The organism is Actinomyces bowdenii (assembly GCF_017592395.1).
Lineage (GTDB): Bacteria > Actinomycetota > Actinomycetes > Actinomycetales > Actinomycetaceae > Actinomyces > Actinomyces bowdenii.
Genome location: NZ_JAGFOU010000032.1, coordinates 1 through 42,304, shown reverse-complemented (window position 1 = coordinate 42,304; position 42,304 = coordinate 1). Strand labels below are relative to the sequence as shown.

General features: G+C 71.5%; 31 protein-coding genes and 1 riboswitch. Of the genes, 14 read left to right on the top strand and 17 right to left on the bottom strand.

Going from position 1 to position 42,304, the window contains the following annotated elements:
* Positions 1-174 precede the first annotated feature (174 nt).
* Positions 175-1,059, top strand: a complete 885-nt coding sequence (locus J5X07_RS11945; RefSeq protein WP_208479948.1) for an IS3 family transposase — start codon at positions 175-177, stop codon at positions 1,057-1,059.
* A gap of 181 nt (positions 1,060-1,240) precedes the next feature.
* Here the strand turns inward: J5X07_RS11945 and J5X07_RS11940 are convergent, their stop codons facing one another.
* From J5X07_RS11940 to sucC, 8 genes are all read right to left on the bottom strand, one after another.
* Positions 1,241-2,551 (bottom strand): dicarboxylate/amino acid:cation symporter, encoded by a 1,311-nt coding sequence (locus J5X07_RS11940; RefSeq protein WP_424924139.1) that lies wholly within the window; start codon positions 2,549-2,551, stop codon positions 1,241-1,243.
* 206 nt (positions 2,552-2,757) lie between these two features.
* Positions 2,758-3,054, bottom strand: coding sequence for a DUF3017 domain-containing protein (locus J5X07_RS13150; protein ID WP_124933026.1), 297 nt, complete (start codon positions 3,052-3,054; stop codon positions 2,758-2,760).
* Between the two features lie 976 nt (positions 3,055-4,030).
* Positions 4,031-5,860: a bifunctional phosphoribosylaminoimidazolecarboxamide formyltransferase/IMP cyclohydrolase gene (purH, locus tag J5X07_RS11930; RefSeq protein ID WP_243896817.1), complete on the bottom strand. Its 1,830-nt coding sequence runs from the start codon at positions 5,858-5,860 to the stop codon at positions 4,031-4,033.
* 97 nt (positions 5,861-5,957) lie between these two features.
* A riboswitch (ZMP/ZTP riboswitch) is annotated at positions 5,958-6,044 on the bottom strand.
* A gap of 30 nt (positions 6,045-6,074) precedes the next feature.
* Positions 6,075-6,404: an ATP-binding cassette domain-containing protein gene (locus J5X07_RS11925; RefSeq protein ID WP_279596211.1), complete on the bottom strand. Its 330-nt coding sequence runs from the start codon at positions 6,402-6,404 to the stop codon at positions 6,075-6,077.
* Between the two features lie 30 nt (positions 6,405-6,434).
* Positions 6,435-7,091 (bottom strand): phosphoribosylglycinamide formyltransferase, encoded by a 657-nt coding sequence (gene purN / locus J5X07_RS11920; RefSeq protein ID WP_341769472.1) that lies wholly within the window; start codon positions 7,089-7,091, stop codon positions 6,435-6,437.
* A gap of 127 nt (positions 7,092-7,218) precedes the next feature.
* Positions 7,219-8,712, bottom strand: coding sequence for a cell division protein PerM (locus tag J5X07_RS11915; RefSeq protein ID WP_341769471.1), 1,494 nt, complete (start codon positions 8,710-8,712; stop codon positions 7,219-7,221).
* Complete coding sequence (sucD, locus tag J5X07_RS11910) at positions 8,709-9,683, bottom strand: succinate--CoA ligase subunit alpha (RefSeq protein WP_124933023.1); 975 nt, start codon at positions 9,681-9,683, stop codon at positions 8,709-8,711. Before sucD ends, J5X07_RS11915 begins: the two co-directional genes overlap by 4 nt.
* Positions 9,684-9,686: 3 nt before the next feature.
* Positions 9,687-10,955, bottom strand: a complete 1,269-nt coding sequence (sucC, locus tag J5X07_RS11905) for an ADP-forming succinate--CoA ligase subunit beta (RefSeq protein WP_208479943.1) — start codon at positions 10,953-10,955, stop codon at positions 9,687-9,689.
* A gap of 473 nt (positions 10,956-11,428) precedes the next feature.
* On the opposite strand from sucC, the gene J5X07_RS11900 reads away from it, so the two are divergent.
* On the top strand, positions 11,429-12,007 hold the full coding sequence (locus J5X07_RS11900; RefSeq protein ID WP_208479942.1) for a MauE/DoxX family redox-associated membrane protein: 579 nt from the start codon (positions 11,429-11,431) through the stop codon (positions 12,005-12,007).
* A 1,085-nt stretch (positions 12,008-13,092) separates the two neighbouring features.
* Positions 13,093-15,471: a 6-phosphofructokinase gene (locus J5X07_RS11895; RefSeq protein WP_208479941.1), complete on the top strand. Its 2,379-nt coding sequence runs from the start codon at positions 13,093-13,095 to the stop codon at positions 15,469-15,471.
* 109 nt (positions 15,472-15,580) lie between these two features.
* On the opposite strand, the gene J5X07_RS11890 is transcribed toward J5X07_RS11895, so the two are convergent.
* From J5X07_RS11890 to J5X07_RS11880, 3 genes are all read right to left on the bottom strand, one after another.
* Positions 15,581-16,396 (bottom strand): CPBP family intramembrane glutamic endopeptidase, encoded by an 816-nt coding sequence (locus tag J5X07_RS11890; protein ID WP_208479940.1) that lies wholly within the window; start codon positions 16,394-16,396, stop codon positions 15,581-15,583.
* Between the two features lie 39 nt (positions 16,397-16,435).
* On the bottom strand, positions 16,436-16,999 hold the full coding sequence (locus J5X07_RS11885; RefSeq protein ID WP_124933018.1) for a PadR family transcriptional regulator: 564 nt from the start codon (positions 16,997-16,999) through the stop codon (positions 16,436-16,438).
* 125 nt (positions 17,000-17,124) lie between these two features.
* Positions 17,125-18,972: an alpha-glucosidase gene (locus J5X07_RS11880; protein ID WP_208479939.1), complete on the bottom strand. Its 1,848-nt coding sequence runs from the start codon at positions 18,970-18,972 to the stop codon at positions 17,125-17,127.
* Positions 18,973-19,190: 218 nt separating this feature from the next.
* Between J5X07_RS11880 and J5X07_RS11875 the strand changes: the two genes are divergently transcribed.
* The 3 genes from J5X07_RS11875 to J5X07_RS11865 all read left to right on the top strand — a co-directional run bounded on the left by J5X07_RS11875 (position 19,191) and on the right by J5X07_RS11865 (position 24,676).
* Complete coding sequence (locus J5X07_RS11875) at positions 19,191-21,743, top strand: TIM-barrel domain-containing protein (protein WP_208479938.1); 2,553 nt, start codon at positions 19,191-19,193, stop codon at positions 21,741-21,743.
* Between the two features lie 90 nt (positions 21,744-21,833).
* Positions 21,834-23,840, top strand: coding sequence for a glycoside hydrolase family 84 protein (locus J5X07_RS11870; protein ID WP_208479937.1), 2,007 nt, complete (start codon positions 21,834-21,836; stop codon positions 23,838-23,840).
* A gap of 158 nt (positions 23,841-23,998) precedes the next feature.
* Entirely contained in the window at positions 23,999-24,676 is a 678-nt protein-coding gene (locus J5X07_RS11865) for a sugar O-acetyltransferase (protein ID WP_124933014.1), read from the top strand.
* Positions 24,677-25,182: 506 nt separating this feature from the next.
* Here the strand turns inward: J5X07_RS11865 and J5X07_RS11860 are convergent.
* Positions 25,183-26,232, bottom strand: coding sequence for a CPBP family intramembrane glutamic endopeptidase (locus J5X07_RS11860; RefSeq protein WP_243896812.1), 1,050 nt, complete (start codon positions 26,230-26,232; stop codon positions 25,183-25,185).
* Between the two features lie 213 nt (positions 26,233-26,445).
* Complete coding sequence (locus J5X07_RS11855; protein ID WP_243896811.1) at positions 26,446-29,439, bottom strand: ATP-dependent helicase; 2,994 nt, start codon at positions 29,437-29,439, stop codon at positions 26,446-26,448.
* A gap of 385 nt (positions 29,440-29,824) precedes the next feature.
* Between J5X07_RS11855 and J5X07_RS11850 the strand changes: the two genes are divergently transcribed.
* The 4 genes from J5X07_RS11850 to J5X07_RS11835 all read left to right on the top strand — a co-directional run bounded on the left by J5X07_RS11850 (position 29,825) and on the right by J5X07_RS11835 (position 35,289).
* On the top strand, positions 29,825-30,481 hold the full coding sequence (locus tag J5X07_RS11850; protein ID WP_208479936.1) for a DJ-1/PfpI family protein: 657 nt from the start codon (positions 29,825-29,827) through the stop codon (positions 30,479-30,481).
* Between the two features lie 22 nt (positions 30,482-30,503).
* Positions 30,504-31,013, top strand: coding sequence for a MarR family winged helix-turn-helix transcriptional regulator (locus J5X07_RS11845; protein ID WP_341769470.1), 510 nt, complete (start codon positions 30,504-30,506; stop codon positions 31,011-31,013).
* Positions 31,014-31,153: 140 nt separating this feature from the next.
* Complete coding sequence (locus J5X07_RS11840; RefSeq protein WP_243896810.1) at positions 31,154-32,266, top strand: family 16 glycosylhydrolase; 1,113 nt, start codon at positions 31,154-31,156, stop codon at positions 32,264-32,266.
* Positions 32,267-32,781: 515 nt separating this feature from the next.
* Positions 32,782-35,289, top strand: a complete 2,508-nt coding sequence (locus J5X07_RS11835) for an ATP-dependent Clp protease ATP-binding subunit (protein ID WP_208479934.1) — start codon at positions 32,782-32,784, stop codon at positions 35,287-35,289.
* Positions 35,290-35,409: 120 nt separating this feature from the next.
* Here J5X07_RS11835 and J5X07_RS11830 read toward each other — a convergent pair whose 3' ends face one another.
* Positions 35,410-36,126: a DNA alkylation repair protein gene (locus tag J5X07_RS11830; protein WP_208479933.1), complete on the bottom strand. Its 717-nt coding sequence runs from the start codon at positions 36,124-36,126 to the stop codon at positions 35,410-35,412.
* Between the two features lie 378 nt (positions 36,127-36,504).
* On the opposite strand from J5X07_RS11830, the gene J5X07_RS11825 reads away from it, so the two are divergent.
* From J5X07_RS11825 to J5X07_RS11810, 4 genes are all read left to right on the top strand, one after another.
* Positions 36,505-37,203 (top strand): hypothetical protein, encoded by a 699-nt coding sequence (locus J5X07_RS11825; RefSeq protein WP_208479932.1) that lies wholly within the window; start codon positions 36,505-36,507, stop codon positions 37,201-37,203.
* A 50-nt stretch (positions 37,204-37,253) separates the two neighbouring features.
* The gene (locus tag J5X07_RS11820; RefSeq protein WP_208479931.1) at positions 37,254-37,511 is read left to right on the top strand and encodes a transcriptional regulator; all 258 of its coding nucleotides are present in this window, start codon (positions 37,254-37,256) and stop codon (positions 37,509-37,511) included.
* Between the two features lie 105 nt (positions 37,512-37,616).
* Positions 37,617-38,780 carry an ImmA/IrrE family metallo-endopeptidase gene (locus J5X07_RS11815; RefSeq protein WP_208479930.1) on the top strand — a complete coding sequence of 388 codons (1,164 nt, stop codon included), beginning with the start codon at positions 37,617-37,619 and terminating at the stop codon, positions 38,778-38,780.
* Positions 38,777-39,535, top strand: a complete 759-nt coding sequence (locus tag J5X07_RS11810) for a DUF4411 family protein (protein ID WP_208479929.1) — start codon at positions 38,777-38,779, stop codon at positions 39,533-39,535. The genes J5X07_RS11815 and J5X07_RS11810 overlap by 4 nt, the downstream gene beginning before the upstream one ends.
* A 77-nt stretch (positions 39,536-39,612) precedes the next feature.
* Here J5X07_RS11810 and prmC read toward each other — a convergent pair whose 3' ends face one another.
* The 3 genes from prmC to rpmE form a co-directional block, all read right to left on the bottom strand.
* Positions 39,613-40,521: a peptide chain release factor N(5)-glutamine methyltransferase gene (prmC, locus tag J5X07_RS11805; protein ID WP_208479949.1), complete on the bottom strand. Its 909-nt coding sequence runs from the start codon at positions 40,519-40,521 to the stop codon at positions 39,613-39,615.
* A gap of 35 nt (positions 40,522-40,556) precedes the next feature.
* The gene (prfA, locus tag J5X07_RS11800; RefSeq protein ID WP_124933005.1) at positions 40,557-41,642 is read right to left on the bottom strand and encodes a peptide chain release factor 1; all 1,086 of its coding nucleotides are present in this window, start codon (positions 41,640-41,642) and stop codon (positions 40,557-40,559) included.
* Positions 41,643-41,815: 173 nt separating this feature from the next.
* Positions 41,816-42,028 carry a 50S ribosomal protein L31 gene (gene rpmE / locus J5X07_RS11795; protein WP_003782958.1) on the bottom strand — a complete coding sequence of 71 codons (213 nt, stop codon included), beginning with the start codon at positions 42,026-42,028 and terminating at the stop codon, positions 41,816-41,818.
* Positions 42,029-42,304 lie beyond the last annotated feature (276 nt).

The following is a 42,304-nucleotide window of genomic DNA, read 5'->3' as shown; positions in this document are numbered from 1 at the left end:
TAACCAAGCAGTACCCCTACCTCATGGCGCACTGGGCCTGGGTCCACTCCTTTTGGTGACCAGGAATGACAAGAGCCGTGTAACGGGAGACTGTTACGCACGGTTCCGTGGGAGCCCGGGGGTGAGATTCCCCCGGGCCACCCGACCGGCGGCCTTCTTCGCGAAGGAACAGCAGTGACCCAGAAGTATGAGCTCATCAATCGCGAGGAAGGCAACTACCCGATCTCCTCGATGTGCCGCTGGTCGAAGGTATCCCGATCGGGCTACTACTCCTGGAGGGATAGGCCTCAGTCCCGCCGGGATATCAGGAGGCAGGAACTAGCCTCCATGATCGAGACCGAGTTCAATGCCTCCGATGGGACTTACGGCTACCGGCGCATCACGGCCCGCCTGGGGCGCCGGGGCGTGAGCGTGCACCGTGACACCGTGCGCGGCCTGATGCGCCAAGGCGGCTTGGTTGCGGCCCCGCTGTGCCGAAAGGTCCGTACTACCATCCCGGCGTCCGACCTGGAGGCCAGGCCCGACCTACTGAAGCGCGACTTCGCCGCTCAGGCGCCGGGAGCCAAGTGGGTGGGTGATATCACCTATATCCGCACCTGGGCGGGGCTCGTTTATCTGGCCACTGTTTTGGACTGCGCCACAAAGAAGGTGGTGGGCTATGCGATGGCCGATCATATGCGTACCTCCCTGGTGTGCGAGGCTATCGATATGGCCGTGCGCAACTGCCCTACTGTGAAGGGTGAGACGATCTTTCACTCCGACCGAGGCTCTCAATACACCTCCGAGCAGTTCTCGGCACATCTGGGCAAGTACGGCATTCGCGCCTCGGTGGGTCGCACCGGGGTGTGCTGGGATAACGCGTGGGCGGAGTCCTTCAATGCCACATTGAAGAATGAGAGGGTGTATCGGATGGTTTACCCCACGCGCAAGAAGGCTATGGACGACATTGCCTCATGGATCGAGCTGACATACAATCACACCAGGCTGCACTCAGCACTAGGATACCGCACACCAAACGAGGTCGAACGCGAACTCCTAGACCACAAACAAGCAGCCTGACCCACACAACAACCACAGTCCGAAAAACGCCTAGCACTCCACAGCGCCCCTTGGGGGTCAATGGTGCATTAGCGTGGGTCATGAAGGCCTCCGGTTGGTGATGCGAGACTGGTTAACCCACATCCTGCCGGAGGCCTTCACCCACCACCCCACCCGTTCACAACCTCCCAAGGAAGTACACCTAGCGCTCCTGGGCTCCGTCGGCACCCGCGGCCTGGGCGGATGCCTGGAGGTCCTCGGGGCTGACCACGCCCTCGACGCTGACGCGGTCGAGGTAGGCCATGCCGTCGAAGGCGAGCTCGCGGGCGTTCTCGGGGTCCCCCTCAGCGCCGATGCGTCCACCGGCGAGGCGATCGACCACCAGGGCGATAGCCCCATCACCGGTGACATTGGTGGCCGTGCCGAAGGAGTCCAGGGCGATGTAGGTGGCGATCATGAGGGCCACCTGCTGCTCATCGAAGCCCAGCATCGAGGACAGCAGGCCGGTGGCCGCCACGATCGCACCGCCGGGAACACCCGGGGCGGCCACCATGGTGATGCCCAGCATGAGGATGAAGCCGAACCACTGCACGGGGGTGACGACCAGGCCCTGGGTCAGGACGATGGCGAAGGCGAAGGCGAAGATCTTGGAGGTCGAGCCCGCCAGGTGGATGGTGGCGCAAAGCGGCACGGTGAAGGAGGCCACGGCGTCGGACACGCCGTTCTGCTTGGCCTGGCGCAGGGTCACCGGGATGGTGGCCGCCGAGGAGGAGGTTCCCAGGGCGGTGACGTAGGCCGGGAGCATGGTGATGACGGCCCGCAGGGGGTTCCTGCCCGAGATGAGCCCCGCCACCAGGTACTGGGAGGCCAGGATGACCACCTCCAGCAGCAGCACCACGACCACGACGTTGAGCAGGGTGCGCATGATCTGCCAGGCCTCGCCGGTGTAGGTGAGGTTGAGGAAGATCCCGAAGATGTGCAGGGGCAGGAGGGGGACGATGATCCGCTCGATGAGGCTGGTGATGATGGCGCGGAACTCGATGAAGCCCTTGCGCAGGACGCCGCGCGGCACCATGGACAGGCCGATGCCCAGGAGGAAGGACAGCAGCAGGGCCGTCATCACCTCCACGGCGGGCGGCATCTCCACGGTGAAGTAGCTCGACAGCGCACTGCCCGGCTCCTCGACATCGGACAGGGCGCCGTGCCCCACCAGGCGGGGAAGGACCGCGGCGCACACCAGGTAGGTCAGTGCGCCTGCGAAGATGGTCGAGCCGTAGGCGATGGCCGCGCAGATCCCCAGCCACTTGCCCGCTCCGCGCCCCAGGTCGGCGATCGCGGGGGTGACCAGGCCGATGATGATGAGCGGGATGGAGAAGGTGAGGAACTGGCTGAACAGGTCGGAGAAGGTGGCGAAGGCATTGCCCACCGCCGCGGGGATGAGGTGGTGCCCGCCGATCCTGATCGAGCCGAGCAGCAGGGCCAGGACGATGGCCAGGACGACCCAGGTGAGCATGCCGCCGGGGACTCGGGAGAAGAGGGAGCTGGAGCTGCGCCCGCCCACGGGAGCCTGTGACATGAGCGTGCCTTTCCGTATGTCAGGCAGACGGCGCTGGAGAGCCGTCGCGGATGGGGACAGCCTGCCATATCGGCCACCATTCGGGCGCATCCCGCCCATGGGGCGGCTGGCCGGGGCCGCGGCGCACCGCCCGGCCCCGGCGCTCACAGGAGGCGGGGCAGGTCCACGTTGGGCGAGAGCAGGAGGATGATGAGCGCCAGGACGAGGCCGAAGACGACGTCGAAGACGCGCCCGCGCGCCGCGATCCAGGAGCCGTCGGGGCGCTGGAGGCGGATGAGGGCCAGGGCCAGGAGGCCTGCGGCCAGCCACAGCACGGCCAGGCGCTGGTGGCCCAGAAGGCTGAGGACCGGTACGGAGAGAAGGCCCAGGGCCACGACGAGGACGCCTACAGTGCGGTAGGACTGATGGCGTGCGGACCGCTGCGGCTCCTCCTGGCTCACAGCGGCAGTCTAGTTGCACTTCCCCGGGAGGTTGCGATCGGGGTGGGTGGGCTCCTGGTGCCCTCCCCGGTTCGGGGTGGTCCGGGGTGTGGGGCCCTTGCGCTGGACGGCCTTGGGGCGCCGGCCTGCCCCGGAGCGCCTGCTGGGCATGCCTGCCCGGCGCCCGCCCGGCGCGCCGGGCCCTCGGGTCGCTGGGCCTGACGACTGGCCCTGATGGCTGGGGGTGGGTTCCGGGGGCGTGCCCAATCTCCTCTTATGTCCCACGGGCTGGGCCATCGGCTGGGCCCGGGGGTGCTGGAGCGGGCGCTGGTGGCAGCCCTGGAGGTCCTTCCACCGCCCCGCGCATCTACTGTTTCGTATCCATGCTGGTCAGGGTCCATATGCCTGAGGCGCCCGGGGGTGGATCGCGCTGGAAGGCCTTCAGAAGCGCCGCCCTTGGGAACCTGTTGCGGCCCCCGGCCTGACGGGATCAGCGATCCCGTCGGCCTTCCCCAGGGAAGCGGTCAGCACCGTCGGGGTGGGCAGGGCCGGGAGCAGTGCGCCTGGAGGGTGGTTGGGGCTTCAGGTTGGGCATCGCAGCCCGCCACCGCCCTGGCCCGCCGCCAGACCGGGCCCACCATCCCCGGGCCACGGCCCCCGGGGGCGGGCAGACCCAGCAGGCCCGGCCGATCCGGATGATCCAGCGCTTCCGGGCCGCGGCGCTGCACATCTTCGGCTCCGCGCGGGCGGGGGCCGGCCCCAGGATCGGCGTGATTCCGGGGGCCGGTCTGGCCATTGCCGGCCGAAGATGTGCAACGGGCACAGGGCTGCACATCTTCAGCACCGCTGCGGCCCTGAAACCCCGACCTTTTCGCATGATCCGGTCGGCCCGGCCCTTGAAGATGTGCAGCAGGACGTCATCATCGCGCGGCCTCCCTCCCACTGGGAGGGAGGCCCTCCGCCAACCCCCGCTGGCCACAGCTGGCCTCAGCGGATGTCAGTGGGCGAAGTGGCGGGCGCCGGTGAGGTACATGGTCACGCCAGCCGCCTGGGCCGCGGCGATGACCTCCTCGTCGCGGATCGACCCTCCGGGCTGGACCACGGCGCGCACCCCGGCGTCGATGAGCACCTGGAGGCCATCGGCGAAGGGGAAGAAGGCGTCGGAGGCGGCCACGGCGCCACGGGCCCTCTCGGGCACGGCGGCTTCGAGGACCTCAGCGGCATCGGCCCCGCCCACGGCGCCCTTCTCCGCCCCCGCCGCAGCACCCGGCCCACCGCCCGACTCGGTGCCCGGCTGCGCGGCGGGCGCCTGGGCAGCGTCGCCGGTGCTGCGCGCGCCCAGGGTGTTGGCGCGCTCCACGGCCAGAGCGCAGGAGTCCACGCGGTTGACCTGCCCCATGCCCACGCCCACGGTGGCGCCGCCGCTGGCCAGCAGGATGGCGTTGGAGCGCACGGCGCGCACGCTGCGCCAGGCGAAGACCAGATCCTCCATGAGGGCCTCATCGGCGGCCGGCCCGGCCACCAGGCGCCAGGCGGCCGGGTCGTCCCCGGGGGCGTCCAGGGCGTCGCGCCGCTGGATGACGGCGCCCCCGGAGATCTGCTTGATCTCGTAGTCCTCGTGCTGTGGGGGCTGGACCTCCAGCAGGCGCAGGTTCTTCTTGGCCGACAGGATCTCCACGGCCTCGGGCTCGAAGCCGGGGGCGGCCACCACCTCGGTGAAGATGGGGGCGATCTGGCGGGCCATCGCCGCGGTGACGGTGGCGTTGGTGGCGATGACGCCGCCGTAGGCCGAGACGGGATCGCAGGCGTGGGCCCTGCGGTGGGCCTCGGCCACGTCCCCGGCTGCCGAGACGGCGATGCCGCAGGGGTTGGCGTGCTTGACCACGGCCACGCACACCTGCTCGCCGTGGTCTCGCACGGCGCGCAGGGCGGCGTCGGTGTCGGTGTAGTTGTTGTAGCTCATGGCCTTGCCGTGCAACTGGCGCGCCCCGGCCACTCCCCCGCTGCTGCCTGCCAGGCGGTAGACAGCGGCTCCCTGGTGGGGGTTCTCCCCGTAGCGCAGGGTGGAGAGGCGCTCGTAGCCGGCGCCGAGATAGGCGGGCGGGACGGCGGGCCCGGGGTCGTGAGCGTGCTGCCCATCGGCGGGGCGCCCAGCATGCCCGGCGCCCCGGCTCACCTGGGCACCCCCGTCCCTCTCGGTGCGCTCGGCCATCCAGGTGGCCACGGCGGCGTCGTAGGCGGCGGTGTGGGCGAAAGCGGCCGCGGCCAGGGCTCGGCGCTGGGCCAGGGTGAAGCCGCCGGTCTCCAGGGCGGTGACGACGTCATCGTAGGCGGCCGGGTCAGTGACCACCGCGACGCTCGGATGGTTCTTGGCGGCGGCGCGCACCATGGCGGGCCCGCCGATGTCGATCTGCTCCACGCAGGCGTCGAAGGGCGCCCCGGAGGCGACGGTCCGGGCGAAGGGGTAGAGGTTGACCACCACCAGGTCGATGGGCGCCACGCCCAACTCGGCCAGCTGGCCCATGTGCTCGCGCTTGCGGCGGTCGGCCAGGATGCCGGCGTGGATGCGCGGGTGGAGGGTCTTGACCCGCCCCTCCAGGCACTCGGGGAAGTCGGTGACCGCCTCCACGGGGGTCACCGGCAGGCCGGCGGCCGCGATGGTCGCGGCCGTGGAGCCGGTGGAGACGATCTCCACGCCCGCCCGGGTCAGGGCCGCGGCGAGCTCGGCCAGGCCGGTCTTGTCATAGACCGAGACCAGGGCGCGGCGCACGGGCAGGCGGTCGGGGCTCTCCAGGCCCTCAGTGGGCACGTGGGCGGTGGGGACCAAGGCTGGGGGCGTGGGCGCCCCGTCCTGGGTGGCGGAGGGGGCGGCTGAGGGGTCGGGGTGTGCGGTCACGGGATGCTCCTGTGGTGCCAGCGGGTCGGCGGGACGCCCAGGCGGGCGACGTCCCCTCCGCATGTCCGGGCCGCTCCCCGGTGGTGGTCCACCCTCGCCAGTCGCGGCAGGCCCAGGATAGACCCATACGGCCCCACCCGACGGCTCAGTGCAGGGGCATGACGGTGCCGGCGGCCTCAATGAGCAGGGGGTCGTGGGTGGCGGTGAGGATACCGACGCCGTCGTCGACCAGCTCCCGCAGGTGGGCGACGACCCGGTGGGTGGTGGCCTCATCCAGGGCGGAGGTGCTCGAGCGGCGCAGGGGCCCGGCGCCCACTGTGATGGCCTCCAGGGCGGTCCCCTCCCATGACACGCCGCTCTCCTGGGGCAGCAGGAGGCCGGCGAGGATCCGTAGCAGGATCGACTTGCCCGAGCCGGTACGGCCGGTGACGGCGAGCATCTGCCCGCCGTGGAGGTCCAGGCCGAGGTCCTCCAGGAGGTGGCGGGGGCCGCCGGTCGCACCGGCTCACACCCCCTCCCCCGGTCCTCCGGTGCGGCTGTGCCGGGCCAGGCGGGCGACGACGTCGATGAGCTGGGGGGTCTCGGCGGCCTTGATGCGCTCGGTGAGGGAGTCCTCGTCGTCGCCGTCCAGGACCGCCACCTCCACCTGGGCGATGATGGCGCCGGTGTCCACGCCCTCATCGACCCAGAAGACGGTGGCCCCGGCGCGGCGCGCCCCTGCCGCCAGGGCGTCGCGCACCGCGTGCGCCCCGGGGAAGTCGGGCAGCAGGGAGGGGTGGGTGTTGATGATGCGCCCCGGGAAGCGGCCCAGGAACCCCGGGCCCAGCAGGCGCATGAAGCCGGCGCACACCACCAGGTCGGGCTCGTGGACGGCCACGGCCCGGGCCAGGGCCTCATCCCAGTCGGCCCGCTCGGGGTGGTCGCGCGGGGGCACCACCGCGGTGGGCACACCCGCGTCCTCGGCGTGCCCCAGCCCCGCGCACGGCCGATCGGCGACGACGCCCACCACCTGCGCCCCATAGGCCGGATCCTGGCAGGCGCGCAGGAGGGCGGCCAGATTGGAGCCGGTGCCCGAGATGAGGACAACGAGCCTGGCCGGACCGAGGCGGCCGGAGTCGGCGATCATCTCGCCCCGACCCGGGGAGCCCGGGGGCTGTTCCACGGCCGCATCCCTGCTCGCGTCCCGGGCCGCATTCCTGGTCGGGCGCATCGGCACCCCTCCTCGCTCCTCACTCGACTCGCCCGGCGCCGCCCCGACGGGCTCAGGCCTGCCGGCCGCCCGCTCCCTCTCAGGCCTGCTCATCATCCTGCTCGCTCTCCAGTGGCTGACGGTCCGACGACTGGCCCGCTGCCTGCTCGCGCCAGTTGCGCCACGGGCTGGGAGGGCGCGCCGCCGTGGCGGGGCGCCCCTGCGCCGCCTGGCCCGCCTCCACGGGTTCATGGGGGCTGGAGGCGCTGCCGGGGCTGCCCGCGCTCCCAGGACCGGCAGCGCCGGGAGTGGTCGCGCTGCGGGCGCGGGCCGCGCGGCGCCCGCGGGCGGACTCGGCCGTGGAGTCCATCGTCTCCCCCACCCGCTGGCGGGCAGTGGTGGCGGCCTCGGTGGCCGCCTGGGCGGTGGTGCTCACGGCCCCGGAGGCCAGGCTCAGGGTGTAGGGGTGGGACAGGACCGCGATCGCGCCCAGCCCCGCGGAGACCTCCAGGAAGACCAGCAGCATCGCATAGCCGGTCTTGGGCCCCACCTCCGCCATGGCCCCCGGCCCCACCGGGCCCGAGGCCGCCAGGCAGGCGGCGCCCATGCCGAGGGAGACCACGGCCCCCGCCAGCAGGGCCGCGGCCACGGCGTAGCGCACCCGCAGGGAGTACAGGACCCGGCGCCGTCGCCACGCGGCCACCATGGCGCCCGCGGTGATCACCAGGGGCAGGAAGAGCCCCACCCCTCCAAGGGGGCCGGCAGGAAGCAGGCCCAGCAGCGGCAGGGAGGGCACCGGCCCGGGAGCCACCCGGTCAGGGGCGAAGACAGTGCCCTCACCCACCGCGAAGCCCGAGCCCACCAGCCAGGACGCGGCCCATACCAGGGCCGTGGGCAGCCAGGCGGCCTGCAGGGCGATGAGCCCCAGGGAGGCTAGGATCCCCCCGCCCGCCAGGGAGTCATGCAGCTGGGAGACGCGGCCGGCACTGGAGACCGCCGCGGCCAGGAGCACCAGGAGGCTGAGGACCCCCAGGGCCGCGGCCGCGCCGCGCGCCAGAGACAGGCCCGGGCTCACCCAGTGCGGGCGCATCGCCCACCACCGGTCGAGCACCGCGGGGAGCAGCCCCTCAGTCCTGAGATGCCAGGCGATGACCAGGCCGCTGAGCAGGCTCAGGCCCACCACCGCGGGCCAGGTGCGTGAGCCCATCGGGCCCGACTGCGCCACCAGGGCGGCGATTCCCGTGGCGCAGGCCCAGGTCCAGACCCCGCTGAGGAGGCCGGCAGGCCGGGCGCGCCGCACGCAGTTGCGGGTCCACAGCCACTGCAGAACGGTGATCCCCAGCAGCGGCAGGCCCAGGACGCCGCCCTCGGAGTCGGCCACGCCGATGCTCCCGCCGAAGGCCAGGCCCCACAGGCCCGTGCCGGCGCGCAGCGCCTGGCCCGCGCTCAGGGCGGCAGCCGCGTCCAGGCTGGAGGCCGACAGCACCACCAGGACGGTGATGAGGACCACGAGGATCCAGATGGGGAGGACCGACTCCAGGCCGGCCCTTAGGGCCCACCCCCAGTCGTGGGGGCGCAACCGCTTGAGATTCACTCGCACCCGCCTGCGGGACCAGCCTGCCCGCCGCCTGCGGCTCCACCGGCCTTGGCCCGGTGGAGCTCACGCGCGATCCGGGCGGTCTGGCTGGGGGTGCGCCCCACCTTGACACCCGCGGCCTCCAGGGCCTCCTTCTTGGCCTCGGCGGTGCCCGCCGAGCCCGAGACGATGGCCCCGGCATGGCCCATGGTCTTGCCCTCGGGGGCGGTGAAGCCGGCGACGTAGGCCACGACCGGCGTGGTCATGTGGTCGCGGATGTAGAGGGCGGCGCGCTCCTCGGCGTCCCCCCCGATCTCACCGATCATGACCACCAGCTCGGTGTCGGGGTCGGCCTCGAAGGCCTCCAGGGCCTCGATGTGGGTGGTGCCCACCACCGGGTCCCCGCCGATGCCGATGCAGGTGGTGAAGCCCAGGTCCCGCAGCTCGTGCATGAGCTGGTAGGTCAGGGTCCCGGACTTCGAGACCAGGCCGACGGGCCCGGGACCGGTGATGTCGGGCGGGGTGATGCCCACATTGGAGCGGCCCGGGGAGATGATGCCGGGGCAGTTGGGGCCGATGAGCCGCACGCCGTGGGCGGCGGCGTGGGCGCGCATCCAGGTGGCATCGGCCACCGGGATGCCCTCGGTGATGACCACGACCAGGCGCATGCCGGCGTCCACCGCCTCGGTGACGGCGGCCTTGGCGAAGGCCGGCGGCACGAAGACGACGCTGACCTCGGCGCCGGTGGCCTGGCGGGCCTCGGCCACCGTGCCGTGGACGGGGACCTCGACGGTTCCGGGGCTGATCCCCCCCGCTGCGGGGCCCACGGGGGCGACGTCGAAGGCGACGGTCGTGCCCGCCTTGCGCGGGTTGACCCCGGCTACGACCTTAGTGCCGGCCGAGAGCATGCGGGCGGTGTGCTTGCGGCCCTCGGAGCCGGTCATGCCCTGGACGATGACGCGGTCGGTCTCGGTCAGGAAGATGCTCATGGCTCAGGCCTCCTGGGCTGCGGTGGTGGTCGGGGTGGCGGTGCGCGAATGGGCGCCGGCCGCAGCGCCGTCAATCGCGGCAGCATCGGCGGCCGGCTGCTGCTGGGCGATGGCGGTGACGGCGTCGGCGGCGCCGTCCATCGTCTGGGCCATGGTGACGCCCTCGATGGCCGCCCGGGCCAGGATCACGTGGCCGGCCTCGGCGTTGTTGCCGTCCAGGCGCACGACGATGGGCTTGGGCAGCCCGCCCAGGGTCTCCACGGCCGAGACGATCCCCTGGGCGATGGTGTCGCAGGAGGTGATGCCGCCGAAGACGTTGACGAGGATGGCGCGCACCTGCGGGTCGGAGGCCACGACCTCCAGACCGGTGGCCATGACCTCGACCGAGGAGCCCCCGCCCAGGTCCAGGAAGTTGGCGGGGCGCATACCGCCGTGCTCCTGCCCGGCCGCGGCGACGACATCGAGGGTGGACATCACCAGCCCGGCGCCGTTGCCCAGCACGCCGACCTCGCCCTCCAGGCGCACGTAGTTCAGGCCCGCGGCCTTGGCTCGCGCCTCCAGGGGGTCGTCGGCGGCGGCGTCGACGAGTGCCTCGTGCTCGGGGTGGCGGAAGCGGGAGTTGTCATCGAGGGTGACCTTGCCGTCCAGGGCAAGGATGCGGCCGTCGTCGGCGAGCACCAGGGGGTTGACCTCCACCAGGGTGGCGTCCTCGGCGGTGAAGACCTCCCACAGCCGGGTGATGACGGTGGCGACCTGGTCGGCGTCCGGGCCGGGCTCGAAGCCCGCGGCCCGGACGATGCGCTGGGCGACCTGCGGCGTCAGGCCCTCCAGGGGGTCGATGCCGATGCGGGCCAGGGCCTCGGGGCGCTCCTTGGCCAGGGTCTCGATGTCCACGCCGCCCTCGCGCGAGCACATGGCCAGGTACTGGCGCTCGGCGCGGTCCAGCAGGATGGAGAAGTAGTACTCCTGGTCGATGTCGGCGCCCTCGGAGATGAGGACGGTGCGCACGGTGTGGCCCTTGATGTCCATGCCCAGGATGTCCTCGGCCCTCTGACGCGCCTCCTCGGCGCTGCGGGCGAGCTTGACGCCCCCCGCCTTGCCGCGCCCGCCGGTCTTGACCTGCGCCTTGACCACGAGGAGCTCGGCGCCGCCGTCGAGGAGCCGCTGGGCCGCCGCCTCGGCCTCCTGGGGAGTGGCGGCGGTGGCCCCGCCCAGGACGGGGACGCCGTGGGAGCGGAAGAGCTCCCTGGCCTGGTACTCGTACAGATCCATGCGGAATGTCCTCCCGGCGTGCTGACTGCTGCTCGCGACGACGGCCGGCGCTGGCCGGTCGCGCATCCGTGACTGAGCCTAACGTCCCGACGCCGGGCGGGGAGGGAGATGGGACTGCGCGTCGAAGCGGCCGGGGCGCAGACGGCCCGACGGCCGCATGGAGAGCCGCATCGAAGCCACGCGGGCGGCCTGGTAGGAGAAGGCCTGGCAGGAGCAGGAGTGGGCGCCTCGGCGGGTTGCAGGGCGCCTCGCATGGCGCGCCGTCGGATGCGCCGTCGCCGGTGATAGCGGCGGCGATGGGCGAGCACCGTGCGGACACGGCACTGATCGGGTCGACCAGCGACCGGGTTGCAGGAGATCCACAATGACCGTGGCGATGGGTACGCCATTACCTCACACCAATTGGAGATATCCTACAGCATCTCATCACACCCTTGCCTCACTTCGCCGCTGCGACGTAGCCTCAATAACACGTGTTCCGGCCTCCGAAACACCGAGGACTCAAGCATGCACGATCTAGATGCCGCACAGCGATTACTCTGCTTTTTTTAGGTTGCTATTTTGTCTACGCCGGCGCTTCGAAACTAGGTAGCCCAACCCCCTTGTGGGTCGCGATCATGTCCTACCGGATCACCGGCCTGCGCAGTTCGCGCCTGCTCGCGGCAACCATCCCGCCGATCGAGTTCTTCTGCGGCCTACTCCTTGCCTCACAGACATTTCCCGCAGGCAGTGCCAGCATTCTCATCGGCCTTCTCACCATCTTCTCCGCAGGAATGGTCGTCACGATCCTCCGAGGAGAGGCTCCCAGCGACTGCGGATGCGGACCGCGACCATCACCGGTCAGCCCCGCGCTTGTTCTTCGCAACCTCATCCTGATCGCCGCCCTGGCTCCTGGCGTGGTAGCCGATCACCCGCCCCCGCGCATGGACCAGGTGATCGCCACAGCCGTGGTGGCCATCATCGCCGTCGGAGTATCGGTGAGACGACACCAAGCCCTCACCACACAACACACAACACCTAGTCAGAGATCAGGAGGATCATTCACGGACTAGAATGAATAACCTTGACCTGAGCAGACGCGAGTTATCGCCGCATCAGCCAACAACACTTCAGCAACACCAACTACACGAAGGAACGCACAGCATTGAGGAGGAGAATGTCGACACGACGATCCGCACTGAGGACCATTACCACTGCAATGGGCTTAGTTCTTTCTACAACCTGGCCTACCGCTACCGCCGCAGGCAGAGCACCAACCACCCCTTGGCATGACGAACAACTTGCAGACATGCGAGAGGCGTCCATTGAGGAGCAAAATAGAATCATCCCCGACCTGAGGCGCCGAGTTGCAGCCCTTCAGCAGTACTCATCAATGGCTATCAGCGCCCCCGTCGGGGCAACAGTAGGGCTCTCCTCACGAGGGACAACCATTCTCAGGGCAACACTATCAGTTGACAGCAGCACAATATTTCTCATGGTGAAAGAACTGGATCACTCTTTCGAGAGGAGATCCGCCCTGCTCACCTTCGGAACCGACGGAAGCACCTACCTGCAGCGCCTCAATGAGCAGGAGATCGCGTCGGGATGGAATGACGCCCCCATCAAGGTCTCCGGGGAGTGCTGTGGAGAATTCGGAACCCCTCCCGGCACATGCTGCCGATACGACCTTCAAGGACTCTTCGAATGCTGCACCCCGTGTGTGTTCGGCGGCGTCCCTCTAGGAATCGCATGCGTCCTACTCTGGTGCAATTACTGCGCCGTAGCACATTGCAAGGAGTACTACCACCCCTGCTAGCCCGGCGGACGGGCACGCACGGTGCGGACCTCGGCCGCAGATAGAAGGGGTTGTCGGTGCACTGCACCCTCAGCCCCCCGTCACCCGCAGCCGACTCCCGCGATCCGTAGCCAAGTCCCGTCATCCGCGGGGATCGGCAGAGGCCTGTGAACCGGCTCTGGGCAGCCACCACCAGCCGCCCGGCGGGGCAGCACCCGCGTACAGGCCGTATAGGCGCCGCCGCCCCGCCGTCGGCCCCGCGAGCGGAAACCCTCAGCCCGCCGGGGTGGTGACCCCGGCAGGCGGCCGGGGCAGAATAGGGGGCGACGTCTCACCCCGGCACCCCGGAAGGACCCGCCCGCCATGCCCAGCAACGCCGCTCACGACGAGACCACCAACCGCACCGAGCCCACCACCGCACCCGCACAGCCCTCCGATCCAGACCCAGCCCTGCCCGAGGAGCCCGTGCGCATCGGCGTGCTGACCTCCGGGGGCGACGCCCAGGGCATGAACGCCGCCGTGCGCGGCGTCGTGCGCACCGCCCTGCGCCTGGGCGCCAAGCCCTACGCCGTCATGGAGGGGTGGGCCGGCGCCGTCGCCGGAGGGGACGCAATCCGGCCCCTGGCCTGGGACTCGGTCAGCTCCATCCTCCAGCGCGGGGGCACCATCATCGGCACCGCCCGCTCCAAGGAGTTCCGCGAGCGCGACGGGCAGCTGGCCGCCGCCCGCCACCTGCTGGCCCACGGCATCGACCGGCTTGTCGTCATCGGGGGCGACGGGTCCCTCACCGGCACCAACGAGTTCCGCAAGAATTGGCCCTCCCTGCTGGCCGAGCTGGTCGACAACGGCGAGATCCCCCCGGAGACCGCCGCCGCCCACCCCGAGCTCCTGGTCACCGGGATCGTGGGCTCCATCGACAACGACCTGGTGGGCGCCGACATGACCATCGGCACCGACTCGGCCCTGCACCGCATCCTGGAGGCCATCGACGACATCTCCTCCACGGCGGCCTCCCACCAGCGCACCTTCGTGGTGGAGGTCATGGGGCGCCACTGCGGCTACCTGGCGCTCATGGCGGCCGTGGCCGGGGGCTGCGACTACGTCCTGGTCCCCGAGCTCCCCCCGGGCCCGAACTGGGAGGAGGACATGTGCGTGCGGCTCAAGGAGGGCCGCGAGGCCGGGCGCCGGGAGTCCATGGTCATCGTCGCCGAGGGCGCCACCGACCGGGACGGCAAGCGGATCACCGCCGAGGACATCAAGCGGGTCCTGGCCGACCGCCTGGGAGAGGACGCCCGCGTGACCATCCTGGGCCACGTCCAGCGCGGTGGCCGCCCCAGCGCCTACGATCGCTGGATGTCCACGCTCCTGGGCTGCGCGGCGGCCCGGGAGGTCGTCACCATGGGCCCGGGCGCCGAGCCCGTCATCATCGCCGAGCGCCACAACCGCATCCGCCGCCTGCCGATGATGAAGCAGGTCGAGGCCACGCGCACCGTCAAGGACCTCGTGGCCGCCCGCGACTACCTCGCCGCGGTCAAGGCCCGCGGCGGCAGCTTCGAGCAGATGATCGGCGTCTTCGAGACCATGTCCATCCCGCCGCGCCCCCAGGATGAGGCGGCCGCGGGCGCACGTAAGCGGGTGGCGATCCTCCATGCCGGGGGCCTGGCCCCGGGCATGAACACGGCGGCGCGCGCCGCGGTGCGCCTGGGCCTGGACCACGGCTTCACCATGCTGGGCGTCCACGGCGGCTTCCCCGGGCTGCTCGACGGCGAGGTGCGCGAGCTGACCTGGGCCGACGTCGAGGGCTGGGTGGGCGACGGCGGGGCGGCCCTGGGCACCCGCCGCGAGGTCCCCGAGATCGAGCAGCTCTACGCCCTGGGCCGGGAGATCGAGAAGCACGGGATCGACGCCCTGCTCATCATCGGCGGGTTCAACGCCTACCTCAGCGCCCACCGCCTGGTCACCGAGCGCGACCGCTACCCCGCCTTCCGCATCCCGATCGTGTGCGTGCCGGCCTCCATCGACAACAACCTGCCCGGCTCGGAGCTGAGCGTGGGGGCGGACACCGCCCTGAACAACGCGGTGGCCGCGCTGGATGCCATCAAGCTGTCGGCCGCGGCCTCCCACCGGTGCTTCGTGGCCGAGGTGATGGGGCGCAAGTGCGGCTACCTGTCCCTCATGGCGGGCATCGCCACCGGCGCGGAGAAGGTCTACCTCAATGAGGACGGGATCCGACTGGCCGGGCTGGCCGCCGATTCGGAGCGGATGGTGGAGGCCTTCCGCTCCGGGCGCAGCCTCTACCTGGTGGTGCGCAACGAGCGCGCCTCGGAGAACTACACCACCGACGTGCTGGCCCACATCTTCGCCGAGGAGGGCCGCGGCCTGTACGACGTGCGCGAGGCCGTCATCGGACACCTCCAGCAGGGCGGCAGCCCCTCGGCCTTCGACCGCATCCTGGCCACCAAGCTGGTGGCCTACGCCCTGGACCTGCTGGCCAAGGAGCTGGGACGCGACATCCAGGCCGCCTGGTACGTGGGCCTGGTGGGCGGGAAGGTCAGCCACCGGCCCCTGGACCGGATGAATGACGAGCTCGACCTGGCCAAGCGGCGCCCCCGCCACCAGTGGTGGCTGGGCATGCGCGGGGCCATCGACCTGGTGAGCCAGGATGTGGGGGTCCTGCCGATGGACGATGTGCCCGACTTCGGCGAGGCGGTCGACGAGGCTGCCGACCCCGACCGCCCCTGACTCCCCTTTCTTTTCGACAATTTGCATGAGATCGTACTTCTCCGGGCCTGGAGAAGTACGATCTCATGCAAATTGTCGAAGAGTAGGGCGGTGACGTCGTCGCCCCCCCTCATCGAGACGGCTGTGGCAGCCGCCGCTGGTGCCGCAGCGCCAGGCCCGCGCCCAGGATGATCCCGCTGTGGACGACCCCCACGATCGGCGAGAACAGCAGCGCCTCGGGGGTGCTCATCGGCAGCCAGCCGAGGGACAGGGGGACCTGGATGAGGTTGGCGCAGCTGTGGGCGAGCAGGCAGGGCCATACGCTGCGGCCCGCCAGGCGCAGCTCGGTGAGCAGCGGGGCCCAGGCCATGCACAGGGGGATCGCCGCCAGGGCGTAGACGATCCGCGGAACATCCCAGACGGCGCGCATGAGCCCCTCGTCGAGGAGGAACAGGTAGTAGGGCAGGTGCCACAGGCCCCAGACCGCCCCGGAGACGAGCCAGACGGAGACGTCGGGCAGGCCGCGGGCCATGAGCGCGGGGGCGAGGTAGCCCCGCCAGGCGCCCTCCTCCCCGATGTTCTTCATCAGGGTCGGCACCACGGCGGCAGCCACGACCGGCCCGTAGGCGCTCGGGCCCGTGAGGTCGAAGGCCCCGCACGCCCACCCGGCGACCAGGGCGGCGGCGGTGGCGGCCGGGAAGACGGAGAGTGCCACGAGGTGGGCGCTGGGCCGCCCGATCCGCCAGGAGGCGAGGTAGGCGCGCCGCCGCGCGCGATCGGACAGGGCCAGCGCCGCCCCGGCGAGCAGCGGGGTGAGGATCCAGATGAGGGAGGCGGGGGACTCCATGGAATCGGGCATGCCCGCCAGGCGGTTGACGGCCAGGCCCGCCCAGCCTGAGAGCAGGACGATGAGGATGTACAGGGGCAGCGAGAAGCGGGACAGCATGCGCATACTATGCTGTACCAGTATTGGACTTTGCAAGTATCAGGTGGCGACAGCCCGCGCCGCGTCATCCCTCACGGCCTGCCGGGTGCGCTCGATCCACCTCAGCTCTTCCCGCGCCCCGTCGAGGCCATAGCGCAGGGTGGCCATCTTCAGCACGGTGTCGAGGCGCTCTCCGGCGCCATCGATCTCCGTGAGCAGCGTCTGCTCCACCGCCTCGAGCTCCTCCTGGTCCGCGCGGATCATCTGCTCGACCTCATCGAGGAGGGCCAGCACCCCCTCGTGGCCCAGGGACGCGGCGAAGAAGACCCGGGCCAGGAGGGTGTCCTTGTTCTGGCGCGGCTCCAGCGGACTGGTGAGCCAGGCGTCGAGCTCGGCGCGCCCGGCGTCGGTCAGGGAGTGGACGCGGCGGTCGGGGCGCCCGCTCTGGGGGATGACGCGCGTGGAGATCGCACCGTCGGCCTCCAGGCGGCTGATGGTGCGGTAGACCTGCGACTGGTCGGCGTACCAGAAGTGGACGACCGAGCCGGCGAAGGCCCTGCTGATGTCGTAGCCGCTGCGCGGCTCGTCAGCGAGCAGGCCCAGGATCGCGTGCCGGAGCTTCATGCCACCACAGTAGACCAGGGCGGCACCGAGCCCCGCCCGCAACGCACTTTTCGACAATTTGCATGAGATCGTACCTTTCCAGGGCTGGAAAGGTACGATCTCATGCAAATTGTCGAAAGGTTGGGTTAGCGGCGCAGCAGGATCGAGTCCCAGCCGGGCAGTGCCTCGGGCGCACCGGTGCGCCCGGAGCCGGGCCGGGCCTGCGGGTCCCCGGCGCGCAGCAGCACCTCGGCGCCCGACCAGTCGCCGGCCTCCAGGCCCTCGGCGGCCAGCGCCTCCCACAGACCGCCGGGCCCGCTGAGCACCAGCTCCTCCCGTCCGCACTGGGCGATGAGCAGGAGCTGCTCGGCACCCCCCGGGCCGTCGAGCTCGCGCAGGATCACCCAGGCGCTGGGGTGGTCGGCGGCCAGGAGGCGGAAGGCCCCCAGGGCCAGGACGCCCTCGTCATGGCGCAGGGCGATGAGCGCGCGGTAGTGCTCGAACACCGAGCCCGCCACCCCCACCTGGGAGGCGGCGTTGACCTCCCGGTAGTTGGGGGCCACGGCGATCCAGGGCTCACCGGTGGTGAAGCCCGCGTGCTCGGCCTCGGACCAGTGCACGGGGGTGCGGGCATTATCCCGGGAGTTGACCGGCATGGCCGCCAGGAGGGCGTCCGGATCGTCCCCCTGCCCCACGCGCTCGTGGAAGTGGTTGATGGACTCCAGATCCCGGTAGTCGCCGATCCCGTGGAAGACCGTGTTGGTCATGCCCAGCTCCTCGCCCTGGTAGACGTAGGGGGTGCCCCGGTGGGCGTGCAGGACCGAGGCCAGGGTCTTGGCCGAGATCTCGCGCCAGGCCGGGTCGTCGTCGCCGAAGCGCGAGACCGCGCGCGGCTGGTCGTGGTTGTCCCAGTACAGGGAGTTCCAGCCCCGCTCGGCCGGCCCCTGGGCGCCCGGGGCCGGGGCCAGCGCCTCCTGCCAGGAAGCCAGGTTGGTCTTGAGCGCCACCAGGTCCACCGGCACGGGGTCGAACTTGCCTCCCGGCCCGTCGGCCAGGCCCACATGCTCGAACTGGAAGACCATGTCCAGCTCGGAGCGCTCCGGCCCGGTGTACAGCAGGGCCTGGCCGGTGCTGACCCCCGGCATCTCCCCCACGGTCAGGATGTGCCCGGGGCGGGGGGTGAAGACCTCGCGGTGCATCTCGGCCAGGAACTCGTGGATGCGCGGGCCGTTGGCCACCGCATCGAAGCCGGAGCCGTAGAGCTGGCCCTCACCCCGGGGGCGGTCGGCCAGCGGGTAGGTCTTGGAGATGAGGTTGATGACGTCCATGCGGAAGCCGTCCACGCCCCGGTCCAGCCACCAGGTCATCATGCCGTGGACGGCGCGGCGCACCTCGGGGTTCTCCCAGTTGAGGTCGGGCTGCTTGGTGGAGAACAGGTGGAGGTAGAACTCGCCGGTGGCCTCATCCCAGGCCCAGGCCGGCCCGGAGAAGGCCGAGCCCCAGTTGGTGGGCTCGGTGCCCGGCGCCCCGGGCTCCAGGCCCTTAACCTGCCGGGCCGGGCGCCAGATGTACCAGTCCCGCTTGGGGCTGTCCTTGCTGGAGCGGGAGTCGGCGAACCAGGCGTGCTCGTCACTGGTGTGGTTGACCACCAGGTCCATCACCAGGCGCATGCCCCTCTCGTGGAGGCCTGCGATGAGCGCGTCCATGTCCTCCAGGGTGCCGAACATGGGGTCGATGTCCTGGTAGTCGGAGATGTCGTAGCCGTTGTCGTCCTGGGGGGAGCGGTAGACGGGGCTGAGCCAGACGACGTCGACCCCCAGGGCGTCGAGGTAGTCCAGGCGGGAGGTGATGCCGGGGATGTCGCCGTAGCCGTCGCCGTTGGAGTCGGCGAAGGAGCGCGGGTAGACCTGGTAGACCACGGCGTGGCGCCACCAGTCCTCCTGGGTGCCCACGTGCCGGGGGGAGACGACGAGGGATGGTGCCTGGGAGCGCATGGGAGGTCCTTTCCTACGACGGCGGAGGGTGCGATGGGGCTGTGAGCGGCCGGGCTGCCACGCAGGCGGCCAGCGCCATAGTCTGCCAGACCCCGCTGCACATCCTCAGCCCACTGCCGCCGCGCCCAGCCCCACCCGCCCCCCCGGCCCCGCCGGACCGACGATGCGCAGCGGCGGGTCGGATGCGACGAGGCCGGTGCGGTGCCACCCTTGCCCCCATGACCTCTCCGCTCTCCCCGGCCCCCGCCCAGCCGCGCCCCGCACCCGCCCGCCCCGACGCCGTGGTGGCCGGCCCCGCCTTCCGCTTCACCGTGCTCACCAGCCGCCTCATCCGCATGGAGCACTCCCCCACCGGGGTCTTCTGCGATGAGGCCACCCAGCTGGTCCTCGACCGCGACCTGGGCGATCCCGGCCCGTTCCAGGTGGTGCGGGGCGAGGACCGCCTGGAGATCATCACCGAGCACCTGCACCTGACCCACGTGCCCTCCCTGGGCTTCACCCGCTCCGGGCTCAATGTGCGCCTGCGCACCACCACCCTCTCCCCGCACGGCGGCGCCTGGTACCACGGCGACGCCTGGGACCCCCAGGAGGCCTTCCCCACCAACCTGGGCGGGACCACCCGCACCCTCGATGAGGTCGACGGCCGCACGGCCCTGGAGCCGGGACTGCTGGCCCTGACCGGCATCGCCGTCCTGGACGACTCCTCATCCCTGCTGCTCACCCGGGATGAGTGGGTCGAGCCCCGCCAGGGCGGCAACCGCCTCCAGGACGGGGCCCAGGACCTCTACCTCTTCGGCTACGCCCAGGACTACCGCGGGGCCCTGACCGACTTCTTCCGCCTGACCGGACCCACCCCGCTCATCCCCCGGGCCCTGCTGGGCAACTGGTGGAGCCGCTACCACGCCTACAGCGACCAGGAGTACCTGGCACTCATGGACCGCTTCGCCGCGGAGGACCTGCCCTTGTCCGTGGCGGTCATCGACATGGACTGGCACCTGGTGGACATCGACCCGGCCATCGGCACGGGCTGGACGGGCTACACCTGGAACCGCGAGCTCTTCCCCGACCCGCCCGCCTTCCTGGAGGCCCTCCACCGGCGCGGCATGCTGGTCTCCCTCAACGTCCACCCGGCCCAGGGCATCCGGCGCCACGAGGAGGCCTACGAGGCGGTGTGCTCCGACCTGGGCCTGGAGGCCTCCCAGGGGGCGGATGTGCCCTTCAGCGTCGGGGACCGCGACTTCGTGGGGTCCTACCTCTCGCGCATCCACCACGTCCTGGAGGATCAGGGCGTGGACTTCTGGTGGCTGGACTGGCAGCAGGGCGGCACGACGACGATCCCCGGCCTGGACCCGCTGTGGATGCTCAACCACATCCATCACCTGGACTCCGGACGCGAGCGCGGCCCCGCCCCGGCCGCCGACGGGGAGCAGGCGGGCGGCGGCCGGGGCGGGAGTCGCCGTCGCCCGGTGACCTTCTCGCGCTTCGCCGACGCCTCCAGCCACCGCACCCCGGTGGGCTTCTCCGGGGACACCATCACCACCTGGGACTCCCTGCGCTTCCAGCCGGAGTTCACGGCCACGGCCGCGAATATCGGCTACTACTGGTGGTCCAATGACATCGGCGGTCACATGTTCGGGGTGAGGGACGACGAGATGGCGGCCCGGTGGGTGCAGCTGGGCTGCTTCTCGCCGATCAACCGCCTGCACTCGACCCGCTCGGTGTTCAACTCCAAGGAGCCCTGGCGCTACTCGCGCGATGCGCGGGCCACGATGGAGGCCCATCTGCGGCTGCGCCATCGCCTGGTGCCCTACCTGTACACCTGGGCCCGGCGGGCGGCGGGCGAGGGGGTGGGCCCGGTGCGCCCGCTCTACCACGACCACCCCTCCCAGGAGGGCGCCTACGCCTACCGGCGGACCTTCCTGTTCGGCGACCTGCTGGTGGTGCCCATGACCTCCCCGCTCGACGGGGCCACGGGCCTGGGCCGCGAGACCGCCTGGCTGCCCGAGGGCACCTGGTACGACCTGCCCACGGGCAGGCGCTACGAGGCAGGGCCCGCGGGCCGCGCCCTGAGCCTGTCCCGGCCCCTGGACCGCCTCCCGGTCCTGGCGCGGGCGGGCTCGATCATCCCCCTGGCCGGGAGCCTGTCGGAGGCCGCCGGGGACAACCCGCGCGAGCTGGAGATCGTGGTGGTGCCCGGCGGCGACGGCGTCTTCGTGCTGGAGGAGGACGACGGCTCGGCCGACCCCGGGCCCCAGCAGACGGCCCGCACGGTCCTGGAGGTGGAATGGCCCGAGGGCCGGCAGGGCCGCCCGCGGGACGAGGGCGGCCGGGCGCGGCTGCGCATCCGCCTGGAGGGGGCCGGGCAGGTGGCGCCCCAGGCCCGGCGCCTGCGCGTGAGGCTGCTGTCGGCTGAGTGCTCGGGCGCATCGCTGGAGGTGGGGGCCTCGGGCCGGCGCCGCGGGCTGAGCCCCCGGAGCGTGGCCTCCGACGGCTTCACCCTGGGGGCGGGCGCGCTCATCGACCTGGGCGAGCTCAGCCGCCAGGAGCTGGTCGACGGCGCCGAGCTGGTCCTGGAGGGCGTCGTCGAGGCGCCGGCCGACTGGCGCAGCGAGCTCTACGGGATCCTGGAGCCGGCGCGCCTGCCCTACCTGGCCAAGGACCAGGCCTGGGCGGCGGTGGAGCGCGGGCTCAGCGGCACCGCGCTGCTGGCAGAGATGGAGACCCTGGGGCTTCCCGAGGGGCTGCGCAGCGCGGTCACCGAGCTGTGGTGAGGCGCGGCGGGCCCGGCCGCCGTGTCGCAAAGTTGTCGCAAGACCCCGTTCGACCTGCGGTTCTGCCTGGTCAGCGGGACAATGCCGTCCATGTCATTCACGCAACGGATGAGATCCCATCCCTTGGGCCCGCGCGCAGCGGGCACCCACCAGTCCACCGTCCGCCTCACACTCCTGTCCTGCATCCTCCTGGGCGCCCTGATCATGGCCCTCCTGGCCCGCCCACCGGTGGCCCTGGCCGACCAGGCCCCCGAGGACAGCCCCGTCCTGCTGCCGGTCCCCCAGTCCGTGGCCTGGCAGGGCCCGGCGGTCCCGCTGACCGGCAGTGTCGAGATCGTCACCCTCGGCCGTGACGCGGGGGACGACGACGTCGCCGCGGTCCGGGAGCTGGTCACCGATGCCGGCGGCACCGTGGCCGCCTCGGGCGCCAAGGCCTCGGCCCGCATCGTGCTGGGCAGCGCGGACGCCGACCTCAGCGCCTGGCTTCCGGCCTCCCAGAGCGTGCCCGAGCAGGCCGAGGGCTACCTGCTGGCCACGATGGACAGGGGCGTGCCCACCGCGGTCCTCCTGGGCCGCGACGCCGATGGCCTGTTCCACGCCACCACGGTCCTGGGCCAGCTCATCGAGGAGGGCGCCATCACCGGCGCACAGGTGCGGGACTGGCCCACGATGGCGGTGCGCGGCGTCGTCGAGGGCTTCTACGGCCCGCCCTGGAGCCACCAGGCCCGCCTGGACACGATCTCCTACATGGGCACCCAGCGCATGAACACCTACATCTACACCCCCAAGGACGACCCCTACCTGCGCAAGAACTGGCGCGAGCCCTACCCGGCCGGCGAGCTCGGGCGGATGGAGGAGCTGTCCCGGGCGGCGCAGGAGGCGCATGTGGACCTGGTGGTCGCCCTGTCTCCCGGGGACTCCATCTGCTACACCTCCCAGGAGGACTACGAGGCAGCGGTGGCGGTCCTCGAGCAGCTGCGCGGTATCGGTATCACCAGCTTCTACCTGGCCTTCGACGACCTGCTGGGGGGCGATGGCCTGCCGGCGCCCCTCTGCGAGTCCGACACGGCCCAGTTCGGCCAGGACCGGCTGGTGGCCCTGGCCGGGGCCCAGGCCCACTTCCTCAACCGGGTCCAGAACGAGTACATCCGGCCCCATGGCCTGCCCGACCTGTGGACGGTGCCCACCCACTACGTCGGCATGGAGGCCACCCCCTACATCACGGCCTTCGGCTCCGCCCTGGATGACAGCATCCGGGTCCAGTGGACCGGGCGCGCCGTGGTCACCGACTCCATCACCACCGCCCAGGCGGCCCAGGCCAAGAAGAACTACGACACCTCGAGCATGGTGATCTGGGACAACTTCCCGGCCAATGACGGGGAGAATCAGGCGCGCCTGTTCCTGGGGGCGATGCCCGCCCGCAGCACCGACCTGAGCAGCGCCGTCGCCGGCATCACGATCAACCCGATGATCCAGCCCTATGCCTCGCGCCTGGCCATGGCCGACTACGCCGGCTACTCCTGGAACCCCGCGGCGCACAGCCCCCAAGCGGCGCGCGATGCCGCGATCGCGGACATCGTGGGCGACAGCTCCGGGGCGACCTGGGAGACGATGCAGGCCTTCGTCGACGTCCAGGAGCAGTGGGAGTACTCCGGCTGGAAGCCCACGGACGCCTGGGGCGACATCTACCGGTTCATCTGGGCCTCGCAGGGCCAGGATGACGCGGACCTCACGGCCAGGGCCACGGTGCTGCGCGCACGCCTCCAGCTGCTGAGCACCGCCCCCACCACGCTGGCCTCGGTGGAGGAGGAGGGCTTCTACACCGACGCCAAGCCGTGGATCGAGGTGACCTCGCAATGGGCCAAGGCCGACCTGGCCGCCATCGACCTCATCCTGGCGCTGCGCCGGGGTGACGAGGCCGCCGCCCAGAAGGCCCACGACACGATGGAGGCCATGGTCGCCGCGACCGCCACGGGGCGCGTGGACTCCCTCGATGAGCAGGGCAATGCGGTGGCCAACGCCGTGACTCCCAAGGTCGGCGAGAACGCCATGGGCGAGCTGGTGGACGAGGCGCGCAAGGCCTGGAGGAACCGCTAGCGGGTTGCGCGAGCGGCGAGCGCAGGCCTCCAAGCGAGCGCAGGGCGCAGAAGGCGAGTGCGGGGTGCAGAATGCGAGTGCGGGGCGCTCGCCATGTGCACCCCGCACTCGCATTCCAGATCTCGGCCACTGCGGCGTCGGCCCTGTACGTTCGGGTCATGAGCGATCCCAGCAGCACGCCCACCGCCCAGAGCCGCAACGAGCAGCCCGCCGCCTCCGCCTTCCCCGAGGCCGAGCCCTACTTCGAGGGCGATACCCGCACCAACCGCGAGCGCATGCTGGCCGGGGACTGGTACGTCGCCGATGACCCGGACAGCGCCCGGATCGCGGCGCACGCCCGCCGGGCGCTGCACGACTTCGAGGGAGCCTTCGCCCGCGGTGAGGAGGACTGCTGGGCGCTGCTGCGCTCGGCGATCCCCGACCTGGGCGAGGGGGCCCGGCTGCTGCCTCCGGTGCGGGTGGACTACGGGGACAACATCACCGTGGGTGAGGGCACCTTCGTCAACTATGGGCTGGTGGCCCTGGACGTGGCACGCATCACCATCGGGGCCCACTGCCAGATCGGGCCGAATGTCCAGCTGCTCACCCCGGTCCACCCCCTGGAGCCGTCGCCGCGCCGGGCCGGGCTGGAGTCGGCCGACCCGATCGTGCTGGAGGACAATGTGTGGCTGGGAGGCGGGGTGATCGTGTGCCCGGGGGTGACCATCGGGGAGGGCTCCGTGGTGGGCGCGGGCTCGGTGGTCACCAAGGACATCCCGCCCTACAGCCTGGCTGTGGGCAACCCGGCCCGGGTCATCCGGTCCCTGGAGGACTCGCCCCTCGCCCCGCGCCACTGAGGCGCCGAAGCCGTCCTCCCCAGCGCCACCGGCGAGGGAGCAAATCTGAGCATCGCTTCCACGCCGCGCCGACGTCCTCCCCAGCGCCACCGGCGAGGGATCCGAATCATGCGGCCCCCGGTGCCCCTCCACGGCCCGGCCTCTGTCGCAACAGCTCCGGGCGCCCCGCGCCTCCCGCGCCCCGGGGCCGGGCCAGCTCCTGGCCGAGCGGGCCCGTGCCCCTGCACCTCCCGTGCCCCTTGCACATCTTCACGGCAGTCTCGCTGCTCCAGCACACAGGAATCCGCGGGATGCCGCCAATCGACTGGTGGGGCTCGCGCTGAAGATGTGCAGCGCCGGGCCCGCTGCACATCTTCAGCCCCTGCCGGGCGGGCAGCACTGGGCCATTCCGCAGCATTCCGCGGCTCTCATGCCCGTCACGGCTCTGAAGATGTGCAGCACCCCTGTGGGACGGGCCCGACCGCCGGTGGGCACGGCAGGCCAGCGGGCCCCGCCGGTGCGCCTGGTCAGCGGGGCCGCCCGGTGGGACCGGCACCCTCCGCGGCCCGGTGCCTGCGGCGCCACAGGGGTGCGACGATGAGGCCGCGGCGCCGCACCTCCACCATCATCGCCACCCCGACAGCGGTGCACAGCAGCACCGCGACGAGGGACCCCTCCAGCCCCATCGGCCCTCCGGTGAGCAGGTCGGGACCGGGGAAGCCGGCCTCGATGAGGCCGCGGCCGCTGCCCGTCCCGGAGATGTCGGAGCCGAAGACACCGCCCTGGACGGAGTTCCAGGCCAGGTGCACTCCGATGGCCAGCCACAGGCGGCGGGTGAGCAGGTAGCAGGCCCCCAGCAGGATGCCCGCCTCCAGGGCGATGGCCACGGCGCCCAGGACTGTGGCCTCGGCGTTGCCCAGGTGGCCGGCGCCGAAGAGGGCGGCGGTCATCCCCAGCGCCCACCAGGTGCCCAACCAGTCCTCCAGCAGGCGCAGCAGGAGGCCGCGCGAGAGGATCTCCTCCGCGACACCGGCTGAGATGCCTGAGGCCAGTCCCAGGACGATGCCCTCGTCCCAGCCCACGCTGTGGATCCGGTAGGCGCCCGCCAGGGCGAGGACGGCAACGACGGCGCTGATGAGCGCTGCCCCGATGGCCAGTCCCACGCCCAGCTCCCGCCAGGCGCCGCCCTGGCCGATCTCAACGACGTCCCGGCGCCCTGTGAGACGGATGAGGCACCAGTAGGCCCCCAGTGCCACCGCAGCGATGACGAGGGCACCGCTGAGCGGGGCCAGGCCGCGGCTGTCGGGGCCTGCGGCGACAGCGACCAGCCCCTGAGCCAGTCCGCCGAGGACCTGGGCGATGAGGATCAGGGCGATGCCGAGAAGGAGCTGGAGCCAGCCGAGTCGCTCGGCGCGAGGGCCCGGCCTCCGCCATGCCGGGGCCGTGGGCAGGAGCCGGCGCAGGCGGCCGGCCCCCGGGCGCCCGGCGCCGACCCCGCCCATGGCATCCGCTGCGCCGTCGGCTTGACTGATGGTGGTGCCGGCCTCCGCACTGCCGCGGTCATGGTGCGCGCTCATTGCCCCAGTATCCTTCCGAGTCCCGGCCCCGGGCTCCTCCCCGGGGCCGATCCTGGGTCCACCGCCATGCTCGGATCCCGGCTCCGTCGTCAGGCGCACGATGGGCCTCGGTTCGCGAATCGGGCGTCACCCCGCGGAAAGGACGACACCGAGAAGGTGCGTCCATCCCGGGAGGCGACGCCGCTTCCGCCAACCGGCGCTCCTTCAGGCGCCTCAGACCTTGGTGACGGGGGCGTAGCGCAGCATGAGGCGCTTGGTGGCGGGGGCGCCGTCAATGGTGAACTCGACGCGGGCGGTCAGGGACCGGCCCCGGCCCTCCAGGCCGACGACGGTGCCGGTGCCGTAGGAGTCGTGAAGGACCGCGTCCCCGACCCGGATCCCGGCCACCGAGGCGGGCAGCCCCTCCCCCGCGACCGCCTCTGACGCGCTGCTGGAGTCCTCGCTGCGCCCCGCACTGCCGTCCAGGCGCACAGGCCCGCCTCGCTCGGACAGGCGCTTGGCGCGGCGGGCCTCGGCCCGGTCCTTGGGCGTCTCGACCCGCCCCAGCCTGCCGGTGCGCCGGGTACCGGCGCCTACAGGCGGGGCGAAGTCGTCGTCGTCGCGGTCACCGGAGCGGGCTGGGCCGCGCTCCCCGCGCCGCGCCCCCGAGCCCAGGCCGCCCTCGCCCCAGGACCCGCCCCAGCCGGTGCCGCCCCCGCGCAAGGCCTCCATGGAGGAGGCCAGGCGCCTCCACTCCATGGTCTGGGCGGGGATGTCGTCGAGGAACCGGGAGGCGGGCATGGCGTTGGCCGCGCCCCAGGCCGAGCGCACCGCCGCCCGGGTGAGGTAGAGGCGCTCGCGGGCACGGGTGAGGGCCACATAGGCCAGGCGCCGCTCCTCAGCGAGGTCCTCGTCCTCGGCCATGGCCCGGATGTGGGGGAAGGTGCCGTCCTCCATGCCGGTGACGAAGACGACCGGGAACTCCAGGCCCTTGGCGGTGTGCACGGTCATGAGGGTGATCTGGCCCTGCTCCTGGCCCTCGGCATCGGCGTCGGGCAGCTGGTCGGAGTCGGCCACCAAGGAGACGCGCTCCAGGAAGTCCGCCAGGGTGCCGCCGGGGTTGGCGGCCTGGAAGTCGGAGGCCACGGAGTGAAGCTCGGCGAGGTTCTCCACGCGGGTGGCGTCCTGGGGGTCGTCGCTGGCGCGCAGCTCGGCCAGGTAGCCCGAGGCGTCCAGGGCGGCGTCGAGGATGTCGGCCACGCCGTCGCCGGCGGCCAGCATGTGGCGCAGGGTGGTGAGCAGCTCGTGGAAGCCGCGCACCTGGTTGCGGGCCCGGGTGGTCAGGCCCTCGACGGCGGGGGGTTCGACGGCTCCGCCGCCCGCCTCAGCCGGGCCCCCCGGGCTCCCCGGATCCTCGCGCAGGGCGCCGGCGGCGTCGGCGATGGCCAGGCCGAAGGAGATGCCGTGGCGCGTGGCGTGCTCGGCCAGGGCGGCCTCGGCCTTGTCCCCCAGGCCGCGCTTGGGCACGTTGAGGATGCGGCGCAGGTTGACGTCGTCGTCGGGGTTGTCCACGGCGCGCAGGTAGGCGATGGCGTCCTTGATCTCACGCCGCTCGTAGAAGCGGGTGCCGCCGACGACCTTGTAGGGCTGCCCGGAGCGGATGAAGACCTCCTCCAGGGCGCGGGACTGGGCGTTGGTGCGGTAGAACACGGCGATGTCGGCGGGCCGCAGCCCGTGCTCGTCGGACAGGCGGTCGATCTCCTGGCTGATCCAGCGGGCCTCGTCGTGCTCGGAGTCGGCCACGTAGCCCACGACGGGCTCGCCCTGGCCGGAGTCGGTCCACAGGTTCTTGGCGCGCCGCCCGGCGTTGCGGGCGATGACGGCGTTGGCGGCGGTGAGGATGTTCTGGGTGGAGCGGTAGTTCTGCTCCAGCAGGATGGTCTCGGCGGTGGGGTAGTCCTCCTCGAACTCCTCGATGTTGCGGATGGTGGCGCCGCGGAAGGCGTAGATGGACTGGTCGGAGTCGCCCACGACGGTCAGCTCCCCGGGGGCCGGCCCGCCCCCCGCGGGGCCGGCATCCCAGGTGGTGGCCGCCCCGGTGGTGCCCGCGCCGCCGACGAGCTCGCGCACGAGCACGTACTGGGCGTGGTTGGTGTCCTGGTACTCGTCGACCAGGATGTGGCGGAAGCGGCGCCGGTACATCTCGGCCACGGCGGGCCTGGTCTGGAGGAGCTGGACGGTGCGCATGATGATGTCGTCGAAGTCCAGGGCGTTGGCCGCGGCCAGGCGCGCGGCGTAGGCGGGGTAGACCTCGGCCAGGTGGCGCTCCAGGGGGTTGGAGGCCACGGCCCGCTCGGCGAACCGGGCGGGGGTGATGAGCTCGTTCTTCAGATCCGAGATCCGGTGGGCGAAGGTCTTGGGGGTGAACCGCTTGGGGTCGATGCCCAGCTCGCGCACGATGAGGGTGATGAGGCGGGTGGAGTCGGCGGCGTCGTAGATGGAGAAGGTGGAGCGAAGGCCGGCTGCCTCGTGCTCGCGCCGCAGGATCCGCACGCAGGCGGAGTGGAAGGTGGAGACCCACATGCGCTGCCCCGCCGGGCCCACCAGGGCGGTGACGCGCTCGCGCATCTCGGCGGCCGCCTTGTTGGTGAAGGTGATGGCCAGGATCTCCCCGGGGCGGGCGCGGCCGGTGGCGATGAGGTGGGCGATGCGGTGGGTGAGCACGCGCGTCTTGCCCGAGCCGGCGCCGGCGATGATGAGCAGGGGCGAGCCCGCGTGGGTGACCGCCTGGGCCTGGGCGGGGTTGAGGCCGCTGACCAGCTCCGCGGGGTCGGCCACGCTCACCCCCCAGGGGGCGCCCGGGTGGGGCGACGGCGGGGCGCCCGTAGCGGTGCCGCCGGCACCGGCCGCCTGGCCCCGCGGCTGCCCGTCCTGGCGGGCCCGGGCAGCAGCGGCGTTGGCCTGGGCCCGGGCCACGAGGGCGGCGACCTCGTCCTGGCGCTCCTGCCAGGTGGGGGCCACGGCCTCCTCGTCCTCGGGTGCGGGCGGCTCCTCGGGCCCCCAGTCCTCGTCGGGGGCCTCGACCTGAGCCCAGGAGTCGTCCTCCCTGGCATCGGAGGGGCCCCCGCTGGGGGCCAGGGCGGGCAGGGACGCCCCGGAGGGCGGCTGGGGGCGGTTGCCGCCGGGCATGGACAGGCCACCGAAGAGGGTGTTCATCGCGTTACTCATGGCACGCCAAGCCTAGGTCAGGGCACCGGCATCATCACACCGCGGCGCTCCCCGCCCGTTGCACATCTTCAACTGGGCCAACGACGCAATCATGCGGGAAAGTCGGGACTGGGGGCTCCGTGAGGCCCTGAAGATGTGCAACGACGGCGGCGCTGCACATCTTCAGCCGCGGCGGCTACGCGAGCATGCCGAGAAGTCGGGGTTGGGAGCGCCATCGGGGCGCGAAGATGTGCAACTCCGGGGAGGGCACCATGATTGACAGCATGCTGTCAATGAACCTATGGTGGCAGCACCCCGCAGCCGCCCACTGAGGCCACTGATTACCGCGCAGGGGCAGACGCGCCCGGCCCGGGTCCAGTGCGGGATGCATTCACAGGAGGACACCATGCGGACGATCGCGCTCTACGCCACCAACACCATGGCGGACTGGGAGTACGCCTACCTCACCACCCAGATCACGGTGCTCGAGCGCCTGCGGCCCGGGCGCTTCGAGCTCCTCCTGGTCGGCGACGGCACGGGGCCGGTCACCTCCCTGGGCGGCCTGCCCCTCACCCCGGCCTCCGACCTCGACGCCCTGGCGCCGCTGGCGCGGGAGGGCCGGCTCGCCGCCCTGGTCATCCCCGGCGGAGACACCTATACGTCCGCCGCATCCGCGGAACGCGGACCGCACGGGCGGCTGGTGGAGGCTGTGCGGGCCGTGGTGGATCATGGCGTGCCGGTAGCCGCGATCTGCGGTGCCACCTACCTGCTGGCGCACGCCGGCCTGCTGGATACGCGGGCCCACACCTCCAATGCCGCCTCCTTCCTCGAGGCCAGCGACTACAGGGGCGCCGAGCACTACGTGGATGCCCCCGTGGTCACCGACCAGGGCATCACCACCGCCGCGGGGACCGATCCGATCCCCTTCACCGCCGAGATCATGCGCCTGACCGGACTGGCGCCCGCGCCGGTGGCCGACGCCTGGGAGAGGCTCTACCTGACCGGCCGGGCCCAGCACTACACCGAGCTCCTGGAGGCGGTCGATGCCTGGCAGAACTCCTGAAGGCCAGGCCCTAACCTCCCTCGTGCTGCCCATCTTCGAGCTCCACGGCGAGATCCTGGCAGCCGCCGCCATGATCACCGCCCCGCACGAGCTCACCCCCGCCCGATGGCAGGTGCTAGGCGCCGTGCTGGAGGAGCCGCTGCCCGTGGCCGAGATCGCGCGCCGCATCGGCCTGGGCCTGAGGCGCCAGAGCGTCCAGCGGGTGGCCAACGATGTCGTCGCCCAGGGGTGGGCGAGCTGGCAGCCCAACCCCGCCCGTCGCGGGCAGAGGCTGCTGACACTGACCGAGCGCGGCCGCACGGCGGTGAGCGCCCTGGCCGCCGAGCAGCACGCCTGGGCCGACGCCGTCGGCGCCCGGATCGGTCAGGCGGACCTGGCGCTCCTGGGCGGCCTCATCGCCCGGCTCACGCAGGCCTGCCGCGAGAACCGGGATCGCACAGGAGGGGATGGGAGCGAGCGCCCCGCCGAGCGCGCCCCCAATGATGCGTGGAGCCGATCAGCGCAAGACGGGCCCATCCGATCAGCGGGGTGATCAGCTCGTGGGCCTGGCCGCACGGGCAGCACTACCCGTCCACCCCGGCCCCGCACGGACATGAGCCCGCCCGAACCGGCCCGCGCTCCCCGTGCAGTGGTTAGGGTACCCGTGCAGCGATCAGGAGGAGAGGACTGTTGATGACGCGCTACGGCATACGGAGAATCGCCGCCCTGACGGCGGCGGGGATGGCATCGGCCTGCCTGGCCGGCTGCTGGCCGGCCCCCGGGGACACGGGAGCCGGCGGACCGGCGAGCACGGCCACGGCCGAGCAGCCCGGCGCCCCGGGGCACCCCCAGGAGCCGCCGGCCGATGAGGGCGGGGGCACGGCGCCCGCGCCCTCCCTGGAGGCCCCCGCGCCCGGGGCGGCATCCGGCCCACCGGCATCGGCCGCCCCCTCGGCGCCGGCGGGGTCCTTGGCACCCAGGGCACCCAGCACCTCCCCAGCGCCGTCGTCCCCCTCGGCTCCGGGCGATCAGTCGGCGTCGGGCGCGCCCGGGGCGCCGCAGGAGCCCAGCACCAGCCCCGCACCTGACTCCGGCGCGGGCCATGACCAGTCCCAGGCGCAGATCGAGGGCTGGAGCATCGACTTCTTCGACGGCTTCGACACCCCGCTGGAGCAGACGAAGTGGGAGCGCTACGGCTGGGGCGACCCGCCGGTGGGTCACGGCGCCATGGGCGTGATGTCCCAGCGCAACTCCTTCACCCGCAACGGCAGCCTGGTCATCCGCACCCAGTACGAGAACGGGCAGTGGAGCGCCGGGGGCGCGGGCTCGAAGTTCGTCCACACCGCCTCCTACGGCCGGTGGGAGGTCCGCGCGAGGTTCCCGCAGGCCAAGGGGATCGGCTACGCCTTCCTCCTGTGGCCCGCCGACGAGGGCTGGCCCCCGGAGATCGACTTCGCCGAGGGGCGCGTCAACGGCCCCCAGGTCATGGGCGTCTACCACTGGGATCCGGACAACAAGCAGGAGCACCGCTTCATGGACCACCACGACATGAGCGGCTGGCACACCTACGGGGTGATCGTGGAGCCCGATCTCATCACCTTCACCCTCGACGGCCAGCCCTGGGGCACCATCGAGCACCCCAGCGTGACGGACAAGCAGATGTTCATCGGCTTCCAGACCGGCGCCATGGATCCCAATGGCTGGCAGAGCAGCACCGAGACCGTCGACGGCGGTGTGCCCGGGCCCCTGACACCCGCGGTCTCCGACATCGAGATCAACTACGTCGCCCACTACACGAGGAACTGACCGCAGCAGCACAGCGCCGCTGCACTCTCGTCCGCCGGGGCCGCCCCACCTGCTGGGGCGGCCCCGCTCCCGTCTCCGCCCCGCTCCTCCCCTTGCACATCCTCACGGCCACCATCCACCGGATCATGCGAGAAAACGGTGGTCGCAGCCCGTCACAGCAGCCCAAGATGTGCAGACCGCTGCCTCCTGCACATCTTCACCGCGCCCCGGCCGCCGCCCCCGACGGGATCATGCGGAAAGGTCCCAGTCCACCCTGCCCGGGGCCCCTGAAGATGTGCATTCGCCCAGAGGCGAAGCCCTCGTGGCACGCCGAGCCACCATTACTATGGGATGGCCGTCACATTTTGAATCGTCCTGGCACTGGTACCGCCCACGCCTCAGCACTGTCGGCGGCTGTCGGCACTGCCGCCAGGGGCCCGAGGCCGCCCTCGCCGGCAGTCGGGCATGCCGCCGAGCGCCATCGGCATGCCGCCCGCACACCATCAGCATGAGCACCACCAGAGGAAGGCACCACTATGAGCGAGTGGCCCATCGGCCCCGGATCACCCTTCGACGACATCTTCGAGCGCTTCTTCGGCACCTCCGGCCCCAGCCGCCAGCCGGTGCAGCGGGTGGACGTCTCCCGCCTGCTGACCGAGGCCTCCAAGGCACTGCTGTCCGAGGCGGCCGGTGAGGCCGCCGAGCGCGGCAACCCGGAGGTCACCCCCGAGCACGTCCTGCTGGCCGCCGCCGAGTCCCCCGAGGGGCGCAGGATCCTCACCGAGGCCGGGCTGGCGCCCCAGACGGTGGCGCAGACCGTCAACGGCTGGCTCGACGGGCTGCCCACCCCCGACGACGGCGCGCCCCGCCTGGGCCCGCGCCTGCGTCTGGCCATCCAGGTCGCCCAGCAGCACGCCGCCCGCACCGGCGCGGACTACATCGGCCCCGAGTCCCTCCTCATCGGCATCGCCTCGAACCCGGAGAGCCCGGCGGCGCGCCTGCTGACCCATCAGCCGATCGAGCCGGGCAGGGGGGACCGCGCGGCCGGCGCCGGCAGGTCGGGCAGGGGCCGGCCGGGGGGCCAGGGCGGGGGCCAGACGCCGACCCTCGATGAGTACGGCACCGACCTGACCGCGCAGGCCCGGGCCGGCGAGCTCGACCCCGTGGTCGGGCGGGCCCAGGAGATCGAGGAGACCGTGGAGATCCTGGCGCGGCGCCGCAAGAACAACCCCGTGCTCATCGGCGACCCGGGCGTGGGCAAGACGGCCATCGTCGAGGGCATCGCCCAGCGGGTCGTCAACGGCGACGTGGCCTCCTCCCTGGCCGGGGCCCGCGTCATCGCTCTGGACATGGGCGCCGTCGTCGCCGGGGCTAAGTACCGGGGGGAGTTCGAGGAGCGGCTCAAGAGGATCCTCGATGAGGTCGAGGCCAGCGAGGAGCGCATCATCCTGTTCATCGACGAGTTGCACACGGTGGTGGGGGCCGGGACCGGGGGCGAGGGCTCCATGGATGCCGGCAACCTGCTCAAGCCGGCCCTGGCCCGGGGCAAGCTCCACGCCATCGGCGCCACCACGATCGATGAGTACCGCAAGTACATCGAGAAGGACGCGGCCCTGGAGAGGCGCTTCCAGCCGGTGCTCATCAGCGAGCCGAGCGTGGAGGACACCATCGAGATCCTCCACGGGCTGCGCGACGCCTACGAGGCCCACCACGGGGTCACCTACACCGATGAGGCCCTGACCGCCGCGGCCGAGCTGTCGGACCGCTACATCACCGACCGGTTCATGCCGGACAAGGCCATCGACCTGCTGGACCAGGCCGGGGCCCGGGCGCGGCTGAAGGCCCGCACGCCCGACGCCGACACCAGGGCCCTGGAGGAGCGGATCGCCGCCCTGAGCCGGGAGATCGACGAGGCGGTGGCGGCCGAGGACTTCGCCAAGGCCGGTGAGCTCAAGGACCGGCGCGAGCAGGCCCAGTCCGAGCTCGACGGCGGAGCCCGGGAGGACACCCCCGTGGTCGACACCCAGGATGTGGCCGAGGTGGTCTCGCGGCGCACCGGCATCCCGGTGGCCGACCTGACCGCGGAGGAGAGGACCCGTCTGCTGGGGCTCGAGGACGTCCTGCACCACCGCGTCATCGGGCAGGGCGAGGCGGTCGCGGCCGTGGCCGCGGCGGTGCGCCGCGGGCGGGCGGGACTGTCCGACCCGGGCCGCCCGCTGGGCTCCTTCCTGTTCCTGGGACCCACCGGGGTGGGCAAGACCGAGCTGGCCAAGGCCCTGGCCGAGGCGGTCTTCGGCGATGAGGGGCGGATGATCCGCCTGGACATGTCGGAGTTCCAGGAGAAGCACACGGTCTCGCGGCTGGTGGGCGCCCCTCCCGGGTACATCGGCTACGACGAGGGCGGCCAGCTCACCGATCGGGTGCGCCGCCAGCCCTACTCGGTCATCCTGCTCGATGAGGTGGAGAAGGCCCACCCCGATGTCTTCAACACCCTGCTGCAGCTGCTCGATGACGGGCGCCTGACCGACGCCCAGGGGCGCACCGTGGACTTCACCCACACGATCGTCATCATGACCTCGAACCTCGGCGCCCAGCTCATCCTGGACCATGAGGGCGACCTGGCCGAGATCGAGCCGCGGATCATGGAGATCGTGCACAGCCACTTCCGGCCCGAGTTCCTCAACCGGATCGATGAGACGGTGATCTTCCACCGCCTCACCCAGGCCGAGCTGCGCCAGATCATCGACCTCATCCTGGCTCGCACCCAGCGGCTCCTGGCCGCCCAGGACGTCTCCCTGGAGGTCAGCGATGCGGCGAAGGACCTGCTGGTCCAGGAGGGCTTCGACCCCCGGCTCGGTGCGCGCCCGCTGCGGCGCACCGTGCAGCGCGAGCTCGACAACCGACTGTCGGGCCTGCTGCTGGACGGCGCCGCCCAGCCCGGGGACACCGTGATGGTCGATGCCAAGGACGGGGACCTGGACCTGTCGGTGGCGCGCGGGCAGGAGCCCGGCGAGAGCGGCGAGGCGGCCTCCGGCGAGGACTGATTCACTCCGGCCGCTGCGGGCTCACCCGCTTCCTGCCCGGTGACCCGTTGCCCGCCTGCTGATTCCGCACCTTCTGGGCGGTCAGGATGCGGGCCACCCAGCGAAAAGAGGCGCGGCCGCTCACAGGTGCTTGAGGGCCTCTCGGCGGCTCAGCGGGGACAGGCGCGGGTGGGCCTCGACGAAGGCGCGCACCCACTCGCCGTCGGTGCGGGCGTAGTCGCGCAGCGCCCAGCCGATCGCCTTGCGGATGAAGAACTCGTCGTCGTCCTGGTTGGCCTCGATGACGTCGCGCAGGAGGTCCAGGTCGGTGTGCTCCTTGTGCTGGAGCTGGCAGATGATGGCACTGCGGCGCACCCACAGGTCCGAGTCAAGCGCCCAGGCCCGCATCCGGGCGGCCGCGGCGGGGTGGGCCAGGACCACCAGGCCGACGGCGTGCGAGGCCTCGTCCACCAGGTCCCACCACCGGCCGGTGCGCAGCAGGTGCTCGTACAGGGCGAGGGAGTCGATGCGATCGGCGTGCGGGGCCGAGCGCCTGGAGCGGATGATGGCGAGCACCGCGAAGCGCTCCTCCCGGCGCTCGGCACCATCCCACACCCGCCGCAGGACGGCCCGCCAGTCGGCGGCCTCCTGCCAGAGGGAGGGGTGCGAGGCGGCGGCGGCCCGGGCGATGCGGCGGGTGGCCGGGACGCCGACGCCGTGCATCTCCATCTCGGACTTGAGGTAGGCCCGCTGCTGGGCGGCGCGCGCCGGATCGCCGGCTGCGGCCAGGGCCTCGCGCAGGTCACGGATGAGGACGTCCGTCTCCTCGACGAGCCGGGTATCCGCCAGGGGACTCATGCCGTCACGATAGCCGGTGCCGCATCATCGATGCAGGACGACCGCAGCCCCGCTGCACATCTTCAAGAATCGACCGAATGGTTGATCCGCATGATTCCGCGGTTCATCCAACCCGAGCCCCGCCAATGGGCACTGAAGATGTGCAGCAGCCCCCTCGTTGCACATCTTCAGCCCGACCGAGCCTGGCAGACCGGCGAGATCATGCGGAAGAACCGGAACGGACCGGTGAGGCCGGGACCTGAAGATGTGCAACGGCGGCCCACCGGACCGCAGGTGCCAACACGCAAGTACTTGCCGATACGGAAAGTATTTGCTAAGATCTCAGGCATGGGGCGAGAACGCTCCGTCATCAGCCGCACCAACCCGTAGGAGCACACCATGAGCACCAACAGGGCCCCAGGCCGGTCACCCCTCCTCCAGGGGCCGGCGGGGCGCATCCTTCTCGCGCTGGGCATCGCCGCGCTCGCCGTCCTCACCGTCATCAGTGTCGTGAGGAGGAGCCCGGAGTTGGCCGCGATGGGCGTGTTCGTGGTCGCGAATGCCGTGGCGGTCCTCACCGCCGCCTCCGCCAGCCGTGCCCGCCAGATGGAGGAGACGGTCGGTGAGGCGCAGGAGGAGGACCCCTTCTTGCCACCCACGCTCTCAGCCCAGCAGCTCGACGCCGCTCAGGCCCAGGCTCTCCTCATGCGGGCCGAGCGCCTGGGCGCCTCCACGCGCTCGCGCGCGATCGTGGTCCCGAGCCTCTTCCTGCTGGCCCTGGGATGCCTGTGCTCGATGTCCCTCGTCGCCCTGCACCTGGCCTCCCTCACCGACGAGCGCCTCATATGGCTGCCACTGGCGGTCTCCATGCTCTGGATGGTTGTCCTCCTCATCGCCTTCGGGGTCTTCCAGCGGTCGACCAGGGCCGGCTTCGCCGCACGATGGATCCAGGTGATGACGACCTGGGGCGTCCTGTGGCTGCTCATCATCCTTGGCATGACGATGCTGTGGAGGGGCGAGCTCTGGTTCACCCTCGCCGGCATCGGGGCGATCACCCTGGTGACGACGTGGGGCGCTTGGCGGGAGGCGCGGCAGTGAGCACCGGGCGATACGATCAGCACCCGCGCCACCGGCTCAATGACGCACTCATGCACCCTGTGCGCTTCTCCCTGGCGGCTGCTCTGGCCTCGGCCGAGGAGATCGACTTCCCCACCCTGCGCGACACCCTGCAGGTCTCGGACTCGGTGCTCAGCCGTCAGGCCTCCCAGCTCGAGGGCTTGGGCCTGGTGCGCATCAAGAAGGGCTACGTCGGCAAGCGCCCCCGCACCTGGATGTCCTTGACCAAGGAGGGCCGCACCCAGTGGCAGGCGCACCTGGAGGCCCTGCGCGCCATCGCCGACGGCTGATGTCCGAACGGGGGTGGGCCTTGGGCTTCCGATCCCCCTGCTACGCTGAATGCAAGGCAGTGGAGCACCCGCGCTGCGCATGCACGGGCATGAAGGAGGGCAGCCATGACCGTCAGGGTCGATGTTGAGCCTGACCTCCTGCAGTGGGCAGCCCGACGAGCCGGCTGGGAGTCGCGCGATATCCCATCAGGCTTTCGGGACAAGCTCCCCCGATGGCTCGAGGGCACGAGGAGGCCCACCCTCAAGCAGCTCGAGGCTTTCGCGAAGGCCACTCACGTCGGCCTGGGCACCCTGTTCCTACCCGAGCCGCCCGTCGAGGAGATCCCCATCCCGGATATGCGAACGCTCGGCGATCAGGCACTCCGAGAGCCCTCCGCCAATCTACTCGACACAATCCACACCTGCCAGCTCCGCCAGGACTGGTACCGGGACTACGTGGCAGCGAGCCGTGGACCGGGGCCCGCATTCATCGGCTCGTTGACAACGGAAACACCCATCACTGATGCGGCACGCAGGATCAGCGAGTCTCTGCAGATCAGCACCCTGCGTGCCCGAGGCTTCAAGAATGCCAGCAGTGCTCGCAGAGCGCTGGTTGAGAGGCTGGAGGAGGTGGGGGTCCTGGTGATGGTCAGCGGCATTGTCGGCAATAATAGATACCGACCGCTCGACGTGCGGGAGTTCCGCGGCTTCACCCTCACCGACGACCTCGCCCCGCTCATCTTCATCAATGGCGCCGACGCGAAGACCGCACAGGTCTTCACCCTGGTTCACGAGCTCTCTCACCTGTGGCTTGGGGGCTCCGCCCTATCCGATGCGACCCCGTTCGCCGAGCACGCACCTGCGGCCGAGCGGTGGTGCAACCGAGTTGCCGCGGAGGTCCTCGTCCCCCAGTCCGCACGTGATGGCGCACTTGAGCTCTTGGAGGATTCCCATGCCCTGCGGAGGCACGCGGAGTCCTACGGAATCAGCTCCCAGGTGCTTCTCTGCTGCCTTCGCGACCACAGTCTTCTCACTCCCGATCGGTTCCAGGCACTGCTGGAGCACGAGCGGGAGCGCAGCGAGCAGCTCCTCGAGGAGCACCGCAGCACTGGCTCGTCGGGTGGAGATTTCTACGCAACGCAGCGGTACCGGCTCGGGCTCCCCTTCATCCAGGCAGTCGTCTCCAGTGCGCATGAAGGCCAGACCCTCTACCGAGACGCCTACCGACTACTAGGAACTCAGAGCCACCAGACCTTCGCCCGTTTGGGAGGGACGGCAGTCGCAGCATGACCTGCCTCCTCGACGCCAACGTCTTCATCCCGGCCAAGAACTCATACTATGCCTTCGATGTGGCGCCGGGGTTCTGGGATTGGCTCGAGCACGTCGAGGCCTCGGGGAAGGCGTGCAGCATTGATGCAGTTCATCGGGAACTGCTCGCCGGCCAGGACGAGATCTCAGATTGGGCAAGGAGCCACAAGGGATTCTTCGTCTCCCCTGATCAGCGGACGATCTCCTGGTTCCAGCCTCTCATCCAATGGGCTCATCAACAGCATTTCACGCCTGCCGCCTTGAATGCGTTCACAGCATCCAACGCCGACTTCCTCCTGGTCGCACATGCCGCGGCCTACGGATTGACCGTCGTCACTCACGAGGTTGCAGACTCGGGAAGTCGAAAGCGGGTCAAGATCCCCGATGCCTGCAATGCGATGGGTGTCTCCTGGTGCGACACGTTCGTGATGATGCGCTCCTGCGACGCCCACTCGCCCTCGCTCCTTAGTGAGGAGGCCCTACTGGCCCGTTGTCAGTCAACAATGGCCTTCCATGTGGAGCACGTTGACGACAGCCTCGTCGACATGCTCATCGACGACTACGGGGGAACCGTTAGCACTGATCACACCGGCCAGGAGCTCGTGACCTTCCTCGGCATGGGCCCCAGCCCTGACTCAGCGGCGCAGGCGATGATCACCGCGCTGCAGTCCCACAGGCTGTGCATCATCCGCCTGTCCCCGACCTGGTCACCCGCCCCGAGATCGCGGCCCGCCTAGGGGTCGCGCGCCCAGGCGAACCCCAACCGTTCGCAGGGCATCACCAATGCCTGGCTCGCGCTCGTCCCGAGCCCCCCTCAGCGCACCGCCCGCAGGTAGCGGTCGCGGCCGGCGAGGTCCTGACCGGTGGCGACGCTTCTGAAGCCCGCCTCCAGCGCCGCCCCCCGCAGCGCGGCGCCCTGCCCCGGGTCGTGCTCCATGACCAGGGTGCCGCCCTGCCGCAGCAGCACCGCCGCGCGCCCCACCACAGCCCGGGGCACCGCCAGGCCATCGACTCCCCCGCCGTAGAGCGCCAGATCGGGATCGTGCTGCTCGGTCTCCGCATCCTCAACCGCGCCCGCCGGCACGTAGGGCGGATTCGACACGACGACGTCCACCGCCCCGTCGAGGCCGGTGAGGCTCCCCTCAGCAGTCGCGTCGCCGCGCACCACCTCCACCCTTCCCGGGGCCAGGCGCTCGCAGTTCTCCCGCGCCAGGCCCGCAGCCGCATCGTCGATCTCGACGGCGACCACCCGCGCCGCGGGCACCTCCACGGCCACCGCCGCGGCGATCGCACCCGAGCCGGCGCACAGGTCCACCACCGCAGGCCGCTGCGAGGGCGGAGCCGCCTTAAGCGCCGCCTCGATCGCGGCGCCGGCCACCACCTCGGTCTCGGGCCGCACGATGAACACGCCCGGGCGGCACACCAGCTCCAGGCCCCGGAACCACATGCGCCCCGTGAGGTGCTGCAGCGGCACGCGCGAGGACCGCTGCTCCACAAGCCCGAGGAACCGCGCGACGTCGTCGGCCCCCACGCCGTCGATCATGACAAGAGGCCTCCCCACGACGAACTCGGCCAGCGCCCGGGCGTCGCTCTCAGGCGAGCTCAGACCCTCCTGCCCCAGAGCCCGGGAGGCGTCACGGACCAGGCGGCGGAAGGCGTAGCGGTCAAGCGGCTGGGTGGGAGCCCCCCGAGAACGTGAAGGGGCCTGCGACCGGTCGAGCAGCGGGCTCCCGGCCCGGACGCCGCCCCGGCTCCCTGTCACCCCTGGTCCCCGACGGCCGCCAGGCGCTCGGCCTCATCCATGGCGATGGCCGAGGCGATGACGGGCCCCAGGTCGCCATCGAGGACCGCATCGAGGTTGTAGGCCTTGAATCCGGTCCGGTGGTCGGCGATCCGGTTCTCGGGGAAGTTGTAGGTGCGGATGCGCTCGGAGCGGTCCACGGTGCGCACCTGGCTGCGGCGCGCCTCGGCGGCCTCGGCGGCGGCGGCGGCCGCCCGCTCGGCCAGGAGCCGGGCGCGCAGGACGCGCATGGCCGCCTCCTTGTTCTGCAGCTGGGACTTCTCGTTCTGCATGGAGACCACGATGCCGGTGGGCAGGTGGGTGAGGCGCACGGCCGAATCGGTGGTGTTGACGCTCTGCCCACCGGGCCCCGAGGAGCGGAAGACATCGACGCGCAGATCGGCCGGGTCGATCTCCAGCTCACCGGGATCATCAGCCTCGGGCATGACCAGCACCCCGGCGGCCGAGGTGTGGATGCGCCCCTGGCTCTCGGTGACGGGCACGCGCTGGACGCGGTGCACGCCCCCCTCGTACTTCAGGTGCGCCCACACCCCCTCCTGGGGCTCCACGGGGGTGCGGGACTTGATGGCCAGGCGCACGTCCTTGTACCCGCCCAGGTCGGAGTCGGTGGCGTCCAGGACCTCCACCGCCCAGCCCTGGCGCTCGGCGTAGCGGGTGTACATGCGGGCCAGGTCGGAGGCGAACAGGGCGGACTCCTCCCCGCCCTCCCCCGCCTTGACCTCGATGATGACATCGCGGGCGTCGTCGGGGTCACGGGGCACGAGCACCTCGCGCAGGCGCTCGGCGGCCTCGGCCTCGGCCTGGCGCAGTGCGGGGAGCTCCTCGGCGAAGTCCGCGTCCTCCTCGGCCAGCTCGACGGCGTCGGCCAGGTCGGCGCTGGCGGCCCGCCAGGCGCGGTGGGCGGCCACCACCCGCCCGAGCTCGGCGTAGCGGCGCCCCAGTCGGCGCATGGCCGCCGGGTCGGAGGCCGCGGGGCCGGACATCTCGGCCTCGATGGCCGCGTACTCCTCCAGGAGCGGGGCGGCTGCTTGGAAGTCGCTCACGGCTCACCTTTCCTCAATGCTGCGCTGGTTGTCGGTGGTCGGCCACTGGGCTGGCGTGCCCGGGGCCGCCATCTGCGGGGCCGCGGGGCCTGTGGGGCCGGTGCGGGCCGCATATGCACGACGACGCCGACGGCGGCTCGCGTGGAGCCGTCCGTCGGCGTCGTGGGGCAGGGCTACTTGCTGCGCTTGCCGTAGCGGGCCTCGAAGCGGGCCACGCGGCCACCGGTGTCGAGGATCTTCTGCTTGCCGGTGTAGAAGGGGTGGCAGGCCGAGCACACGTCGACGCGGATCTCACCGGAGGTGACGGTCGAGCGGGTCTCGAAGGTGTTGCCGCAAGTGCAGGTGACCGTGGTGGCCACGTAGTCGGGGTGGATACCCTGCTTCATCGGTGTCTCCTTAAGCGATCAGAGGGTCCGGGTCCCATGCGGGGGCACAGGTGAACCGGAGGCCGATCGGTGATTCTTCCATGTGGGTTCACGAGGCACAATGCTCGCGCCCGTGAACCCGCGCACCCTGGCGGATCGGAGGCCGGGCCCGGGTGCTCCAGGTACGGTGGGCATGGGCCGCCGCCACCATGCGAGTGCGGGGTGCAGGATGCGAGTGCGGGGTACTCGCATACTGCAACCCCCACACGCAAAAAGCATACCGTACCCGCCCCGGCC

What these genes read in the sequence shown, in the direction of transcription:
- sucD (WP_124933023.1), bottom strand. Translation starts at nt 9,683, where the DNA reads ATGAGCATCTTCCTGACCGAGACCGACCGCGTCATCGTCCAGGGCATG.
- J5X07_RS11835 (WP_208479934.1), top strand. Translation starts at nt 32,782, where the DNA reads ATGAGCGAGTGGCCCATCGGCCCCGGATCACCCTTCGACGACATCTTC.
- J5X07_RS11825 (WP_208479932.1), top strand. Translation starts at nt 36,505, where the DNA reads ATGAGCACCAACAGGGCCCCAGGCCGGTCACCCCTCCTCCAGGGGCCG.
- J5X07_RS11820 (WP_208479931.1), top strand. Translation starts at nt 37,254, where the DNA reads ATGCACCCTGTGCGCTTCTCCCTGGCGGCTGCTCTGGCCTCGGCCGAG.
- J5X07_RS11865 (WP_124933014.1), top strand. Translation starts at nt 23,999, where the DNA reads ATGAGCGATCCCAGCAGCACGCCCACCGCCCAGAGCCGCAACGAGCAG.
- J5X07_RS11815 (WP_208479930.1), top strand. Translation starts at nt 37,617, where the DNA reads ATGACCGTCAGGGTCGATGTTGAGCCTGACCTCCTGCAGTGGGCAGCC.
- J5X07_RS11885 (WP_124933018.1), bottom strand. Translation starts at nt 16,999, where the DNA reads ATGAAGCTCCGGCACGCGATCCTGGGCCTGCTCGCTGACGAGCCGCGC.
- J5X07_RS11940 (WP_424924139.1), bottom strand. Translation starts at nt 2,551, where the DNA reads ATGCTCACCTGGGTCGTCCTGGCCATCGTCCTGGCCCTGCTGCTCGGC.
- J5X07_RS11880 (WP_208479939.1), bottom strand. Translation starts at nt 18,972, where the DNA reads ATGCGCTCCCAGGCACCATCCCTCGTCGTCTCCCCCCGGCACGTGGGC.
- J5X07_RS11850 (WP_208479936.1), top strand. Translation starts at nt 29,825, where the DNA reads ATGCGGACGATCGCGCTCTACGCCACCAACACCATGGCGGACTGGGAG.
- J5X07_RS11870 (WP_208479937.1), top strand. Translation starts at nt 21,834, where the DNA reads ATGTCATTCACGCAACGGATGAGATCCCATCCCTTGGGCCCGCGCGCA.
- J5X07_RS11810 (WP_208479929.1), top strand. Translation starts at nt 38,777, where the DNA reads ATGACCTGCCTCCTCGACGCCAACGTCTTCATCCCGGCCAAGAACTCA.
- J5X07_RS11875 (WP_208479938.1), top strand. Translation starts at nt 19,191, where the DNA reads ATGACCTCTCCGCTCTCCCCGGCCCCCGCCCAGCCGCGCCCCGCACCC.
- rpmE (WP_003782958.1), bottom strand. Translation starts at nt 42,028, where the DNA reads ATGAAGCAGGGTATCCACCCCGACTACGTGGCCACCACGGTCACCTGC.
- J5X07_RS11830 (WP_208479933.1), bottom strand. Translation starts at nt 36,126, where the DNA reads ATGAGTCCCCTGGCGGATACCCGGCTCGTCGAGGAGACGGACGTCCTC.
- J5X07_RS11890 (WP_208479940.1), bottom strand. Translation starts at nt 16,396, where the DNA reads ATGCTGTCCCGCTTCTCGCTGCCCCTGTACATCCTCATCGTCCTGCTC.
- J5X07_RS11860 (WP_243896812.1), bottom strand. Translation starts at nt 26,232, where the DNA reads ATGAGCGCGCACCATGACCGCGGCAGTGCGGAGGCCGGCACCACCATC.
- J5X07_RS11895 (WP_208479941.1), top strand. Translation starts at nt 13,093, where the DNA reads ATGCCCAGCAACGCCGCTCACGACGAGACCACCAACCGCACCGAGCCC.
- sucC (WP_208479943.1), bottom strand. Translation starts at nt 10,955, where the DNA reads ATGGATCTGTACGAGTACCAGGCCAGGGAGCTCTTCCGCTCCCACGGC.
- J5X07_RS11840 (WP_243896810.1), top strand. Translation starts at nt 31,154, where the DNA reads ATGACGCGCTACGGCATACGGAGAATCGCCGCCCTGACGGCGGCGGGG.
- J5X07_RS11855 (WP_243896811.1), bottom strand. Translation starts at nt 29,439, where the DNA reads ATGAGTAACGCGATGAACACCCTCTTCGGTGGCCTGTCCATGCCCGGC.